Raw genomic sequence first — 57,054 nt, 5'->3', positions numbered from 1 at the left:
GGCCGTCGTAGAAGCGGAAGCACTCGGCGAACCGGGAGGCGAGCACGCGAGGATAGAGAGCGTCCATGGAAATCCCTTGGTAAGAACCAACTATTGGCTATGCCCTATCCTGCTCTCGTGAGCGACGTGCCGCAACTTCCCCCGTCCCTGCTCGGGATCACCGCGTTCCTGCTGTCGAAGGTGGGCATCGCCGGGCGACGCCGCATCGGCGATCGGCTGCGCGGGCACGGCATCGGCCTGTGGGACATGGCCGTGCTGGCCGCGCTGCGCGACTTCGGCCCGGCGTCCCAGCGCGAGCTCGGCGCGCGGCTGGGCATCGACCCCAGCGACCTCGTGGCGGTGATGGACACGCTCGTGCCGCTCGGCCTCGTGGAACGCGAGCGCGACCCCGAGGACCGGCGGCGATACCGGGTCGCCGTCAGCCCCGCGGGCCGGGCCACGCTGGAGGCGGCCCTGCGCGAGGCCGGCGAGGTGCGCGACGACCTGCTGGCCGCGCTGGACGAGGACGAGCGGGCGACCCTGCACACGCTGCTCCGCAAGGCGTACGCCGGGCTGGAGCCGCGGGCACGGATCGAGACGCCGCCGGCGGCCGTCGCGAAGCGGGATCAGGCGCCGGTGAGCCAGACGTAACCGGCGAAGCGCCCGGTGCGCTGCTCACGGCGGTAGGAGTAGAGGTCGGCCGTCTCGATCGTGCAGCGGTCGTCGTGGCGGACGTCGGCCACGCCGGCCCGGGCGAGCTGGGCCGCGATCCCGGCCCGGATGTCGAGCGCGGGAGTGCCGTGCCGGGTCCGCGACCAGGTCTCGGGCACGCGGGCGGCGACGCGCTCGCGCAGGTCTTCCGGCACCTCGTAGCACAGCCCGCAGGCCGACGGCCCGATCACGGCCGTCATCCGCTCCGGCCGTGCGCCCCGCGCGGCCATCGCCTCGACCAGGGCGGGGACCACGCCCGCCTCCGTGCCCGGCCGTCCCGAGTGCGCTCCGCCGACGAGGCCGGCCACCGGATCGGCCACCAGCACGGGCGCGCAGTCGGCGACCAGGACCGCCAGGCCGAGCCCGGGACGGTCGGTGAACACCCCGTCCAGCGCGGGCGGTTCGTCCCCGAACGGTTCCTCCGCGTAGGCGACGTCGGTCCCGTGGACCTGACGCATGAAGACCACTTGGCCGAGCCCGAACTCCGCGGCCGTCTTCGCCCGGTTCTCGGCGACCGCCGCCGGGTCGTCTCCCACCGCCCCGCCGAGGTTGCGCGTGCCGTACGGCCCGGCGCTCACGCCGCCGTGCCGGTCGGTGAAGGCCATCCGTACCCGGTCGATCGCAATCACCCGATTAGCGTACGGCCTGGGAAAGGAGCGTGACATGCGCGCGGTGGTGTACGAGGAGTTCGGCGGGCGGGCCGATGTGCGCGAGGTGGCGGACCCGGTGGCGCCGCCGGACGGCGTGGTGATCAGGGTCGAGGCGACCGGGGTGTGCCGCAGCGACTGGCACGGGTGGATGGGCCACGACGCGGACATCACGGTGCTGCCCCACGTGCCCGGGCACGAGCTGGCGGGTGTGGTGGACTCGGCCGGCCCGGGGGTGAGCCTCTGGCGGGCGGGCGACCGGGTGATGGTGCCGTTCATCTGCGCCTGCGGGAGCTGCCGCGAGTGCACGACCGGCAACCAGCAGGTGTGCGAGCGGCAGACCCAGCCCGGCTTCACCCACTGGGGATCGTTCGCCGAGCTGGTGGCGATCGACCACGCCGACGTGAACCTCGTGCGGCTGCCGGACGGCATGGCGTTCGCCACGGCGGCGAGCCTGGGCTGCCGCTTCGCCACCGCGTTCCGCGCCGTCGTCGAGCAGGGGCGGGTCCGGGCGGGCCAGTGGCTCGCCGTCCACGGCTGCGGCGGGGTCGGGCTGTCGGCCGTGATGATCGGCGCCGCCGTGGGGGCGCGGGTCGTCGCGGTGGACGTGTCCCCCGCCGCGCTCGACCTGGCCCGGCGGTTCGGCGCGGCCGAGTGCGTCCTGCTCGGCGAGGGCGACTCTCCCGAGGAGTCGGCCGCGCGGGTCAGGGCGGCGGCCGGGGGCGGCGGCGCCGACGTCTCCCTCGACGCGCTGGGCGCCGCCGCCACCTGCGCCGCGTCGATCGGCAGCCTGCGCAGGCGGGGCCGCCACGTGCAGGTGGGCCTGCTTCCCGGTCGGACGGCCCTGCCGATGGGCCGGGTGATCGCGCACGAGCTGGAGATCGCGGGCAGCCACGGCATGGCCGCCCACGCCTATCCCCCGATGCTGGAGCTGATCGCGGCGGGCGTGCTCCGCCCCGACCTGCTGGTCACCCGCACCATCGGCCTGGACGACGCGCCGGACGCGCTGACCCGGCCGGGCGCGCATCCGGGCGTCACCATGATCACCCCCGGTTCGTGAGCGACGCGTAGAGCTCGTGGGTCCGCTCGGCGATCCGCCGCCAGGAGAAGTGGTCGATCGCGCGCACGCGCCCGGCCTCGCCCATCGCGGCCGCGAGGCGCGGGTCGCCGAGCACCGTGTTCACCCGCTCGGCCAGCGCCGCGGCGAACGCCTCCGGGTCGTGCGGCTCGCCGTCCCCGCCCTGGTCGATCGGGACGAGCAGGCCCGTCTCGCCGTCGGCGACGACCTCGGGGATGCCTCCGGTCGCGGTCGCCACGACGGCGGTCTCGCACGCCATCGCCTCCAGGTTCACGATGCCCATGGGCTCGTACACCGAGGGGCACACGAACACGGTGGCGTGCGTGAGGATCTGGATCACCTCGGGCCTGGGCAGCATCTCGGAGATCCACACCACGCCCTTGCGGGAGGCCGACAACTCGCGCACGAGCGCCGTGACCTCCTCGGCGATCTCCGGCGTGTCGGGCGCGCCCGCGCACAGCACGAGCTGCGCCGCCGGGTCGAACGACCGGGCCGCGTGGAGCAGGTGCACCAGGCCCTTCTGCCGGGTGATGCGCCCCACGAAGACGACGTACGGCACGGCCGGGTCGATGCCGTGCCTGACCAGGGCCTCGGTGCCCCGGGACGGCGCGTACTCCTCGGTGTCGATGCCGTTGTGGATCACGCGTACGCGCTCGGCGGGGACCTCCGGGTAGGCCGTGAGCACGTCGCGCCGCATGCCCTCGGACACCGCGATGATCGCGTCGGCCGCGTGGAGCGCGGTCCGCTCCGCCCACGACGAGAGCGTGTAGCCACCCCCGAGCTGCTCGGCCTTCCACGGGCGCAGCGGCTCCAGGCTGTGCGTGGTCATCACGTGCGGCACGCCGTACAGCATCTTGGCGACGTGGCCGGCGAAGTTCGCGTACCAGGTGTGGCTGTGCACGACGTCGGCGCCCTCGCAGCCGGCCGCCATCTCGACGTCGACGCCGAGCACCTGCAGGGCGGCGTTCGCGCCGGACAGTCCCCCGGGGACCGGGTAGGCCCGCACGCCCGGCTCCTCGCGCGGGGCGCCGAAGCAGCGGACCCGCACGTCGGCCAGCCCACGAAGCTCCCGCGCGAGGTACTCGACATGGACTCCGGCGCCGCCGTACACCTCGGGCGGATACTCACGGCTCAGCAGATCGACACGCATACGTGTGAGCTTAGAGTCCCTGATCCGCACTGTTTGCCGGTGTCCCTGGTGTTTGTTAGCCATTTCGCGGGTTAAGGTCCTGCCTATGAAGGTCCTGGCGATCGTGCTCGCGGGTGGAGAGGGCAAGCGGCTGATGCCGCTGACCGCGGACCGGGCCAAGCCCGCCGTGCCCTTCGGCGGCATCTACCGGCTCATCGACTTCGTTCTGTCGAATCTGGCGAACGCGCACTACTGGCAGATCGTGGTGCTGACGCAGTACAAGAACCACAGCCTGGACCGGCACATCTCCCGGACGTGGCGGCTGTCGTCGATGCTCGGCAACTACGTGACCCCGGTGCCCGCGCAGCAGCGGCTGGGCCCGCGCTGGTTCGCCGGATCGGCCGACGCGCTGTTCCAGAATCTCAACCTGATCTACGACGAGATGCCCGATCACGTGATCGTCTTCGGCGCGGACCACATCTACCGGATGGATCCCCGCCAGATGGTCGACCAGCACATCGACTCGGGCGCGGACGTGACCGTCGCCGCGATCCGCCAGCCCCTCGAACTGGCCGACCAGTTCGGGGTCATCGAGGCGGACCCCTCCGGCCGCCGGATCGTCGCGTTCCGCGAGAAGCCGAAGGACGCGGTGGGCCTGCCCGACGCACCCGACCAGATCTTCGCCTCGATGGGCAACTACGTCTTCAAGACCCAGGCCCTCATCGAGGCCCTGCGCGAGGACGCCCTCGACCCCAGCAGCAAGCACGACCTCGGCGGCAACATCATCCCGATGTTCGTCAAGAGCGGCGGCGCCGAGGTGTACGACTTCGCGAACAACGTGGTGCCCGGGTCCACCGAGCGCGACCGCGGCTACTGGCGCGACGTGGGGACGCTCGACGCCTACTACGAGGCCAACATGGACCTCATCTCGGTGCAGCCGGTCTTCAACCTCTACAACGACCGGTGGCCGATCTACACCGGCAACGATCCGCTGCCGCCGGCCAAGTTCGTGCACAACGAGGGCGACCGGGTGGGGCATGCGCTGGAGTCGCTCGTGTCGCCCGGGGTGATCGTGTCGGGCGGCACCGCGCTGCGCTCGATCCTGTCCCCCGGCGTGGTGCTGCACTCCCACTCGCACGTCGAGGACTCGGTGCTGATGGGTTCGGTCAAGATCGGCAGAGGCGCGATCGTCCGCAAGGCCATCATCGACAAGAACGTGGTCATCCCCGACGGCGCCCGGATCGGCTTCGACCTGGAGTACGACCGCCAGCGTTTCGCGGTCACCCGCAGCGGTGTGGTCGTGATCGGGAAGAACGAGATCGTCGACCGCTGAGCCGGCCCGCGTCCGGGCGGCTCAGCGGCCGTTGATCCGCCACATGGGCTCGACCACGGTCCACTGGGCCTCCCACACCCGGCGGGCCCTGCGCTGGTTGACCAGGCGGGTGCAGGTCACCAGCAGCGCGAGAATCGCGGCGGCGGCCAGCGGAACGCCCGTGCCGACGGTCAGCGCGGCGACCACCGTGGTCTCCCGGTCCTGCGGCCTGGGCGTGATCACGCCTGTGCCGTCGGTCCAGATGCGCACGGTCTCACCCGCATGCCTGCTGGGCGAGACCTCGATGACACCGGTCCTCACCGTGCCGTCGGGGGCCACCCAGGTGGCCTGGGCGTGCCCGACCGCCGCTCCGGCCACCGACAGCCGGGGCGTCGTCACGTCACCCGTCAGGGTGGCGGCGACCTGATGCCGGGCGCGCGCCTGCTGGGCCTCGGTCCTCAGGCCGTTGCCGTACTCGCGCATGCCCAGCATCACGCCGAACACGATCGCGGCCACGACTCCCAGCACCGCGGCAAGCCGGACCACCGCTTCGACCCGGTCGCACCGGCGCCGAAGCGGATTCCTGTCAAGCCCCAGCCATCGGGCGAACCTGGCGAATGGATTCTGCGACATCTCACACCTCACAGGGTCATTACCACTGCGAGTCCCGTTTATGCCTATTTTGCATCCCAAGAGAATCCAGGGGAACGCCCCTCCTGATATGCCCGGACACCTTCAGCTATTTCGCCGCTCTCCCTGGCCTCCCGCTGCCAGGCGCGCACCTCGGCCTCCCCGGCCCGGCCGTCGATGATCTGCTTGGCCGCCGCCAGCGTCAGCCGGGACCTGCCGGCCATCGTGGCCGCCAGGCCGTAGACGCGCTCACGCAGGTCCTCCGGCGGGCACACCTCGTCGACCAGACCGGTACGCAGGGCGTGATCTGCACTGATGAGCTCGGCCGAGAAGAGCAGAAGCTTCGCGGTGGCGGGCCCGGCGATCTCCGCGAGCCGCCGCGTGGAGGTGAGCGGATAGACGATCCCGAGCTTGGCCGGGGTGACGCCGAAGCGGGCCCCGGCCGCCGCGACGCGCAGATCGCAGGCGAGCGCGAGCTGGCATCCGCCGCCGACGCAGTATCCCTCGATCATCGCGATCACGGGTTTGGGAAAGGTCACCAATGCGTGCTCCGCGGCAACGGTAAGACCGGTGTCATCGTTGTTATCGCCAAGCTCATGAATTTCCGAAATATCAGCACCGGAGCAGAAAGATCCCCCGGCTCCGGTAAGGATGAGGACACGTGCCTTCGGCTCGGCGGCGAGGTCCGCCAGGATGCCCGGCAGCGCCCGCCACATCGCGGCGGTCACGGCGTTGCGCTTGGCGGGCCGGTTGAGGGTGAGGGTGGCGACGTGCTCGTCGAGGGTCAGTTCGAACCCGTCGGTAACTTCCATGCCTCGATTGTCCAGCCCACCCGCCAAGCTGCTCCGGCAGGGTCCCGGCCTGTGATGGCATAATCGCCGCGCAACGGGATGATCCCGTACGCATGACCCCCCAAGGAGTCTCTGGGTGTTCGGGATCCTCCGGCCGTGTGCCCGCCACTCCTGCCCGTCCGTCCACGAGGCCTGGCGCGCGCATCTGTGCGGGCTCTGCCTGACGTTGCGGGACCGGCACGGACATCTGGCCCGCATGGCGACCAACTACGACGGCCTCATCCTGTCCGTCCTGACTGAAGCCCAGTCACAGGCCCGGTCGGCGGCCGGGCCGAACCGGCGGACCGCCGGGCCGTGCGCGCTGCGCGGCTTCCGGCCGGCGGAGGTGGTGCCGTCGGACGACCGGGGCGCCCGCCTGGCCGCCGTGGTCTCGCTGGCCCTCGCCTCGGGCAAGATCCGCGACCACGTGTCCGACGGCGACGGGATCGCGGCCCGGCGCGTGGCCGGCCTCCCGATGCGCGCCACGGCCGCCGCCTGGGCCTCGGCGGCCCGGCGCGGCGCGGAGTCGATCGGCTTCGACACGGCCGTCCTGACCGAGGTCTCCGCCCGCCAGGCGCTGCTGGAGGCGTCCCCCGGGCGCGGGCTGCTCGACGTCACCGAGCCCACGGAGACCGCCGTGGCCGCGGCCTTCGCGCACACGGCCACGCTCGCGGGCCGGCCGGGCAACGCCGAGAGCCTGCGTGAGGCCGGCCGTTTCTTCGGCCGCATCGCGCACCTGATCGACGCGGTCGAGGACCTCGCCGAGGACCGGGCCCGCGGGGCGTACAACCCGCTGGACGCGACCGGCACCTCGCTCGCGGAGGCCCGGCGCGTGTGCGAGGAGGCGCTGCACGGGCTGCGCCTGGCCGTACGCGACCTCGACCTGGAGGAGCGGCACCTGGTCGAGGCGCTGCTGTACGGCGAGACCCGCCGCGCCGTCGACCGGGCGTTCGGGCCGCGCGCCCACGGCGCCGCCTGCGCGGCGCACCGAACGCCGGCCGGGGACACCTCCCCCGCGCCCTTCGACACCCCTCCCGGCGGGCCGCCGGAGGAGCCGCCGGGCGGGCGCCCGGGGATCGCGCTGACGGCGGTCGCCGGGGTGACGACCTTCCTGACCTGCGGGCTCTACCGCCCGCCGTGGAGCGAGTATCGGCAGGAGCAGTGCATGGACCGCTGCTTCTGCAGCGGCTGCGACGGCTGCCCCGACTGCTCCGGATGCTGCGACTGCTGCTCGGCGTGCTCCGACTGCTCCGACTGCTGCTCGGGAGACGGCTGCTGCTGCGGGGACGGCTGCTGCTGCGACTGCGGTGCCTGACGCGCCCGGATCCCAACGCCCAGTTCCCAACGCCCAGTTCCCGACGCCCGGCTCCCGACACCCCTGGCGGCCGCTCACGTGATCGTGGTGCGGCCGTCCGTGCCCGGGAGCCGGTCGTAGGGGACCGCATGGCTCGTGCGGCCGCGGAAGCCGGTGGTGGTCGTGGCGGTGAACAGGGAGTTGAGCAGCGCCTCCTCGACCGCGTCCATGACCGCGGCGAAGACGGGGTTCAGCGCCTCGTCGGGCAGTGGCGGGAACGACGGCTGCGCCGTGGTGAAGGCGATCGCGTAGTCGCCGCTGCCGTGGGAGTACGACGCGCCCACACGACCCATCGCGAAGATCGCCCGGCGGGCGAGGCGGCCCAGCCGGCGCGCGTCGAGCGGCGCGTCGGTGGCCACCACGATCATGCAGGAGCCACCGGCCTGCTCGTGATGATCGGCCCCCGGGATGAGCTCGCCGGCCGGCATCGGGACACCGCGGACGGTCAGCACGCCACCGAAGTTGGACTGGACGAGCGCCCCGACCGTGACCGGAGCGCCGTCCACCACCTGCCGCCGGGAGGAGGTGCCGATACCGGCCTTGAACCCCAGGGCCGTCGTCCCGGTCCCCGCCCCCACGCATCCCTCCCCGGGCAACCCGCCGGACGCTCCCTCCAGCGCGTCGAGAACGTGCCGTTCGGTGATGGGGCGGCGCCGGATGTCGGACAGGAAGCCGTCGTTGGTCTCGCCCACCAGGGGATTGAAGGAGATGCCGTCAGGGCGGCGGCCCATCAGATAGGTGAGCAGCGCGTCGGCGGCCCGGAACACCGACAACGTGGCGGTCAGGACGACGGGCGACTCCAGCACGCCGAGTTCGTCGACCTGGGTCGAGCCGACCAGCTTGCCGTACCCGTTGCCGGCGTAGACGGCCGCGGGCAGGTTCCGCCTCCCGGCGATCAGCTGCCGGGGGACGACGGCGGTGACCCCGGTGTGGAGATCGGCGCCGTCATCGATCGTGGTGTGACCCACCAGGACCCCCTCGACATCGGTGATCGCGTTCAGCGGCCCGGTCGGCAACGCGCCGACGACGACGCCCAGCGAGCGCGCCCGTACGCGCCCGTTCAGATGGTTGTCCATGACGTTCCTCTTGTCGGTGTCACACTCTCCGCGGCGCGCCGGCCGGTCCGCCGGAGGGCCGGCCCTTCGAAGATCGGCGATATCGTCGGTCCATGGGAAGATCGCGGCCCCCTTTCCGCCGGCTCACCCCCGCCGAGCGACGGCTCTGGGACGCCTACCCCACCGGCGCCTGGGTCGACCTGCGTGACGGGCGTGAAGCGGACTCCTCCTCCGGGGGCGCGCGGGGCTCAGAAGGGTTGTGGGGCCGCTCCCGGATGGTCCGGGCGGAGGTGATCTCCGCCCTGGTGCTCGACCGGGGCGTCGGCGGATCGGCCCGGGTGCCGGGCGTCCGGCTCGCCGGAGCCCGGATCGTCGGCGACCTCAACCTGTCCGACGCCACGATCGAGGCGAAGATCCACCTGCTCGACTGCCACATCGCCGGAACGGTCTCGCTCAACGACGCCAGGACCAGGGGCGTGCGGCTGCGGCGCTGCGACATCCTCCGCTTCCGGGCCAGCCGGGCCACGGTCGACGGGCTCCTCGACCTCGACGGATCGGTCGTCCGCGCGGGGGTTCGCCTGGACAACGCCCACGTGACCGGGCAGCTCAGGCTCTCCGGCACGCGGGTGGGCACCCCCGGTGAGGCGCCGTACCGGGAACCGGGGGCCGACCCGTCGGAGGCGGGCTCCTGGAACGGACCCGAGGGATCGGAGGAGCCGCGGACCTGGGAGTCGGTCGCGCTGTGGGCCGGCGGGCTCGTCGTGGACGGCAGCGCCTTCTTACGCGACATGCGGGCCACGGGCGGCCTGCGACTGATCGGCGCCCGCTTCTCCAGCGGGCTCTACCTCCAGGGCGCCGTCATCACCGCGGACGGCACCCCCGCCGTGCACGCCGACCACCTGCAGGCCGCCGCGGCCGAACTCGGCGCGGGTTTCACCGCCCACGGCACCGTACGGCTGCGCGGCGCGCGCATCGGCGGGGTCCTGTCGTTCCACGGCGCGGTGCTGCGGGCGCGGGGCCGGGTGCTGCACCTGAGCCACATGCAGGCGGACGAGCTCATCCTGCTGCCCGAGTCGATCGAGGGCGAGGTCAACCTCGGCTACTCCCGCTTCGGCGTGCTGTTCGACCGCCCGGAGAGCTACCCGGGCGACGTGAAGCTCAACGGGCTGACGTACGAGTCGCTGCGCGGGCCCGCGGCCATGGCGGACCGGCTCTCCTGCCTGCGGCGCGATCCCGCGGGCTACCGGCCCCAGCCGTACGAGCAGCTGGCCGCCTACTGCCGGCGCATCGGGCACGAGCCGGACGCGCGCCGGGTGCTGCTGGCCAGGCAGCGGGCGCGGCGGCGGACGCTGCGGCTGCCCGGGCGGCTGTGGGGCCGGCTGCTCGACGGGCTCGTCGGCTACGGCTACCGGCCCTGGCTCGCCGGCCTGTGGGCCGCGCTGCTCCTCGCGACGGGCACGGCGATCTTCACGCAGTGGCCGCCGCACCAGATCGGGCTGGACGAGTCGCGCCACTTCAACGCCTTCGTCTACACGCTCGACCTGCTCGTGCCGGTGAGCGTGTTCGAGCAGCGGGGCGCCTGGGAGCCGGCCGGATGGACCCAGTGGCTGGCGAACGGCCTGATCGCCGCGGGCTGGATCCTCGCCACCGCGCTCATCGCGGGCGGGAGCAGGGTCCTGCGGCCGTCCAACGCCCCGTGACACCCGAGCGCGGATGCGACGCTCAGCGTGCGGGGGTCTCGACGCGCAGGCGCGGGAGGCTCTCGGGGTACTTCTCGCGGATGAACTTCACCAGATGCTCGCGGATGTCGCAGCGCAGGTCGAAGGCGCTCGCCGAGTCGGCCGCGCTCATCAGGGCGCGCAGCTCGACCAGCCCCTCCGGGGTGATGTCGGTGACCTGGAGCGTCCAGTCCTTCTGGTCCCACAGCGGGTTCTCCCGCAGCGCCCGGTAGAGCTCGGTGCGCACCTCTTCGACCGGGATCGACCAGTCCACCCGGAGGTAGACACTGCCGAGGATGCGGCTTTCGTGGCGCGTCCAGTTCTCGAACGGGTTGGTGGTGAAGTAAGACACGGGCAGGATGAGCCGCCGCTCGTCCCACAGGCGCAGCGCCACGTAGGTGAGGGTCAGCTCCTCGATGCGGCCCCACTCGTCCTCCACCACGATCACGTCGTCGAGCCGCAGCGCGTCGCTGAAGGCGAGCTGCAGCCCGGCCAGCATGTTGCCGAGCGTGGACTGGGCCGCGATGCCGCCCACCACGCCGGCGATCCCGGCGGAGGCGAGCAGTCCGGCGCCGAGCGCCCGCACCTGCGGGAAGGTGAACAGCATCGCCCCCAGCGCGAGCACCACGACGACCGCCGCCGACACCCGGCGCACCAGTGCGATCTGGGTGCGGATGCGCCGGGCGCGGCGGTTGCGCTCGCCCTCGACCCGCGTGAGCCGGTCGAGGACGACGTCGGTCACCGCGTACGCCGCCTGGATCAGCAGCCAGGTCACGCAGGCGATCAGCAGCAGCGCGAGCATGCGCTGGAAGCCGTGGGAGTCCGACCCGGGCATCTCGGGGTCGTAGGCCGCCTTGACGGTGCCCACCACGGCCGAGGCGAAGCCCGGCCAGGTGCACCTGCGCGCGAACGGCCCGGCGAGCGCCCACCGCTCCCCTATCAGGCGCGATTTCAGCACCCGCCGGACCAGTTCCACCGCGACGATCGCGGTGGCCACGGCGATCGCCAAGGTCGCCCAGTTCCACGCTGCCGCTGTGACGGCGCCCCCTGTCGTCGTCATGGCGTTCCCTTTGCCCTTTATGGGAGCGCCGAAAACCGGATGAGTCAGAAGGCTTCGTCGAAGCTGACGTCGCCCTCGACGGCCACCTGGTAGGCCGAGACCCGGCGCTCGAAGAAGTTCGCCAGCTCCTGCACGTCCTGGAACTCCATGAACGGGAAGGGGTTGTCCGTGCCGTATCGCACGGGCAGGCCGAGCCGGGTGAGCCTGCGGTCGGCGACGTACTCCAGGTAGCGCCGCATGTTGCCGGCGCTCATGACGCCGTGCCCGTCGCCGCACAGGTCGCGGGCGAAGGCGAGCTCGGCGGCGACCGCCTCCTCAATCATCCGCGTCACCTGGGCCCCCAGCTCGTCGTCGAACAGGTCCGGCTCCTCGCGGCGTACGGTGTCCACCACCTCGAAGGCGAACTCCATGTGCATCGACTCGTCGCGGAACACCCAGTTGGTGCCGGTCGCGAGGCCGCCGAGCAGCCCGCGCGAGCGGAACCAGTAGACGTACGCGAAGGCGCCGTAGAAGAACAGTCCCTCGATGCAGGCGGCGAAGCAGACGAGGTTGAGCAGGAAGGCCCGCCGGTCCTCCCGGGTCTCCAGCCGGCTCAGCTCGCTGATCGAGTCGATCCAGCGGAAGCAGAACTCGGCCTTGTCGCGGATCGACGGGATGTGCTCGACGGCGGCGAACGCCTTCACCCGCTCGTCGTGGTCGGGCAGGTAGGTGTCCAGCAGGGTCAGGTAGAACTGGACGTGCACCGCCTCCTCGAACAACTGGCGGCTCAGGTACAGCCGCGCCTCGGGGGCGTTCACGTGCTGGTAGAGGTTCAGCACCAGGTTGTTGGCCACGATCGAGTCGCCGGTGGCGAAGAACGCCACGAGCCGGTTGATCAGGTGCCGCTCCCCCTCGTCGAGGGTCGCGAGGTCGGCGAGGTCGGAGGCGAGATCGACCTCCTCGACCGTCCAGGTGTTCCTGATCGCCGCGCGGTACCTCTCGTAGAACCCGGGGTAGCGCATGGGGCGCAGGGTCAGGTCCATGCCGGGGTCGAGCAGCATCGTTCTCATTGGCATGCCTCGCAGATCTCCGGGTTCTCAAGGGAGCAGGCGACCGCCTCGACGGGGGCGACGGCCGGCACGGTCGTCTGGGCGATCCGCGTCGCCGGGCGGGAGCGCAGGTAGTAGGTGGTCTTCAGGCCCGACCGCCAGGCGTAGGCGTACATCGAGGAGAGCTTGCCGATGGTGGGGGCGGCCATGAAGAGGTTGAGCGACTGCGACTGGTCGACGTACGGCTGCCGCGCGGCGGCCAGGTCGATGAGCGCCTTCTGCGGCAGCTCCCAGGCGGTGCGGTAGAGCGTCTTGAGCTCGTCCGGGATGGCGGCGATGTCCTGGATCGAGCCGTCGTTCAGCTTGATCGCGTCGCGCATCGGCCTGGTCCACAGGCCGAGAGCCTGCAGGTCCCGCACGAGATACCGGTTGACCTGCAGGAACTCCCCCGACAGCGTCTCGCGCTTGAAGACGTTGGACACCTGCGGCTCGACGCACTCGTAGCAGCCCGCGATCGAGGCGATCGTGGCCGTCGGCGCGATCGCGACGAGCAGGGAGTTGCGCAGCCCCGTCCGCGCGATCCTCGCCCGCAGCGCGGCCCACTCCTCGGGATGCGCCGGGGCGCACGGGAAGTGGTCGAGGTGCAGGACGCCGTCCGCCGCCCGGGTCTCCTCGTAGGCGGGGTGGCGCCCCCGTTCTGCGGCCAGGTCGGCCGAGGTGCCGTACGCCGCGAGCGCGATCTCCTCGGCGATGCGGGTCGACAGCGCCAGCGCCTCCGGCGAGTCGAACGGCAGGCGCAGCGCGAAGAACACGTCGGCGAGCCCCATGACGCCGAGCCCCACGGGCCGCCACTTCCGGTTGGCCGCCTCCGCCTCGGGCGTCGGGTAGAAACCGAGGTCGATCGTCCGGTCCAGGAACCGTACGGCGGTGCGGACCGTGGCGCGCAGCCTGCCGAAGTCGACGGCGTCGCCCTCGGGGGTCAGGTGCGCGGCGAGGTTGACCGAGCCGAGGTTGCACACGGCGGTCTCGCCGTCGCCGGTGACCTCCAGGATCTCGGTGCACAGGTTGGACAGGTGGATGACGTTGCCGGGCCGCGCGGTCTGGTTGGAGGCCCGGTTGGCGGCGTCCTTGAACGTCATCCAGCCGTTGCCGGTCTGGGCGAGGGTGCGCATCATCCGGGCGTACAGGGCGCGGGCCGGCACCTGCCGGACATACCGCCCGGCGGCCTCCAGCTCGCGGTAGCGGGCGTCGAACGCCTCGCCCCACAGGTCGGTCAGCTCGGGGGCCTCCTTGGGGTCGAACAGCGACCACGTGCCGTCCGCCTCCACCCGGCGCATGAACTCGTCGGGCACCCAGTTGGCCAGGTTGAGGTTGTGCGTGCGGCGCGACTCCTCGCCCGTGTTGTCGCGAAGCTCCAGGAACTCCTCGATGTCGGCGTGCCAGGTCTCCAGGTAGACGCAGGCGGCGCCCTTGCGCCTGCCGCCCTGGTTGACGGCCGCCACCGACGCGTCGAGCGTGCGCAGCCAGGGGACGATGCCGTTGGACAGGCCGTTGGTGCCCCGGATCAGCGAGCCGCGCGAGCGCACCCGCGTCCAGGCGATGCCGATGCCGCCGGAGTACTTCGACAGCCGCGCCACCTGGCCGTACCGCTCGTAGATGCTCTCCAGCTCGTCGCGGGGCGAGTCGAGCAGGAAGCACGACGACAGCTGCGGCCGCCGCGCGCCCGAATTGAACAGCGTCGGCGAGCTGGGCAGGTAGGCCAGCGCGGACATCAGGCCGTACAGCTCGGCCGCCTCGGCCACCGTGGCCGACAGGCCGCAGGCGACGCGCAGCAGGAAGTGCTGCGGGCGTTCGAGCACGCGCCGGGTGACCGGGTGGCGCAGCAGGTAGCGGTCGTAGACCGTGCGCAGCCCGAAGTACTCGAACCGGTCGTCGGCCGCCGGGTCGACCAGCGCGTCGAGCGCCTCGGCCTCGCGGGCCACGAACGCGGCGACGGGGTCGCCCAGCAGCCCGGCGGCGTGGGCGGCGGCGACCGACTCCGAGAAGGTGCGCACCCCCTCGGCCGCCGCCTCCTCCGTGATCAGCCCGCTCAGCAGCCGGGCCGCACGGCGCGAGTTCTCCGGGTCGGCGATGACCCCGGCCGCCGCCTCCTCGATCGCCTGCAGGACGCCCGCCGCGTCCCACGCGCCGTCCGCGCGGGCCTGGGCCTGCCGTACGGCTCCGACGGCGGGGACGGGGCCGCGCGGGACGCCGGGTCCGGAATCTCCCGCCGAAGCCCGCGGCCCGCCGCGCTCCCCTGACGCGGGGTCCGCGGACGCGGAGGCCGGGTCGGTGATGGTCATCAGATGCCCTCTCCTCGTCGTTCCGAGTCCCGGCCGGACCGGAGGGAGGCATGCCGCGGCGCACGCGCACGGGAGGGAACCGTGCCGTGACGATGCGGCGAGCCCGCCCTCGGGGCCCGGCGCGGGGCGCGCGCCCATGCGCGCGCGTCACTGGCAGGTCTTCGGACTCGCGGGCGTCCGGACGGGCTCGCGCCCGCCGGTCCTACTGGCCGTCGCTTCCCAGGCGCGCTCGCGCCCAGTGCTGACGAACACAGTGCTCAAGGCATTGTGCTCACGGCACAGTGCTCGAAGGCACGGTGCCGTGTGACGGCGGTCGTTCCCGCTCACCGCTGCGGGGCAGCCCCGGATTCGCACCGGGTTCCCTCTTGCCTCACCTGGGGTGAACCAGCAACGCGATGGATCCTACATCTTGTGGCCCTTCCCGCAAGTACCCCTACAAGTTGTGTTTTTCAGCGGAGTCCGAGATCATTGAGGAGCAGGGCCGTACGGCGCGCCTCGCCGACGAGCCATTGGCTGAAGTCGTCGCCGTCGAGCCACATCGGCGTCCAGTCGTTGCGGTCGCACAGGCTCCGCCAGCCCGGAGTGTCGGTGACGGCCCGGCACAGGTCGAGCAGGGCGTCCCGCTCGGGCGTGCCGCGCGGGGCGATCAGCCCCGTCCAGTCGGCGTACACGACCCGTACGCCCGACTCCGACAGCGTCGGCGCGTCCACCCCGGACAGGCGCTCGGCGGAGGAGACCGCGAGCGGCCGCAGCCGTCCGGCGCGCACGTGAGGGGCGACCTCGCGCCTGCTGCCGAACCCGAGCGCGAGCCGCCCGTCGAGGACCGCGGCGACGGCCTGCGCCCTGCTGTCGAACGCGACGTAGTCGAGCAGGCGGGGGTCGGCCCCCAGGCCCTGCGCGGTCATGCCGAGCAGCAGGTGCTCCGGGCCGCGGTCGGCGCCGCCCGCGACCCTGGGCCCTCCGGGGTCGCGCAGCAGCGCGGCGGCGAACTGCTCGAACGTGCGATAACCCGAGTCGGGCGAGGCGACCAGCACCTCCCACTGCCCCGTCAGCCGGGCGAGCGGGACGGCCCTGGCGACCAGGAGCGGGTCGCGGGCCAGCGCGCAGGCGGCGAGCAGCCCGGGATCGGCGATCACCAGGTCGGTACGCGGCCCGCCCTGCCGGGCGAGCGCCGTCCCGCCGTCGCCGGCCTCCCGCGTGATGCGTACGGCCCGGGCCCAGCCACGCCCCTCGACGAGCGACTTGAACCCGGCGGCGACGCCGTCTCCGCATCCCCCGGGCGGGCTCGGGACGGCCAGGGAGAGCTCCCTGCGGTGCGGCGGCGCCTGGACGCCGCACGCGCCCGCGAGGGCCAGGACCCCCAGCGCGAGGACCGTACGGCGTCGCATGTCGGCACCCTCCTGCCGGAAGAGTCCCTTACACGCACAGACTATGACTAACTACACCATGTCACCACATAACGGACGTTACGGCTGCGGTGATCGATGAGGGTCGACGTGCCCGGTGGGAGGCGCCTCCGGCCGGCCCACCCTGGATTCCCCTGTCAGGGGCGACGCCGGATACAAAGGCAGTCATGGAGGACCTCGTCGAGCACCGTTACGGCCGGGACGACATGCGGCTGGTGAAAGCGTCCTTCCGTACGCATCGCTTCGTTCCGCACGCGCACAGCGAGTACGCCATCGCGGCGATCGAGCGCGGAGTGGAGGCCGTCCGCTACCGCGGCGCCACCGAGCACGCGCACGCAGGCAGCCTGCTCCTTCTCGACGCCGACACCATCCACGCCGGCCGCCCCGGCATCGCCGAGGGCTGGGACTACCGGGTCTTCTACCTCCCACCGGCGCTGCTGGCGGAACTCGCCGGGCACCGGCCCACCTTTCCCTCACCGACTCCGCACGACCCGCATCTGGCCGCCCGCCTGATCCGGCTGCACCGCCGTCAGGACCAGAACTCCCTGGCCGCGCAGGAAGACTTCGGAGCGCTGTGCACGGAGATCCTCGCCCGCTACACACGCCGCGGGATCACTGCGACGCCGCCGGCGCCCGTTTCGAAGGTGCAGCGGCACCTGGCCGCAGACCTTCGGCGCACCCCGGCCCTGGAGGAGCTCGCGGGTGTGGCGGGCCTGCCCCGATTCCAGCTGCTGCGCGCCTTCCGCCGCGAGACCGGCGTCACTCCGCACGGCTACCTGCTCCAGCTACGCCTGCGCTGTGCCCAGCAGCTCCTGACCGCCGGGCACACCGTCGCGCGCGCCGCCGCCGAGAGCGGCTTCTACGACCAGGCACATCTGCACCGCCACTTCCGCCGCACGTTCGCGGCCACCCCGGGCCGGTTCGCGCGCAACGACGTACAAGACCGGTACGGCTCGCCCGCCTAACGTGGCCGGCGTGGACGAATACACCAGCCCCGAGTTCTCCCGCAGCGCTCTGCTCGCCATCGACCTGCAACGCGACTTCGTCGCCGACGTCGCCGGCACCACCGAGGTGCTGCCCGCGGTCCGGCGCCTGACGCACGCGTTTCGCCAAGCGGGACGGCCCATCGTGCATATCGTGCGTCTGTACCTGTCCGACGGCAGCAACGCCGACCTGTGCCGGCGAACGCTGCGAGGCAAGGTCAACCCGCACTCGCCGGGCTCCCAGCTCGCCGGCGAGCCGGCGCCCGGAAGCGAGCTCGACCCGGACCTGCTCCTGGCGGGACACGCGCAGGAGATCGGCTCGGACGAGCACATCCTGTACAAGCCCCGCTGGAGCGCCTTCTTCCGCACCCGGCTGCTGGAACACCTGGCCGAACGCGCGGTGAGCACGGTGGTCGTCGCCGGCTGCAACTACCCGAACTGCCCGCGTTCCACGCTCGTCGACGCGACCGAACGCGACCTGCGCACCGTCGCCGTTCGCGACGCACTCTCCGGCTGGACCACCGACGCGGACCGCGAGATGACCGGTATGGGCATCGCCTGCCTGGACACGAGCGAGGTCGTCGCCGCCATCCGGTCGCGCGTGATTTCCCCGGTCTGACCACCGGCGTCGCCCGGACGGCCCTGCACGGACCCGGACCGCAACGCCGTACGGCCCGCACCGGGCGGGCGGGCCGTACGGGAGACACGGGTCCTACTCGACCGTCACGCTCTTGGCGAGGTTGCGCGGGCGGTCGACGTCGCGGTCCAGGGCGACGGCGGCGTAGTAGGCGAACAGCTGCAGCGGGATCGTCAGCAGGATGGGGTCGAGCTCGACCTCGTTCTTGGGCACCACGATGCAGTCGTCGGCCGCCTCGGAGGTGCGGTGGCCGACCATGAGGATGCGCCCGTGCCGGGCCCGGATCTCGCCCAGCGTGGTGAGGTTCTTGTCCAGCAGCTCGTCGTCGGGGACGATCGCGACCGTCGGCAGTTCGGGGCTGATCAGCGCGAGCGGGCCGTGCTTGAGCTCGCTCGCCGGATACGCCTCGGCGTGGACGTAGGAGATCTCCTTGAGCTTCTGCGCGCCCTCACGGGCCACCGGGTAGCCGCGCACCCGGCCGACGAACATCATGCCCGGCGAGTCGGCGTACTTCTTCGCCAGCTCCCTGATCCGGTCCTCCAGCGTGAGGATCTCCTTGATCTGCTCGGGCAGCCGGCGCAGGCCCTCACAGATCCTGCGGCCGTCGGCAGGCGACAGGTCGCGTACGCGGCCGAGGTGCAGGGCGAGCAGCGCGAACGCCACGGCCGTGGAGATGAACGCCTTGGTGGAGGCCACCGAGACCTCGGGACCGGCGTGCAGGTAGATGCCGCCGTCGGTCTCGCGGGCGATGGCGCTGCCGACGGTGTTGACGATGCCGAGCACCCGGCCGCCCTTGCGCTTGAGCTCCTGCACGGCGGCGAGCGTGTCGTAGGTCTCCCCCGACTGGCTGATCGCGACGTACAGGGTGTCGGGCTCGACGACGGGGCTGCGGTAGCGGAACTCCGACGCGGGCTCGGCGTCGGCGGGGATCCGGGCCAGCTCCTCGATGAGCTGCGCGCCCATCTGACCGGAGTAGTACGCGGACCCGCAGCCGATGATCTTCACGCGGCGGAACGAGCGGGTCTCCCGGGCGTCCATGTTGAGGCCGCCCAGGTGGGCGATGTGGAACCGGTCGTCGATCCGGCCGCGCAGCGTGCGGGCGACCGTGTCGGGCTGCTCCGAGATCTCCTTGAGCAGGTAGTGCTCGTAGCCGCCGTTGTCGTAGTGGCCGGCGTCCCAGTCGACCGTGAACGGCTCCTTGGCCGTCTCCCTGGCGTCGCTGGTGAACGTGTTGAACCCGTCGGCCTTGATGACCGCGAGCTCGCCGTCCTCCAGGTGGACGACCTGGCGCGTGTAGCGGATGAGCGCGGCGACGTCGGAGGCGGCGAACATCTCCTTCTCGCCGAGGCCGAGCACGATCGGGCTGCCGTTGCGGGCCACCACGATCTCGCCGGGGCGCTGCGCGTCGATGACGGCGATGCCGTACGTGCCGACCACGCTCTTCAGCGCCCGCAGGACGGCCTCCCGCAGCGAGTCGGTGTCCTTGACCATGCGCCCGATGAGATGCGAGAGCACCTCGCTGTCGGTCTCGCTCTCGAACTTCACGCCCTCGCCCTCCAGGCGGCGGCGCAGCTCGTCGGCGTTCTCGATGATGCCGTTGTGCACGACGGCGATCCGCTGCTCCTGGTCGAGGTGCGGGTGCGCGTTCACGTCACTGGGCGCGCCGTGCGTGGCCCACCGGGTGTGGCCGATGCCGCTCGTGCCCTTGAACTTCGCGGGTACCGCCGCCGCCAGGTCGGCGACCCGGCCCTTGACCTTGCGCGTCTTGAGGCTCTTGGCGTTCACTACGGCGAGGCCGGCCGAGTCGTAGCCCCGGTACTCCAGTCGCTGGAGACCTTCGAGCAGGATGGGCGCCGCATCCTTAGGCCCGACATAAGCGACGATTCCGCACATAACCGCTCCTATCCGTAAACGATCCGCCGAAGCTGGCGCAGGGTCAGCTCCGGTGCCGCGACACGCCTTCCCGCGAGCTCGGCGGAGATTCTGGGAAAGATCTGATCGTTCGTCAGCCCCCTCGACTTGAGTTCGCCGTGGCGGCGCCGCACGTACTCTTCCGCGGGCTCGCCGAAGTACGTCAGGACGTCGGCCACCACGCGAGCCGCCTCCCCCGGCCCAAGTGAAGTGGTCCGGGTGAGGTGGCCGATCAGATCCTCGAAGGGATGCCGTGCCGTGGACACAGAGCAGGACCCTAACGCAGCACTGATGCCGACTAACAAGTTTCCTGCCCGTTTTCGGGCAGGATCAGTCCAGAGATCGTCCCCGGCGATGCCGGCGCCGCGTCAGGAACCGGCCCGGATCAGCTGAGCGTCTTCAGCAGCGCGGCGGCCAGGGAGGCGGACGAAGCCGGGTTCTGCCCGGTGTGCAGGGTGCGGTCGACGACGACGTGCGACGCCCACGGCTCGCCGGCGGACAAGCGCAGGCCCAGCGCCACCAGCCGGTCCTCCAGCACCCACGCCATCCGGTCGGCGAGGCCGGCCTGCTCCTCCTCCGCCCTCGTGAAGCCGGTGACGCGGTAGCCGGCGAAGGGCGAGGTCCCGTCACCGTCCATGGTGCCGGCCAGGGCGGCCACACCATGGCAGACGAGGGCGAGCGGCGTGCCGGATTCGATCGCCGCGGTGAGCAACCGGGCCGAGTCGGCGTCCGGCGCGAGGTCCTCCATCGGCCCGTGCCCGCCCGGGTAGAACACGGCCGCATACTCACCCGGGTCGGCCTTCTCCAGTGCGATCGGGCGGTGTAGTTCCACGGCGGCCTCCAGCGCCGCGGCGACGGCGTCCCCGAGGCGGTCCCGCCGAAGTGTTGTTCGTGCGGGTGCTGCCCGCCCTGGCACCGCTGGTGGATCGGGGCGTAGGGCTGCGGGTGACCACCGGTCTCGCCGACGACCTGCTCGACGGACTGCGCGCGGGGCGCTTCGACCTGGTCCTGTCCGCCGTACGTCCACGCAGGCGATCGGTCGTCGCCGAACCGCTCATGGACGAGGAGTTCGTACTGGTGGCGGCGCCGTCCTGGGCCGCGCGGATCGGCCCCGTCGGCTGCGACGATCCCGGCCCCCTGCGCGATGTCCCGCTGGTCGCCTACGCCGAGGACCTGCCCATCATCCGCAGGTATTGGCGGCACGTGTTCCGCACGCGCCCGGCGATGTCACCGGCCGTGGTCGTACCGGATCTTCGGGGGGTGCCGGCCGCGGTCGCCGCCGGTGCCGGGATCAGCGTCCTCCCCCGCTACCTGTGCCTTCGCGAGCTGGGCACTGGGGAGGTGGTGCCGCTCCTCGACCCCGGCGACCCGCCCATCAACACGCCGTTTCTCGCCCGCCGCGCGGGCGCGCCGGAGCGCCCCCATGTCTCCCTCGTCCGGGAGGTGCTGCTCGCCTCGGCGCGGGTGGTAGCCGCACCGGGGCGAACTCGCCGTGCAGGATCGGCGGCGGGCCCGGCCTTCCCCGCTCGGATCTACCGCCTGCGCATCAGCAGACGGCCCTGGCGGAACCGCTCCCCTTCGAGAGGCTCGCGCAGCATCCGTCCCACCTCGGTGAAGCCCGCCTCGCGTGCCAGCCCGGCGAGGTCGTCGATCGGCCATCGGTACGCGGGCGCCGCCTTGTGGTCGAACTCCGTCACCGCGTCGCCCTCGGATTCGAAGAAACCGAGCAGGAGGTGGCCACCCGGGGCCAGGACGCGGCGGAACTCGGCGAAGTACGGCGGCAGTTCCCGCGGTGGCGTGTGGATGACGGAGTACCACGACACGATGCCGCTCAGCTCGCCGTCGGCGAGGTCCAGCGCGTGCATGGAACCGACCTCGAAGCGCAGCCCGGGGTACGCCTCACGGGCGAGCTCGATCATCCTGGGCGACAGGTCGATGCCGAAGGCGTCCAGCCCCAGGTCCTGCAGGTGCGCCGTCACATAGCCGGGGCCGCAGCCGAGTTCCGCGACGGGCCCGGCGCCGCCGGCCCGCACGGACTCGGCGAACGCGGCGAGCACCGCGCGGTCCAGCGGCAGGCGGTCGAGCGAGTCCCGGAAGAGATCGGCGTAGAGGACGGCGACGGCGTCGTACGCCTCCGCCGTCGCGGTGAGATAGGGGGCGAGTGCGGTCATGGCGGGTGACTCTAGTGCCTCGGCCCACGCCGCTCGGCCCACGCCGCTCGGGCCGCCGGCGGGTGGAGCGCGGGGTCGCAGGCGCTCGGGGCGGATCCGGGGAGAGCCGCCCCCCCCGCGGGTCGGCGCGAAGATCAGGTGGCCGGGGCGGCGGCGCGCAGCACCTTCATGAACTCGCGCATCCACGCCGGGTGGTCGGGCCAGGCCCGCCCGGTCACGAGGTTCTGGTCGACGTGGGCCTCGCTGTCGACCCACGTGCCGCCGCCGTTCTCGACGTCGAGCGCGCAGGCGGGGTACGCGCTGCTCTCGCGGCCCTTCAGCACCCCGGCCGCCGCGAGCACCAGGGGCCCGTGGCAGAGCGCGGCGATCGGCTTGCCGGCGTCCGCGAAGTGGCGGACGATCCCCTGGACGTCCCGGTCGCCGCGGATGTATTCGGGGGCGCGACCGCCGGGGATCACCAGCGCGGCGTACTCGTCCGGGTTCACCTCGGAGAAGGCGACGTCGGCCGCCCAGGTGTGGCCCGGCTTCTCGGTGTAGGTGTCGAAGCCCTCGACGAAGTCGTGCACCACGAACTGCAGCTTCTTGGCGGACGGCGCCGCGATGTGCGTCTCGTAGCCCTCCTCGAGAAGCCGCTGGTACGGGTACATCACCTCCAGGTCCTCGGCCGCGTCGCCGGTGATGATGAGCACCTTCGCCATCGCGTAACCCCCTCCTGCGTACGGTTGCCGCCTCATCCTGCGCACGGCCTCCCCCGCAGGTCAACGTCGCGCCCCGCTTCGGTCACGCGCCGCGTGCGCGCTGGCGGATCGAAGGCAGTTGGCACCGGCACCCTCCGGGATCCGCTAGAGTTGTTCACGCGTCGCCGGGAAAGACCCCGAGCGATGGCTGCGGAAGTGGCTCAGTGGTAGAGCATCACCTTGCCAAGGTGAGGGTCGCGGGTTCGAATCCCGTCTTCCGCTCGGAGTCCGGACGAGATCCGGGCACGGACGATTAGCTCAGCGGGAGAGCGCTTCCCTGACACGGAAGAGGTCACTGGTTCAATCCCAGTATCGTCCACCACCCACAGAAACCCCGGCCGAGGCCGGGGTTTCGTCGTTTCCCGACCTGGTCGCGATCCGGCGGCGGCCGCCCCCGCGTCGTCATGGAGCCGGTCGCCATACGATCGCTCGGCCGGCATGGTCGACGGGTCGCCGGGCTCCGTCGCGCCCGAGCGGCGGTCGCCGACGAGCCGCGGGGCGGGCCGCCCGGAAGGGACGCGGCAGGGACGCGCGGCCCCAAGGGCGCGGGCGGAAAAGGCGGACCGCACAACTCGGGCAGCACGGCCGGTTCCTCTATTCGGAAGCCGATATGAAGAAGAACTCGGACGGCCGATACCGCCGGATCCGGTTCACGGACCCGCCGGTCGCCTCCCGCAGCGCGCCGGAATGGGAGTTCTCGGCTACAACGGGGTCCCCGGGAAGGGGGATGTGGCCGGCGAATCCCGCGAGCCGGAGCGCGCCGGTTCGACTTCACCTGGAAGGCGCGCACGGCGTATTCGTCCGCCTTCTCCTCCACGAACTCGAATCCTCGCCCCACCCGCCTGACGTCCACGGACGGACGCGCCCGGGGGCTGTGCCGGCCTCCGTCCTGAGGGCGTCACGTGATCCCCGAGGGCGCCGGCCGCCGAATGCGGCCGGCGCCGTCGTGAAATCGCGGCATGGCGCTCGCCTTTTCCGGCGAAGCATTCCCGCCACCACCGGTACGCCCCCGCCATGAGCACCGGTATCACGATGGGCACGGCCGACCCCTGCCGGTCGCCGGCGCCGAGATAATCTTCTATCAATTATCCCCACGCGGACACAATCCATTTAGCCGGAAATCATACGACGCTTGTCTAGATTTCCTCTTAATGACGGGCTTTGTCGCCCTTTTCCTAACTACCAGGACGGGACGACGAGAACCTGCGGCGCGGCCTGGTGCATCCGGGTGCGCAGCCAGAGCAACTGGATGGCCGTCTCGGGGGCGCAGTGGCGCGCGAGGCCGAGCAGGTCGTCGTCCCTGAGCCCGCGGGCGGCCTGCGCGACCACGCTCCACGACAGGTCGCACTCGGTGCCGAGGAGGTACAGCCCGTGCAGGTCCCACAGCAGCGCGAGGCCGCCGCCTCCGCCGCCCCGTCCCGGCGTCACGCGGGGGCGGCGCGCCGCCCCCGCGTCCGCGCCCTCCGCGCCCGCCCGTTCGCGTTCCGCGACCCCGCGAACCACCCGCTGGAGGTCCGCAGGCTCCAGGCCCGCCGCGTCGAAACCCCCGCCGTCGATACTCGCGGCGTCGAACCCCCCGGCTTCGAAAGGCCCGGTCTCGAAAGACCCAGCGTCGAAACCGCCGGTATCGAAACTCCCTGCGTCGAACCCTCCGGCGTCGAAACCGGAGGTCTCCAGGCGCGGCACCTCCAGCCCCGGCGGCGTCACGGGCGCTCGCGACTGCGGGGGACGCGGATCGCGGAGGCCCCCTGAGCGGTACCTCCGCAGGAAGGGCTCCAGCCGCTCGGCGTGATCGCGGCACTGCGCCGCCAGGCGCTCACAGACGCCGCACAGGTCGGACTCGCGGGGATGGCCGCGCCGCAGCGCACGGAACCCGGACGACAGCGCGTGCTGCGTGCGGGACAGCGTCTCCAGGTAGCGCGCCAGATGCTCGCTCACGAATCGTCCCACCCGCGGGCGGCGTCCCCCCAAGCGGTGCGTGCGCCTGCAAGGATCATGTCTCGTCGCTTCCTTCCGGTAGGCCGACCCCACCTCGTCTCCGGCGATCGCGGACGTCAGACCTCCTCGTATCGTTCCGGCGCCTCCCCTCCTCCGGCCGCGGCCGTCACCTCGGGCCGTGCGGTCACACCGCGGCCGAGGCGGGTGGCGGCGGCCGAGTAGAGGCCCTCCCCCACGGGGGCCTCCCCACGCCGCCCGGCCTTCACCAGCCGGACCGCCGCGGGCGTGCGCAGCGGCCGGCGGGACACGGGGTCCCACGCGGTGAGCGTCAACTCCGCCACCGCCCGCGTCACGGCCTCACCCTGCCCGTCGAGCGGAAGGACCACGGCCCCCGGGAGTACGCCCGACAGGCGCGCGACGGCCTCCAGCACGCCGAGGGGCGACTCGACCCGGACGAGGTCGCCGTCCTCGACGCCGAGCGCGGCGGCGTCGCCGGGGTGGACCTCCAGGCACGGCTCGGCCGGAAACGGCTCGGGCACGGCGTCGGCCGCCTGCCGGGCCGGAAAGCGGTGCGGCCCCGGGCGGGTGACGAGAACCAAGGGGTGCTCGTCGTCGGCGACCTCGGGAGACGGCTCGAAGTCCGCGGCGTGGAGGAAGGCCCGTCCCCCGGGGTTTTCCGCGCGGTACCGCTCCTCGCCGTACTCGGCCCCCGTGGCGAGGTCCGCCCCGAACGTCTGGCAGTCCTTCGGCCCGGTGGCGAAGCGCCCCCCGGCGTACAGGCGCTCGACGCCGTGGGAGCTGGACGGCATGCAGGGCCACTGGACGCCGCCGGTCCGCAGCCGGTCGTAGGTGATCCCGGTGTGGTCGCACGGACGGCCTCTGGAGCACGCCTTCCACGCCTCGAACGCCGACTCCGCGTCGGTCCAGCGCAGGAGCGGCCGGCCGTTCCGGTCGCGCAGGTCCATCCGCCGGGCGTAGTCGAGCAGGATGTCGAGGTCCGCCCTGGCCTCTCCCGGCGGCTCGACCGCTTTCTCGCACAGGTGCACCGTGCGGTCGGCGCCGGTGACGGTGCCGGTCTTCTCGCCCCAGACCGCCGCCGGGAGCACCACGTCGGCCAGCCGCGCGGTCTCGGTCAGGTACGGATCCTGGACGACGACGAACAGGTCCTCCCTCGCGAGGATCCGGTCGAGGCCGGGCATCGTGGCCGCCGGATCGGACGCCGTGATCCACAGCAGCCCGAGCGAGCCCTCCTCGGCGTACCTGAGGATCTGGGTCGCGTGCGTGGCGGGCCCCCAGTGCGGGATGACGGCGGGGTCGACGTTCCACAGGTCCGCCAGCTCGCGCACGTGCCCCGCGTCGGCCCAGTTGCGCAGCCCGGGCAGGTCCGCGGCCGAGCCCGCCTCCAGCGCGTCGCACCCGGGCCCGCCGAGCTGGAACAGCCCGGCCCCCGGACGGCCGAGCATGCCGCGCAGCAGGTGGATGTTGTTGACCTGGCAGGCGGCGGCGGTCGCCTGGTTGGAGCCCAGGAGGGCCGGGCCCACGGTCGACACCAGCCGTTCGGCCGCGCCCAGGATCTCGGCGGCCTGCTCGATCTGCCCGACCGGCACCGCGCAGATCTCCGCCGCCCGCTTGGCGGGGTACGCCTCGACGATGCGCCACAGCCGTTCGAACCCCACGGTGTGCGCGGCGACGTAGGCCGCGTCGTGCCAGCCGCCCGCGATCAGCTCGTGCAGCAGGCCGTTGAGGAGGGCCACGTTGGTGCCGGGACGCACGGCGAGGTGGACGTCGGCCTCCCCGGCCGCCGCCGTCCCCTCCGGGCCCACCGCGATCATGGCGGGCGGCCTGGAGCCGAGCCGCCGGTCGAGCATGCGCTCCCACAGCACGGGATGGGTGGCGGCGCAGTCGTGTCCCCACAGCGCGAGCGCGTCGCAGTGGTCCACGTCGGTGTACGAGCCCGGCTGGCCGTCGGTGCCGAAGCTCGCCGCGAGCGCGGCCGCGGCCGCCGCCGCGCCCCAGCGGGTGTCGCCGTCCATGTGCGGGGTGCCGATCCCCGCCTTGCCGATGACGGCGAGGGTGTAGTGCTCCTCCAGGAACAGGCGCGTGCCGGTGTGGAAGGCGAGGCGGCCCCAGCCGCCGGGGCGGGCGAGCAGTTCCCGCGATCTCGCGGCGACGCGGTCCATCGCGACGTCCCACGTCGCCTCCACCAGCCGCCCGTCCTTCCGAGCCCCGCCTTCACGAGCCCCGTCCTCACGAACCAGGGGGCGGGTCAGCCGGGCCCCGCGCGGCTGCCAGGCGTGCCACTCCCGGGGGTCGAGCCTGCCGTGGTTGACGCGGTCACCGGCCCGGCCGCGCACGCCCACGACCCGTCCGCCGCGAACGGCCAGGTCGAGGGCGTCGTCGTTGGCACCCGCGGCGGAGACGGCGGGAACCCAGCGCTCGACGTCCGGCTCGGCGACGCCGTCCTCCGGGAACACGTCCACGCGCACCGGCCAGGGGCTGCCGAGGCGGATGACCGGGGGGAGCGCGTCGCGCATGTGGCTCGGCAGGGCCGCGGCCAGCCGTTCCACCGCGTCGGGAGGTCCGTACGGCGTGCGCCGCCCCCTGGGATCGGCGATCCGGTCCAGCACCTGGCACCTCCGCGGTGACGACGTGTGAACGACGCGTCCCGTACCCGGTGCCATGCACCCCTGATCCCGTAATCGCCCGAACTGACCAGTTCCTTTTCGAATACTTTCCATAGGGTGTCAATGCCGGACCGGCACCCTGTCCGGGTCTCGTGATCTGTAAAGTGCATTTACTGGGTGTTGTCGGCGCGGCCGGCGGGGGCGGCCCGCGCGTTCGCGTGTGGGGTGCGAATGGACGGACGCACGGCCGGTCCGGTCGTCACGGGCACGTCCGTGCCACTCGTCGGGCGGCGGGACGCGCTGACCGCGCTGCGGGGCGCGATGGCCGCGAGCCGCCGCGACGGGTTCCAGTTCCTCGCGCTGGCCGGCGAGCCGGGCGCGGGCAAGACGCGGCTGCTCGGCGAGCTCGCGGCGATGGCCGGCGGGGACGGCTTCACCTCGCTGTGGGGACGCGCCGCCGAGTACGAGCAGATGCTCCCCTACAGCGCACTGGTGGACGCGCTCGACGACCATCTCGACGCACGCCGGGAGGAGGTCGTCCGGACCGTGGGGTCCGGGCAGGCCGCCCTGCTGTCCGGCGTCTTCCCCGGGCTCGCCGCCGACGGAGCCCCGGGCGGCGACGAGCCCTCGCTGGCCGACGACCGCAGCGGCCTGGCCCGATATCGGCTCTACCGGGCCGTACGACACCTGGTGGGCGCGCTGGCCGGGCCCACCGGCCTGCTGCTGGTCCTCGACGACGTCCACTGGGCCGACGACGGCACGCTCGAGTTCCTCGACCACGTCGTGCGGCACCCGCCCGCCGGCCCGGTGCTGTTGGCCGTGGCCTACCGCCCGGCCCAGGCCGCCCCACGCGTGGCCAGGCTGGCCGCGGCGGCCGGCCCTCGCGGGCACGAGGTCGTGGTCGGTCCCCTCAGCGCGGCCGAGGTCCGGCAGTTCCTCGGCCCGGACGTCAGCCGGGGACGCGGCATGGCGCTGTACGAGGCCAGCGGCGGAAACCCGTTCTACCTGGAGGCGCTGGCCCGGATGGGCGGCACCGACGTGACCGAGCTGCCGCCGACCGTGCTCGCCGCGCTCCAGGTCGAGCTGGGCGATCTGTCCCCAGGCGCGCTGCTGGTGGCCCAGGCCGCCGCGGTCGCCGCCGACGAGTTCGAGCCGGCCGTCGCCGCCGTGGCCGCCGAGGTGCCGCCCGCCGCCACGCTGGCCGCGCTGGACGAACTGGTCGAGCGCGACATCGTCCGCAGCGCGGGCGCGCGGTTCCGCTTCCGCCACCCCCTCGTGCGGCGCGCCGTCTACGAGTCGGCGGCGGCGGGCTGGCGCCTGGGCGCGCACGCCAGGATCGCGGCCCACCTGGCGGAGCTGGGCGCCCCGGCGACCGTACAGGCCCACCACGTGGAGCATTCCGGGTCGTTCGGCGACCAGCCGGCGGTGGAGGTGCTGGTGGCCGCGGCCCGCGCGGTGACCGCGCACGCGCCTGCCACCTCGGCGCACTGGCTGCAGGCGGCGCTGCGCCTCATGCCGGACGACACCGCGGCCCGGGAGGACCGGCTCGCCCTGATGCTGGAGCTGAGCTGGGCCCAGGGAATCAGCGGCAGGCTGGCCGAGGGCCGCGACACCGCCCGCGAGCTGCTGCGCATGCTGCCCGAGGACGACTACCCGCGCAGGGGTCGCGCGGCCCGCGTCTGCGCGCTGATGGAGCGCCAGCTCGACCGCCCGCAGGAGGCCAGGGCGCTGCTGCTCGACGAGCTGAGCCGCATGCCCAATCCGCGGGCGGCCGCCGCGGTGCCCATGCGGATGCGCCTGGTCGCCGAGAGCATGATGCGGGTGGACTTCCGGGCCGCCCAGGCCGTGCTCGACCTGATGCCCGACAACGCCGACGACTGGGAGCCCGGGCTCGCGGTCGCGGTGGCGGCGCTGCGCCCGATGCCCGCCCTGGCCGCCCGCCGTACGGACGACGCGCTGCGCTACGCCGAGATCGCCGGCAAGCTGCTCGCCGACGCTCCTGACGAGCACCTGTCCGAGTGGCTGGACGCCATCGCCTGGCTGTGCTGGGCCGAGTCCTACCTCGGCCGGTACGGCGAGGCGCTGCGCCACTTCGACCGGGCGGCGGCCGTCGCGCGGTCGACCGGGCAGACCTACATCCTGACCAACCTGCTGGCGGGCCGGGCCAAGACGCTGGTGGCCACGGGCCGCCTGGCGGAGGCCAGGGCCACCGCGGAGGAGTCCGTCGAGGGCGCCCGGTTGCTCGACTCCGGCCAGCAGCTCGTCTTCGCGCTCACTCAGCTCTGCCTGGCCGAGTCGTGGAGCGGCGACGACGAGGCGGCCATCCGCGCCGGCGAGGAGGCCGTGCGGTGCGGCGTCGGGGCGGGCGAGACCTGGGAGGCCACGGCCCGCTACGCGCGGGGACAGGCCCTGGTCAACGCGGGCCGGTTCGCCGACGGCGTCGACGCGGTGCTCGACGCGTGCAACCGGTTCGAGTCGCCGCGTGTGGACCCGGGGACGCTGCTCCAGGCGTGCGAGACGCTCGCCTACGCGGACGCCTCCCGGGAGACGAGCACTGGGGTCGACGCTGGGGCCGGCACCGAGGCCGGCACGGAGGCGGCCGCGCGGGCGGCCCAGTGGGCGGCGCTCGCCGTGCGGCTGGAGGAACCCCGCCTGCCGGCCTACTGCGGCTTCGCCGCGCTCGCCCGCGCGCACGCGCTGTCGCGTCAGGACCCCTCCGCGGCGGCCGCGGCCGCGGAGGAGGCGGCCCGGCTGCTGGCCGCGGGCGAGCGGCGGCTCGACGCGGGCCGGGCCCTGCTCACCGCCGGGCTCGCGCATCTCGGCACGCCCGGCGGCCGGAGCCGCGCCAGGGAGAACCTGCGCGCCGCGGCCGAGGTCTTCGACTCCTGCGGCGCCCGCGCGCTCAAGGCGCGCACCGAGCGCGAGCTGCGCCGCCTCGGCGTACGGGTGGGCGGCGGCGCGACCACGGCCGCGGGCGGGGAGGCGGCCAGGTTCGGGCTGTCGCCCCGGGAGCTGGAGGTGGCGCTGCTGGTCGCCGAGGGACTGACCAACCAGCAGGTCGCCGAGCGGCTCTTCCTCAGTGTCCGTACGGTGGAGACGCACCTGTCGCGGATCTTCACCAAGCTGGAGGTCACCTCCCGGGTCGGCGTGGCGACCGCCCTCACGCGGTGAGTGCCGACAAGTACGGGTTTTCCACGATGTCGCCGCTATGGCTGGTCCTGGGATCGTAAGCCCCGGCAGAAAGGCGATCGGATGGAACATCGCATACCCCGGTTCACGCTCGACGGCGTGCGGGACGCCGAGGTCACGGTTCATCCGTTCGCCACCGAGGACGAGCTGGGGTTACAGCTCACCCGGTTCCGCCGCGACGACACGCCGGCGCAGGGGGCGCCGGACGACGTCGTGCTGCTCGTGCACGGGCTGACCTCGTCGAGCGACATGTTCATCATGCCGGAGCACACGAACCTGGTCAGGTTCCTGCACGACAGCGGGTTCGGCGACGTGTGGACGCTGGACTTCCGGATGAGCAACAGGTTTCCGTACACCATGGAGACCCGCAGGCACACGCTGGACGACATCGCCCAGTACGACCACCCGGCAGCACTGCGCGAGATCCGCCGCCACGTGGGGGCGCGGCGGATCCACGTGGTGGCCCACTGCCTGGGGTCGGTGAGCTTCCACATGAGCCTGTTCTCCGGGGCCGTGAGCGGGATCGCCAGCGTGGTGGCCAACAGCGTCGCGCTGACGCCCCGGGTGCACCCCTGGGCCCGCCTCAAGCTCGCCCTCGGTCCCGCGCTGCTGGAGTACGGCACGGGCCTGTCCTACCTGGACCCGCGGTTCAGGGACGCGCCGCCGCTGACGCGGCGGTGGCTGCTGGCCCGCGCCGTCTCCTTCTTCCATCCCGAGTGCCGGGAGGCGGCCTGCCACATGCAGAGCTTCATGTGGGGCAGCGGCAGGCCCGCGATGTACCGCCACGGGAACCTGACGCCGAGCACGCACCTCCACGAGCGGCTCGCCGACCTCAACGGCGCCAGCGACCTGCACTACTACCGGCACGTGCGGAAGATGGTGGCCGCCGGTCGTGCGGTGAAGTACGACACCGGCGACCTGAGGTTCGCCGCGCTGCCGGACGACTACCTGGTCAACGCGGCCGACGTCGACACGCCGATCCTGTTCGTGACGGGCGACCACAACGACGTCTTCACCGACTCCAACATCGTCTGCCACCGCGTCCTGTCGAAGGCGGCGCCGGGACGGCACGAGCTGCGGATCCTGCCCGGCTACGGGCACATCGACCCCCTGATCGGAAAGAACGCGCACCGGGACGTCTTCCCGCACATCCTCGACTTCCTGAAGCGGCACAGCGGTCGCTGACCGCGACACTGAGAGACATCTATGGAACACGTCGACGCGGTCGTGGTCGGTTCGGGCTTCGGCGGCGCGGTCGCCGCCTGCCGCCTCGCCGAGGCGGGGCTGTCCGTGGTGGTGCTGGAGCGGGGCAGGGCGTACGCGCCGGGTGACTTCCCGCGCGGCCCGGCCCAGCTCGGCCGCGCCTTCTGGGACCCGGCCGAGGGCCTGTACGGAATGTTCGACATCTGGAGCTTCTCCGACTGCGACTCGGTGGTCGCCAGCGGCCTCGGCGGCGGCTCCCTCATCTACGCCAACGTCATGCTGCGCAAGGACGAGGACTGGTTCGTCCACGAGCAGGCGCTGCCCGGCGGCGGCTACGAGTCGTGGCCGGTGACCAGGGCCGACCTCGAACCGCACTACGACGCGGTCGAGCGCATGATCGGCGTCTCGCCCTACCCGCTGAGCCATCCCGGCTTCGACGACACGCTGAAGACGCTCGCCATGCGGGACGCGGCGGCCGAGCTGGGGCTCGACTGGCGGCTTCCGCCGCTGGCCGTCAGCTTCGCGCCGTCGCCGGGGGCGCAGCCCTGCCAGGGCGCGCCGCTCGCCGACCCGGCGTACGGCAACCTCCACGGCGTGCCGCGCCGTACGTGCCGGTTGTGCGGCGAGTGCGACCTCGGCTGCAACGACGGCGCGAAGAACAGCCTCGACCACACCTACCTGTCGGCCGCGCGGCACCACGGCGCCGACCTGCGCACGCTGCACGAGGTGCGGCGCATCAGGCCGCGCGTGGGCGGCGGCTACGACGTGCAGTACGTCGAGCACATGCCGCGCGGGGACGAGGCGCCCGAGGACGGCGACGGGCCGCCCCGGTGGACCGGGCCGCACACGATCAGCTGCGACCGGCTCGTCCTGGCCGCCGGCACGTACGGCACGTCATACCTGCTGCTGAAGAACCGGGCGGCCTTCCCCGGCCTGAGCGGGACGATCGGCAGCCGTTTCTGCGGCAACGGGGACATGCTGGCGTTCCTGCTGCGGGCCACCGACCGGAGCAGGACCCGGCCCATCCGGGCGAGCCGCGGACCGGTCATCACCAGCGCGATCCGGCTCGACGACGGCGCGGACGGGCGCGGCGCCTACATCGAGGACGGCGGCTATCCCGAGTTCGTCGACTACCTGGTCGAGGGCGCGGACATGGGACCCGGCAGGGTCGCCCGGTTCCTGCTGCGGCGGCTGCGCAACATCCTCACCCACGACACGAACCTGTCGGCCGAGTTCGCCGATCTGATCGGCCGGGGCGAGCTGTCGGGCACCTCGCTGCCGCTGCTCGGCATGGGCCGCGACGTCCCCGACGGGAGGCTGCGCCTGCGCGACGGCCGCCTCGACGTGGACTGGACGACAGAGACCAGCGAGGACTACTACGAGCGGCTGCGGGCGATCATGCGCAGGATCGGCGACGTGCTCGGCGCGGAGTACGCCGACAGCCCGCCGTGGTGGCGCAGGCGGGTCATGACCGTGCATCCGCTGGGCGGCGCGCCGATGGGCCGCCATCCGGGCGAGGGGGTCTGCGACGCGTACGGGGAGGTCTTCGGCTTCCCCGGGCTGTACGTCGCGGACGGAGCGGCCCTGCCGGGGCCGGTCGGCGCCAACCCGTCGCTGACGATCGCCGCGCTCGCCGACCGCATGAGCACCCGGATCCTGGAGTCCCGCGCGGCCGTCGCCGTTCCTTCGGCGGGGGCCGAGGCCGTGGGAGTCGAGACCGTGGGAGCCGAGGCCGTGGGGGTCGGAACCGTGGAGGTCGGAGGCGTGGCGTTGTCCGCCGTGCCGCCGGTCGAGGTGGCGGCGGAGGCCGTGCCGGTGGGGATGGCGGCGGTGCCCGCCGTCCCAGTGCCGGCCGGCGCCGGGGAGGTTCAGGAGACGATGGGAACACCGCAAACGCAGGCCGGTCCGGAGCCGACGGCCGTCTCCGCCGGCAGCCCCTTCGCGGCCGGACGCGCGGACGAGCCGAGCGTGTTCGAGGGCCGGACCTCGCTGTGGTTCGTGGAGGAGATGCGGGGGCTCCTGGCGCCCGTCGCGCCCGGCGGTACGGCACGCGGGAGCGGAGCCGGAGGATGCCCGTTCGCCTTCCGCCTCACGATCACGATCGACGACGTCGACCGCTTCCTCACCGAGCCCGAGCACGAGGCCAGGGCGGAGGGCTGGATCGAGGCCGACCTGTGCGGGGGCAGGCGGCCGATCGCCCGTGGCTCGTTCAACCTGTTCGTCCCCGGGGAGACGGCCGGGCAGCGGCGCATGTGCTACCGCCTGCGCTTCTGGGACGCCGACGGCCGGCCCCGCACGCTGGCCGGGCACAAGGAGATCCTGCCGGGCGCGCCGACCCGCCTGTGGCTCGACACCTCCACCCTGCACGCCCGCCTGCTTGAGGGGCACGTCGACGAGGACGGGGACGAGGACGCCGCCGTGGTCGCCGCGGGGACGCTGCGCATCATGCCGTCCGACCTCGTGCGGATGCTCACGACCTTCCGCACGGCCGGGCCGGACGGCACGGCGGCCGTGACCCGCTTCTGCCGGTTCTTCCTCGGCGAGCTGTGGGAGGTCTACGGCCCTGCCCAGGGGTCGTAGTCGACCTCCAGCGGTTCCTGGCCGGGCCGGTCGGGCTCGGGGACGTGCCGGAGGTTGACCCTGATCCTCGTCCAGGTCGAGCTGCGCCCCCGCATCGAGTCGACCAGGACGTCGGCCGGCCGCAGGAGGCGGGCCACCTCGGGATGGCGGGCCTTCCACCGTTCGAGCCCGGCCATCGCCTCGTCCCGTGTGGCGGCCCTGGCGATCTCGACGAGCGGCATGACGGACTGACGCCGCCCCTGCATGGGCGGGGCGGCGGGCCTGTCCGGCCGCGGCCCCTGGGCCTCGGCCAGCTCCAGCAGGGCGTCCAGGGACCCCGCCCGCTCGTCCATCCCGGCCCACGGGTCGCCCGCCTCGGCGTACCGGTCGGGCATCGACGCGAGCGTGAAGTCCTCCGGCCGGCACCCGGCACCTCGTCCCAGGCCAGCGGGGCCGAGACGAGGCCGGTCGGCCGTACGGAGTAGGCGGAGGCGACGGTGTGGTCGCGGGCGTTCTGGTTGTAGTCCACGAAGACGCCCTGCCGTTCCTCCTTCCACCACCGGCTGGTGGCGACGTCCGGCTCCCGGCGCTCGACCTCCCTGGCCACTGCCTCGGCGGCCCGCCGCACCTCCCGGAAGCTCCAGCGCGGCTCGATGCGGGCGTAGACGTGGAATCCGCGCGAACCCGACGTCTTGGGCCAGGCGGTCAGGCCGTGCTCCTCCAGCACGTCCCTGGCGACCAGGGCGACCCGGACGATCTGCTCCCAGCCGACGCCGGGCACGGGGTCGAGGTCGATCCGCAGCTCGTCCGGATGGTCGAGGTCGTGGGCCCGTACGGGATGGGGGTTGAGGTCGACGCAGCCCAGGTTCACCGTCCACAGCAGATGGGCGAGGTCGCGGATCACCACCTCGTCCGCCGTACGGCCGGAGGGGTAGCTCAGCTCGACGACCTCCACCCACTCGGGGCGCTTGGCGGGCGCGCGCTTCTGGAAGAACGCCTCCCGGTCGACGCCGTGCACGAAGCGCTTGAGTATCACCGGGCGGTCGGCCACGCCGCGCACCGCTCCCTCGGCGACCACCCGGTAGTAGGAGATCAGGTCGAGCTTCGTGTGCCCGGTCCGCGGGAAGACCACGCGGTCCGGATTCGTGATCTTCACGATCCTGCCGTCGAGCTCCAGCGTCATGCCGCCACACTACGTCGCCGCTCCGCCCCCATCCGGCAGCACACGTGGGCCGGGGGCGCTGACATTCGCGGGCGGACGCTCTAAGATCGCCGCCCATACCCCCACATGTGGCAGGAAAGGCAGGCGCAGCCGTTGGTCTCCGAAAGATGGTCCGCGTCGGCCGTGGAAGGGCTCATCTCGTTGCCGCTGGAGTCCCTGCTCACCAGGGACTACGAAGCCGATCCCGCGCTCGTCCACGAGCGCCTGCGCGCCAGGTATGGCCCGGTGGCCCCGGTCGACGTCCTCGGCGTACCGGTCTGGTTCGTGCTCGGCTACGACGAGGTGCTGCACATCATGCAGAACGCGCGCGACGTGTGGAGCAAGCGCGTGGACCACTGGCGGGCGTACGCGGAAGGACGCGTACCCGCCGACTGGCCGCTGCTCGCCCTCCTGCGGGCCGACAACTCGGGTTTCCACGACGGGGAGAGGCACCGGGGGCTGCGCGGCGCCTGGATCGCGGGGCTCCGGCCGTTCCAGGAACCCGGGAGCGAGCAGGCGCAGCGGCTGGAACGCGCCATGGTGAGATACTGCGACGACCTCGTGGGCGTCATGGCGGAGGCCGGGCCCACCGGACGGGCCGACCTGGCCACCCAGTACGGGCGGCCGTTCCCGTTGCTCGTCGCCAACCACCTGCTCGGCCTCACCATCGAGCGGGGCGAGGACATGGTGGAGGACCAGTGGCGCCTGCTGGACGGCCCCGACTCCGCCGGGGCGTACCAGCGGTTGAACGCCGCCCTCCTGGAACTGGCGACGGCCAAGCGGCAGCGGCGCGGCGACGATCTGCCGTCGTACATGATCGAGGCGAAGCCGGACCTCACCGACGAGGAACTCGCCCGCGAGTTGATGATGCTGTCCGGCTTCCTGGACTTCACCGGCAGCCTGATCTGCAACGTCATCCTCGAGGCGATCACCAATCCCCGGCTCAGGGAGAGCGTTTCTGTCGGTGCGATCGAGGAGGTGGTCAACCGCGTCGCCCTGGCCAATCCGGCGCTGGCCAACCTGACCTTCCGCTACGCCAGGACGGACGTGAAGCTCGGCCGCTTCACGATCGCGGCCGGCGATCCGGTGATGCTGTCCATCGCGGGCGCGCACGCCGACCCGCGGTTCGCCGGGGCGCTCGCCCGCGACTCCGTCCGCAGCACCCGCGCCCACCTGGCGTGGGGCGCGGGCCCGCACAGGTGCCCGAGCCAGCGGCTGGCCGCACAGATGTCCGCGATCGCGGTGCGCCGCCTGCTCGACCGGTTCTCGGCGCTGAAACCGGCGCTTCCGGCCGACCAGCTTCCCTGGCGTCCCTCCCCCTTCGTCCGCGCGCTGCGCTCCCTGCCCGTGCACTACGAGCTCAGCCGGAGCTTCGCCGGCACGCCCCGGGCCGAATCCGCCGTCGAGCCGTCGCCGCCGGTCGGCGGGGAGGACGGCGGCGACGGGCGCCCGAGGTCCGGTCTCGTGGCGTTCCTGCGCAGACTGCGCCGCGGCCAGTGACGCGGGCGAGGTCACGCGAACCCGTAGCCGAGTGCGGCGGTGCGCGTGTTCCGGCCAGATGAGCGCGTCGAGCCACGCGACGTCGGGGGATCGGTGACGTCGAGCGGGGGCCCGGTAGCGCCACCCCGGTCGCGGCGCAGTCCAGGACCGGTTGGCCGGAGCCGACCAGGTGGTCGCCGTAGCGGTAGGAGTACCGGTCGGGATAGAGGCACAGCCCGGCCGAGGAACCGTACGACGGCGAACAGCAGGTTCGGCTGCCGCTTCGCCGGCGGGAGCGCGCCGAGCAGCGCGAGCAGCTCGCGGTCGCGGGAGACCGCGAGCGCCAGTCGCTCGTACGCCGGGGACACGCCGTGCGCCTCTCGTGCGGCGAACTCGGCGTAATTCGCGGCGGTCGTCATACCGCCATCGTCGTCGGGTCCCGCCTCTGGCGCGCCCGGCCGGACGCGGTCGATCGACGCCCGGCCACGGCGTCGCACGGGTCGGCGCACGGGTCGGCGCACGGATCGGCGCGCGAGTCCGGCATGAACGTGGAGTGTGCAGGCACCGCGCCCGCGGGGACAGGGGGATGTGCCGTGGAGGTTCATGACCGGATCTGCCTGGTGATCGTCGGATCGGTGATCTCGGTGTCGGCGGCGAGCAGGAACGCCTTGGACACGATGACGGACAACATGCCGCCGTCCTCCTCGAACGGCAGGAAGACCCGGTCACCGGCCCCCTTCGGCACGATGCACAGATAGGCGTCGTTGGGCTCCATCAAGATGTTGCCCGACCCCAGATGGATCCTGTACGTACGCAGGTCACCCCGCACCACCAGGAAACGATCGGTCAGCACGCACCGATCGGCGATCGCCAGCCGCGGCAGCAACCGGGCGAGCGCGTCACGCCGCACCCGGGCGTTCTCCGACAGGTCCCCGAAGCCGTAGGACTGCCAGTAGTCCCGCAGCCGGTCCACTCCCCGGTCGAGCCACTCCGGATCGGCGCCGATCGACGCGACCGCGACGAACAGGTCCACATCGCGCATCGCCTCGCTGAACACCAGCGGCGGCACCTCGGCGAGCGGCGCCTCACGCCAGCCGTCCTCGGCCATCCGATGGAAGCGGACCTCGCCGGTGGTGGCGCATCCGTCCTCGTGCCAGAGGTAGTCGTGGAGGAACGTCGCCCGCCAGCCCCCTCCGCCCAGCACCCGCCTGGCCTCCCCGTCGCCGCCGCCGTCCCACGGCCCGAGATAAGGGGCCTGCCACCCACGCTGCTTGAGCAGGGCGTACAGCTTGTGGTAGCCGACCACGTGCCCGGCGAAGCGGTTGGAGTAGGTCGCGGTCGCCTCCTCGGCGGGCGTCAGCAGGTACACCTCGCGGAATGCCTGCTTGAACGGCTGGCGCAGCTCCTTGTCCTGCACGACCTCGCGCCAGGCCCGCACCTCGTCCGGCGTGGCGCGGGCGGGATGCCACAGCCGCACGGGGACGTCCGGCACGGTCAGCCCGAGCTCGCTGCGCCACACCCCGGGCGACACCTCGAACTCCCAGATCAGCCGGTCCGCGATCGGGTGCCCCTCGATCTGCCGGTAGGGCGGCGCGACCTGGTGGGCGAACCCGGCCTCCAGCGCCCTGACCAGGGTCTTCTGCTGCCGGCCGACCTGCTTGGCCAGCTCGCGCAGCCGCTTGACCTCGTCGGGGTGCTCCCGCTTGACCGCGGCCGGGACCGACTTGAGCTTCCTGTCGCCGTGCCACCACGACAGCTCGGTCTCGCCCTCGATCGAGATGACCGCGGTGTGCTCGCCCAGCGCCTGCCGTACGCGCCCGTCGGGCAGCCGGAAGGCGACCTCAACACGGTCGGCCAGCGCGGGTTCGATGCGCTTGAGCTTGCGGTCGAGCTGCTTGGGCACGCCCGCGTGCCGGGTCAGGTCCCTCGCGGCGCGCAGGGCCGAGACGGCCTCGGGGGTCGGGTGGTCCTCGGCCGCGCGGGCGATCTCGAACAGCACCCCCTGCGAGGGCAGGGTCTTGGCTTTGGTGGGCGCGACCGCGACGCCGCGCACCAGCCGCTCCAGCGGCCCGGGCAGCCACGGCTCGTCCCGGAGGAGCGCGATCCGTACGGCGCGGCCGATCGTCTGCTTCTCCCCCACGCCGAACGCCTTCTCCGCGCGGTAGGGCACCTCCCCGGCGTGGATGGCGTCGACGCGGGCCGCGGCCGCCTCCACGGTGCTGCGGACGAAGGCGACGTAGCCGGGAAGGGCGCTCAGCCGCTCCCGGGCGTCGGGCAGCGGCGGCGGGACCGCCCTGTAGAGCGGGCCCGGGGAGATCTCCTCCACGAACTCGGCGAACAACGCCCGCTGTGCCGCGTCCCAGCCGAGCAGCAGCTCCACCTCGGCCACGGCCAGCGGCCCGCGACCGGCGGTGAGCCGCTCGGCCACCTCGGCGTCCATCCCGGCGAGCCCGGCGGCCGCCAGCAGCGAGAAGGGCTCGTCGAGCCGATTCTCCCGGAGCAGGCGCTCCACCACGACGCGGGCCGGATCGGCCAGCCGGTCGAGCGGCGCGCCCGCGGGACACCGGAGCAGCACGCCCGCCCCGAGCCGAATGTTCTCCCATCGCCCGGCCATGGCGTCGAACAGGTCGGCGCACGCCTCGGGCGTGAACAGCGGCTGACGCTCCCTCACCTCCTTTTCGACCTCCCGCCGTGCGTCGACGGCATCGCCGTTCTCGATGTCGACGCGGTACACCGCGGGGAGCAGCGCTCCCAGCTCGTACGCGCTGAGCTGCGAGGCGTCGAGCGTGGGTATGTCACTCGCGGTGGCGACGCCCGCGAACAGGTCGCGCAGGTGCCGCTCCCGCTGGACATACCGTGCGGCTCCCGTCATCAGGTCGTGTAGGAAGCGCGCCCGCGGGGACAGGGGTGTGCCGTGGAGGTTCATGATCGGATCTGCCTGGTGATCGTCGAGTCGGGGACCGGCGTCCAACGTCAGCCTCCGACCAGGGGGACGAGCTTGACGAACGACACCACGGGATCGGCCGTCAGGTCGATCTCCGTGTCGAGGTCCTCGATCTGGCGGTCGCCGACCAGCAGCAGGAAGCCGTTCCGGGCGAAGGCGGCCTCGGCGGCGTCGGCCTGCCTCTCCCAGTCGAGCGTTCGGGTGGTGCGCATGCGGTAGCCGTTCAGCTCCGCCTCGGCGTCCGTCGGCGTGACCAGACCGCGGAAGTACGGCGCGGGAGCGGCGTTGTGACGGGCCACCTCCTCGCGGACGCGAAGACGCACCAGCTCACGGGCCGTGATCCGGTCGGGCAGGCCCGGAAGGGACAACTCGGCCAGAGCGCGGCCTGTCGCGGTCTCATCGCGGAACATCACTGACGCCATCGAACGACTCGTTTCCGTGAAGATCAGAAGATGGCGCAATGTATAGCAGCGGCGGGCGACAAATAAGCCACCCCGCGACGGGCGGCTGACATGAGCGCGATCAGGCGAGGCCGGCGGCGCGGAGGGCCTCGCCGAAGGCGGTGCGGTTGGCCCGCTGGTCGGCGACGGCCCGCGTCAGGGCCTCGGCGTCCGAGGCGCGGAAGGCAGGGACGTCCTGCTCGATCACGATCCAGCCCTCATAACCCGACCGCCGCAGCTCGGCCAGCACGGCGGGCAGGTCCAGATCGCCCTGCCCGAGTGGCGGGAAGCCGCCCGCCGCGACCAGGTCCCACAGGTCGCCGCCGCCCGCGCGGATCCGGGCGAGGACGTCCCGGGAGGCGTCCTTGACGTGCACCTGGCGGATGCGCGAGGACCAGTCGCGGATGGCCGCCACGGGGTTGCCTCCGGCGAGCCACAGGTGCCCTGTGTCCAGGCACAGCGACACGTCCGTCGAGCCGAGCAGCCGCTCGATCTCCTCGGGCGTCTCCACGTCGGTGCCCAGATGGTGGTGGAAGACGGGTTCCAGGCCGCGGTCGCGGCAGCGGGCCGCCGCCTCATCGATCCGCCCGGCGTACGCCGGCCAGTCACCGTCGGGCAGGGAGAGCCTCGGATCGGCCGGCATGCCGGGGCGGGCGAACCGCTCGGGCCGGTCCGGGCAGGCGAGCGTCGGCCGCGGCGCGAAGCGCGGATCGGCCGCCCCGGCCACCCGTGCGTCCCGTCCGCCCTCCGAGCCGCCGAGCGCGGCGTCGCGGGCGGCGGTGAACACGTCGAGGGCGGCGTCCAGCGCGGCCAGGTCCTCGCGGAAGCCGTCCGGGTCGTCATAGCGCAGGTCCACCCAGCCGCCGGCGAGGCCGAGACCGTGCGCCGCGAGCCGCTCGGGAAGGATCGGCGCCGTGCCCAGGTATCCGATGGGCCCGGAGTCTGTGCCGTCGTATCCGGCCTCGCGCATCGTCGCGAGCAACTCCTGCGGCCCCAGCGGCGCCCCGTCGGCCCGGTAGACGCCGAAGTTGACGGGCGCGCTCGCCACCCGCACCGCCCAGGGAGCCGCGTACGCCGTCACCCCGTCACCTCCGGGAAGCGCACGAGCCGGCCCTGCTCCCGGGCGGAGTGCGTGGCGCCGGTCGCGCCGCTTACGTGGACGAGGACACGGGTGCGGTCACCCCGGAAGACGTCCTGGGAGAACTCGAAGGCCCGGCCCTGCTCGTCGGAGGTCGTGCGGGTAATGGCCAGAACCGGCACGCCGGGCTCCACGCCGAGCACCGCCGCCTCCTCCTCCCCCGCCGCCACCGCCTCGATGCGTTCGAGCGCGTCGGCCGGGCGCACGCCGTACCGCTCGGCGAGCAGCTCGTAGACCGACCCGCCGAGGGGCTGCTCCAGTAGTCCCGGGAAGCGCAGCGCGGGGAACCGGGCCTGCTCCAGCGAGAGCGGCACCCCGTCGGCGAACCTGATGCGGACGATCTCGGTCACCAGGTCGCCCGGCTGCATGCCCAGGGCCGCGGCGGTCGCCTCGTCCGCGCCCGCGATCGTGGCCCTGACCACCCGCGACCCCGCGGTGAAGCCCTGCTCGCGGAGCAGCGCCGGCACGCCGACCACGCTCGACAGGTCGCGCTCCACCTTGCCGCCGCTGACGAACGTCCCGCCGCCTCTGCCGGGCACCCGGCGCACCGCGCCCGCCTGCTCCAGCAGCCCGAGCGCCTGGCGCAGCGTCGTACGGCTGACTCCCATGCGCGTGGACAGCTCGCGCTCCGAGCCGAGCCGCTGGCCCGGCCGGAGCTCGCCGCTCGTGATGAGCCGAAGGACCTCCCGCCGCACCGCCTCGACCGCGCTCTCGCCATCCAGGTCGCGGGACACCTGCTCACCCTTTCCGCCTCAGGGACGAACCATGACAGAGCATGGTCGGCCCGATTAGATCACAACCCGCTCATCGCATCCTGCGATTCGGGCAGGACCTGGCCGCCGTCCACGACCAGCGAGTGCCCGGTGATGAACGCCGCCTCGTCGGTGGCGAGGAACAGGCAGGCGTTGCCGATGTCCTCGACAGAGCCGAGGCGGCGCATCGGGATCGCCGCCTCCATCCCGCGCAGGTAGTCGTCCCCCAGGTCGGCCAGTCCCTCGGTCAGGATGTTGCCGGGCAGGACGGCGTTGACCGTGATGCCCTTGGGCGCCAGCTCGATCGCGGCGGTGCGCATGAAGCCGACCTGCCCCGCCTTGCTGGCGCCGTAGTGCGACCAGCCCGGCAGGCCGGTGAAAGGACCGGTGATGGAGGAGGTGAGGATGACCCGCCCATGGCCGGACGCCTCAAGCGCGGGCAGGCACGCGCGGACGCAGAGCATGGTGCCCTTGAGGTTGACGCCGAAGACCTCGTCGATGTCGGCCTCGGTCATTTCGGCGAGCTTCTTGTCGGGGAAGATCCCGGCGTTGGCGCACAGCACGTCGACGCCGCCGTGCCGCTCGGCCGCCGTCTCGGCGACGCGCTCGCAGTCCGCGGCCCTGGACACGTCCGCGACCACGTACGACGCGCCGATCTCTGCGGCGGCGGCCTTCAGCGCCTCCTCGTCGCGGCCCGCGATGAGGACGTTCGCGCCGGCGCGGGCGAAGACCCGCGCGATGCCCTTGCCGATGCCCTTGCTGCCGCCGGTGACGACGACCGACCGCCCGGCCACTGGGGTGAACACATGGACTCCTTAGAGTGATCCGCTGAGATAGCGCTCGGCCAGCTCGCAGCTGCCTTGGGTGTAGCCGGCGCCGAGCTCCCTGGCGACGTCGGCGGCCGAATGGGAGCCGATCCACGCGACGAGGAGGAGGCGGCGGAACATGATGAACGTCCAGATCTCGGCCTCGTCCTCCTTCGGGAGGTCGAGCACGGACCGGTAGCCGCGCACCCACGACTCCGCCATGTGCGGCACCTCCGGCCGGTGCTCGATGAAGCTGACGGCGGCGCCGAGGTCGTAGAGGTACCAGCCGAGGCCGCAGTCGTCGAAGTCGATGACGCTCGTCCCCGCCTGACCGTCCACGAGGAGGTTGGCCAGGCGCAGGTCGGCGTGGATGAGCCCGTACCGGTCGGGGCCCTTGCCGAACCGCTCCAGCCTGCGCCGCAGCTCGGCCTCGAGCCGGGCGAGCACGGCGTGCGCCTCCCGGTCCACGCCGACGCCGTCCTGCCACCTGCCCCACCGCGCCCGCGGGCCGAAGGCGGCGTCCAGATCCCAGTGGAAGCGAGTGAAGGACGCCGGCCTCGCCCAGGCGCGGGCGTGGCGGTGCATGCGGGCGGTCAGCGCGCCCAGCCGTTCGAAGTCCTCCACCAGCCGGTCCTCGGCCGGCTCGGTGCCGGGAAGGAACTCGAACATCACGCAGTGGCGGGGCTCGGAGCCCGGTTCCCGCATGGTGACGACGCGCGACCCGTCGCGGGCGGGCAGCACGCGCGGCGTGACGATCCCGGCCTCGTCGCGCAGCGCGTCGAGCCAGGCGAGTTCGCTGGCGATGGCCTCCAGCGAGTGGTAGCCGAGCCGGTGGACCCGCAGGATCGCCCGGCGCCCGCCGTCGCCGACCGTGAAGGTCGCGTTCTCCGAGACGTTGAGCAGCGTCACGGAGGCGTCGGGGGAAACGTCGTAGTGCCGAAGGGCGCGGCGGGCGACCCCCTCGATGCGGGCGAGGACGTCGTCGCCGCCGGACAGGTCGTGGACCTGCATGCGTTCTCCTAAAGGGTCCTGTGGAAGTGTCCGTCAGATCTTCCCCCGCGCCCCCGGATTCCTAGTGGTCGCGGCCCTCGACGGACTCGAGGACGCGGACGATGGCGTCCCTGGCCGTACGCACCGAGGAGGAGCGGCCGCTGATGTAGAGGCGGCCGGCCGACCCGATCATCTGCACGTCCACCAGCGTGATGTCCGGCGCCGCCGCCTCGGCCTCGTTGGCCGCCACGGTCGCGAACAGAGCCGGGGTCATCTCGCAGACCAGCAGCGTCTCCCCTGGCAGGACCATCGAGGCCTGCCGGTTGCGGTTGATGAGCACCGCGTGCTGGTCCGTGATGTCCTCGATGACGTCGGTGTAGAGGATCCGGGGCCGCAGCTGGTCGCCCGCCGAGGCGCCGATGCCGTCGAGGATCGCCTGCCCGGCCCGCCGTACGTCGTCCAATGAGGAGCCGTGCACCTCCAGCACGCCGAACTGGCGCTCGACGAACAGGATGCCGGGCTCGACGGACGGCACGGCGCGCAGGGCGAGGTCGATGACCCGCTCGATCGCGAGGCCGGGGGCGACCTCCACGATCAGCGCGTGCTGCCCCTCGTACGGCGGGTAGCCCCTGGCCCGGGTGGGCGCGGCCATGGCCGCGGTGAACTGCCGCCGCAGGTTCTCCACCAGCAGGTAGACCCGCAGCTCGGCCGTACGCCGCTCCGCGGGGGCCGCCTTGGCGGCGGCACGCGCGCGGGAACGGGGGGCAGGGGCTGCGCTACTCACCGGTCGAGAGGTTGAACGCGCGGGCGAGGTCGGCGTGCGGGCGCGGGATGACGTGCACGGAGACCAGCTCGCCGACGTTCGAGGCGGTCTCCGCCCCGGCCTCGGTGGCGGCCTTGACCGCGCCGACGTCGCCGATGACCGTGACGGCCACCAGTCCCGACCCGACCTGCTCGCGTCCGACGATCGTGACGTTGGCCGCCTTGACCATGGCGTCGGCGGCGGCGAGCGCAGCCACGTAGCCCTTGGTCTCGATCAGGCCGATCGCGTTGTTGGCCATGTGCCTCTCCTTCGGTTAGACGGTTTCGTCGATGGAGCCGATGATCAGTGCGTCGATCGGCGGGGACTTCTCAGCGGGGAACCAGGAGGCGGCCACCGAGCCCTGCACGATCAGGACCCGCTCGCCGATGCCGCTGCCGAGCACGTCGAAGGCGATCAGCCGGGCTCCCCCGTCGAGTTCGACTTCGAGGAACGCGCCGGCCGGGACGCCCTCGACCCGCTTGGTGGACCACACGCTCGACGTGACGGTGCCGCGCAGCATCAGTCCTCCCTCTCCACGGCGAGCCCGCAGGCGCGGGCCCGCTCCCTCGCGAGCGGCGTGAGCACCGCGCGGCGGCCGAGGACCAGCCGGGCGCCCGCGGCGGCCGCCGCCGCCACGTGCCGCTCGGTGACGGCCCCCTTCTCGTGCCGCACGACCTCCTGGCGTACGGCCTCCTGGGCGGGCTGGGCGGCGGCAGAGGCGGAGGCGGGCGCGGCCAGGCGGAACCGGAGCCGTCCCGACCGCAGGGCGGCGGCGCGTGCCGGGTCCGCCGCGAGGTCGAGGACCCGCAGCGCGAACGCGTTGAGGTCGTCGTCGCCGACGATCACGACGGGTTCGGCCGCGGGCGTCCGGCCGGGGGTCTCGGCGGATGCACCGGGCACGTGTCCGGCCGGCGCGGTGGCCATGGACACGTGCCCGGCCCGTCCGCCGGTCGCGGACGCGTTTCCGGGTGTCCCCGGCCTGGCCGGCCCGGCCACAGATGGCGGGGGCGCAGTCGGCGGGGGCGCGGTCGGTCCGGTCGCGGCGGAGATCGCGGGGAGGAGGTCGCGCAGCACCTCGCGGACCAGCAGCCGCAGCTCGTCGGCCGGGAGCGCGGTCATCGCACCGCTCCCGCCCGGTCGCCCAGCACCTGGCGGGCGGCGTCGGCGGCCTGGCGCACGTCGGACTCGCGGCCGGACAGGTACACCCGGCCCGTCGCGCCCATCATGCGGTAGTCCACGACCTTGATCTCCGCGGCCTTCTCGGCCTCGTTCACCGCGAGGATCGCGTACGACGCGGGCTGGCATTCCAGGACGAACAGCGACTCGCCCGGCAGGGCCAGCGACCCGACGCGGTTGCGGTTGATGAGGAAGGCGTGCTGCCCGTCCAGGCTGGAGACGATCTCGGAGGCCAGGATGCGGGGCGCCACGGCGTCGGCGGCGCTCGCGCCGAGCGCGTCGAGCACGGCGTCGGCCGCCGCCCGCACCTCCCCGATCTGCCCATGGAACTCCAGGTAGCCGAACTGCCGCTCGACCACCAGCACGCCGGCCTTCACGTCGGCGTGCTTGAGCGCCACGTCGGTCAGCGGCTCGATGTCGAGCCCGGGGGCGATCTCGATGATCTGCGCGGCCTGGTTCAGCCGGGGCAGCGCGCCGCGCATCCAGGTGCCGAGGTAGCACATGGTCTGCGGCTGCAACTGGTCGATGAAGATGAAGGAACGCAGCTCGGCCATGTCACGACCTCACCAGCGACGCGAGCTCTTCGAGGATGAGCCGCCTGATCTCCTCGCGCAGCACGTCGGCCTGCGGGGCCGGGGCCGCCGGGGAGGCGGGAGCCGTACGCGCGTTGGACGGCTCGGGGTAGCGCGGCACCGGGCCGTCGGGCGGCGACCACGGATCGAGCCCGGCGAAGTCGCCGAACGGCGCGTCCACGTGGTAGGCGAGCTTCGTCCAGTTCACCAGGTTGCCCGGCTGGAGGTTCTCCCCCGCCGACGAGCCGCCGACGTAGCCGGTGCCGATCGTCATGGAGATCGGCAGGTTCGTGTGGACGCCGGAGCCGCCCAGGCTGTTGCCGGAGTTGACCGAGACCCGCAGCACCGGCACGGCCGCGCCGTACTCCATGATCGTGCGGGAGTCGGTGCTGTGGATCGCGGCCGAGTGGCCGGCGCCGCTGATGCGCAGCACGGCCCTGGCCGCGTCGATCCCGGCCCGCGCGGACGGCACGCGCAGCAGGGCGAGCACCGGGCAGAGCTTCTCGTGCGCCAGCGGCTCCTCCGGCATGGGCCGGTCGATCGGCGTGAGCAGCACGCGGGTGCCGGGCGGCACCCGTACGCCGGCCTGCTGGGCGATCCAGGTCGCGTCCTTGCCGACGAACCGGGTGTCGAACCGGCCGCCGGGGAAGACCGCCTCGCGCACCCGGTCGCGGTCGGCGGGCGACAGCAGGTGAGCGCCGCGCATCAGCGAGACGAGCCGGTCGGCGACCGCGTCCTCCGCGATGAGCACCGACTCGTTGGTGCACAGGATCGAGTTGTCGAACGCCTTGCTGTCCACGATCAGCCGCGCGGTCGACTCCAGGTCGGCGGTGCGGTCGACGAACACGGGGACGTTGCCGGGGCCGACGCCGAGCGCGGGGTTGCCCGAGCGGTAGGCGGCCCTGACGACCGGGGTGCCGCCGGTGGCGACGATCACGTCGACCCTGGGGTCGGCCATCATCGACTCGATCAGCGGCAGTTTGGGCTCCTCGACGACCTGGATCACGCCGTCCGGCGCACCGGCCTCGGCCGCCGCGGCGGCGAGCGTCCGCGCGGCGTCGGCGCAGCACTCCTTCGCCATCGGGTGGGGGCTGATGACGATCGCGTTCCTGGTCATCAGCGCCAGAAGGATCTTGAAGTAGACGGTGGCGACCGGGTTCGTCGAGGGGGTCAGCGCGAACACCACCCCTGCCGGCCGGGGGATCGAGACGATCTTCTGGGCCGCGTCCGTGCGCGGGGACACGTAGTCGTGGCCGGCGTACTCCTCGACCAGGCCGGTGGAGCAGGCGACGTTCTTGAGCGCCTTGTGCTCGGCGACGCCGAAGCCCGTCTCGCGCACGGCCCACTCGGCGTAGCGGGTCGCGTTCTCCGCGCCGGCCCTGGCCACCGCGGCGACGATGCGGTCCACGCTCGCCTTGTCGTACCGGGCGAAGGCCCGGGCGGCCCAGCGTGCCCGCTCCAGCATCCCGGACGTCACTTTCCAGCCTCCTTCGCGGCCCGTGCGATCGCGACGGCCGTACGGTCGAGCAACTCCTCGGTGAGCACGGGATCGATGAGGATGCCCGGCTTGTACTGCAGGACCCGGGGGTCGAGGGTGGAGAAGATGGCCCAGACACCGTTGTCGTAGAGCTGCCGCATGACGAACTTGGCACCCTCGGGGTGGTCGAACTCCAGGCCGAAGATCAGGCCGTTCTGCCGGATGCCGGTGAACCAGCCCGGGTTGTCGTCCCTGATCCGCTCCAGTCCGCGGCCGATGACGTCGGACGCGTGGTGGACGATCGAGCGGGTCTCCGGCCGGTTGCAGATCTCCAGCGTCTTCATGGCGGCGAAGCAGCCGAGCTCGCCGCCGCCGAACGTCGCCATGTGGGCGAAGCCGTCCTCGGTCAGCCAGCCGGCGCAGCGCTCGCTGACCAGGACCGCCGCGATCGGGTAGAGGCCGCCGGAGATGCCCTTGCCGGTGACGAGGATGTCGGGCCTGATGCCGTGCTTGGTGATGCCCCACAGCTCGCCGGTCCGCATCAGGCCGGTCTGCACCTCGTCGGCGATGTAGAGCGCGTCGTAGGTCTCGCAGAGCCGCTTGACGCTCTCCAGGTAGCCGGGGTCGGGCAGCGGGAAGCCGTACGTCGCGGGGATCGTCTCCATGATGACGGCGGCCACGTCCCTGCCCCGCAGGGCCTCCTCCATGCCGGTCAGGTCGTTGAACGGCACGTGGACGAACTCCTCCGGCCGCTCCGACAGGAACAGCCGGGAGAAGCGCTCGTCGCCGGTGCCGACCGCGAGGCCGGTGTGGCCGTGGTACGCCTTGACGATGGAGACGATCTTGCGCTTGCCGGTCGCGTGCCTGGCCGTCTTGAGCGCGATGTCGATGGCCTCGCCGCCGCCGCTGGCGTAGATGACCTTGCTCAGCCCCTCGGGCCCGGTCGTGATCAGCGCCTCGGCCAGCGCGGTGCGGGCGAGCGAGGGGAAGTGGTGGTTGCCGATGTCGAAGTGGTCCATCGCCTGCTTCAGCGCGGCCACGACCTCCGGGTTGCGGTGCCCCAGGTTGTAGGTGCCCCCGTTGAGGTGGACGTCGATCAGGCGCTTACCGGAGACGTCGTAGAGGAAGTAGCCCTCTCTGCGGTCGATGACCAGCGGAACACCGGAGTCGATCCAGAACTGGGTCTTCCCCGGATTCCAGTACGCCGAGGACTTCTCGAGAACCTCGTCCTTGTCCGCATAGGTGAACAGCCCGTAGTCCAGCATCCCGGTCCCATCGGTCCGTGAATCGGTAGGACCAAATAAGACACCGGTCACACCTTAAACGTCAACGGTTCTCGTTGTGAGGACTACGAAACACCAAGGGTCTTGCCTGGACAAACCATGGAGTGGCACGATTTGCGCACCTTGTGTGACATGTCACACATCTCCCCCACCCCCACCATGGTCTCCCGGAGGCACTGCTTTGAGCACCTTTGAGACACAGGCGGTGACGACATCCGCCGAGACCCCGGGCGTCAGCCGGTTGCGCAAGGACGCCGTCGGACTGGTCGGCGTCATCTTCATGGCGGTCGCCACCGCCGCCCCCATCACCGCCATGACGGGCAACGTGCCCATCGCGCTCGGCTTCGGCAACGGCCTGGGGGCCCCGGCAGGCTACCTGTTCGCGACGATCGTGCTGACCGTCTTCTCGGTCGGCTACACCGCGATGGCCAAGCACATCACCGCGGCCGGGGCCTTCTACGGCTACATCTCCCACGGCCTCGGCCAGGTCGCCGGAATGGTCGCGGGGATGCTCGCGACGATGGCGTACGTCGTGTTCGAGGCCTCGATCATCGGGTTCTTCGCCTACCAGGCGAGCGACACCTTCAAGACCATGGGCGGGGTCGAGATCCACTGGCTGTGGTTCGCCTTCCTCGGCCTGGCGCTCAACGCGATCCTCACCTACTTCGACATCAACCTGACCGCCAAGGTCCTCGGCCTCTTCCTGGTCACCGAGATCTTCATGCTCGGCCTGACCGCGGTCGTGACCTTGTTCCACGGCGGCGGTCCCGACGGGCTGATGGCCTCCTCGATCAACCCGATCAACGCGTTCGCGACCAACGGCCTGGCCGCCGGCGCGGTCGGCCTCGGCCTGTTCATGTGCTTCTGGTCCTGGGTGGGCTTCGAGTCCACCGCCATGTACGGCGAGGAGTCGCGCGACCCCAAGCGCATCGTCCCCCGGGCCACGCTCGTCTCCGTCGTCGGCATCGGCCTGTTCTACACGTTCGTGTCGTGGATGGTGGTCGCGGCCAACGGCGTGAAGGCGCCGGAGCTCGCCGCCAAGGAGTTCGCCGGCATCTTCTTCAACCCCACGCAGGAGATGATCGGCACCTGGGCCGTCGACCTGTTCAAGATCCTGATCCTCACGGGGTCGTTCGCCTGCTCGATGGCGTTCCACAACTGCGCCTCGCGCTACCTCTACGCACTCGGCCGCGAGAACCTGTTCCCCGGCACCGCGAAGACCATCGGCGCCACCCACCCCAAGCACGGCTCGCCGCACATCGCCGGCTTCGTGCAGACCGGCATCTCGGTCGTGATCGTGCTGGCGTTCTTCTTCGCCGGGATGGACCCCTACATCCACATCTACACGCTGCTCGCCGTGCTCGGCACGCTGGCGATCCTCATCGTGCAGGCGATGTGCTCGTTCTCCGTCATCGGCTTCTTCCACGTGAAGAAGAAGCACCCGGAGACGAAGAGCTTCTGGCGCACGCTGCTCGCCCCGCTGGTCGGCGGCCTGGCCATGCTGTACGTCGTCTTCCTGCTGTTCCAGAACCAGGAGGCGGCGGCGGGCGACGCGTCCAACACCCTGTTCTTCAAGCTGATCCCCTACATCGTGCTCGCCTTCGCGGTGCTCGGCGGCGGCTTCGCCCTCTACCTCAGGGCCCGCAACCCGGTGAAGTACGAGATCATCGGCCGGATCGTCCTCGAGGACACGGTCGAGCGCGGCTGAAGGAGCACATGATGACGGTGTCGTACGACCTCGATCCCGACGCGGACCCGGCGGGCCTGACCTACACCTTCGGCGGCGCCGCGCCCGTGATGTCGATCAAACCGGGCACGGCCTTGTCCACCTGGACCCGCGACTGCTTCGCCGGCCGGGTCAGGTCGGCGAGCGACCGGGTCTCGGAGGTCTGCGACCCGCGGTTCATCAACCCCCAGACCGGCCCCTTCTACATCGAAGGGGCCGAGCCCGGCGACACCCTCGCCGTCCACTTCGTGTCGATCGAGCCGAGGGAGGCGCGCGGCGTCAGCACGACCGTGCCCTTCTTCGGCGCGCTCACCGGCACCGGCACCACCGCGCTGCTGCACGAGGCGCTGCCGGAGCGCACCTGGATCTACGAGATCGACAGGCAGGCCCGCCTCGTCCGCTACAGCGCACTGGAGTCGCCGTACGAGGTGGACCTGCCGCTCGACCCCATGCACGGCACGGTCGGCGTGGCGCCGGCCCTGGGCGAGGTGCGCAGCTCGCTCGCGCCGGGCGACTGGGGCGGGAACATGGACACCCCGGAGATGCGCGCCGGGACCACCTGCTACCTGGGCGTCAACGTCGAGGGCGCGCTGTTCTCCTTCGGCGACGGCCACGCGCGCCAGGGCGAGGGCGAGACCTGCGGGGTCGCGGTCGAGACGGCCATGGACACGGTCGTGATCGTCGACCTGATCAAGGGGATGCCCTGTCCCTGGCCCCGCCTGGAGAGCGACGACTTCATCATCACCACCGGCTCCGCGAAACCGCTGGAGGACGCGTTCCGCATCGCCCACGCGGAGCTGACGAAGTGGCTGGCCGCCGAGACCGGGCTGTCCACGCTCGACGCCTACCAGCTCGTCTCGCAGGCGGCGCTCACCCCGGTCGCCAACGTCGTGGACACGGTCTACACGATGACCGCCAAGCTGCCCAAGGCCGTGCTGAAGGGCGCTGCCCCCATGGGCGGGACGCACGCCCGGCTGCGCGCCATGGCGGCGTCACTGTGACCGGTCCCCAGAGGGGAAGCCTTCAGATGGGAGCGCGTCGCGTCGGATCGTTCGGTCCGACCAAAAGCGGCGACGCCGCCGTCATCTGACGCACCACGTTCCCGCTCGCCCTCGCCTGACCGCATGAGGCGAGGGCGAGGAAGGTACCCGTGCGGCGCGGAAAACCGCTTTCCGGCCCGGGGCGGCTTCCGTACACTCGCCACTGATCATGCGCGCCGCCACGGCGCGGCGCGCGCCTTGACCACGAGAGGGGAGTCGGCCATGCGCCAGCGCATCGCGGTCGTCGTCCTCCGGTCACGGCACGAGGTGATCCTGGTGTCTACGTCGCTCCCCGGTGCCCGCCGCGCGGCCGGCACCGGACGTTCCTGACGAACTCCGCACCCCTGACCGAGGCGGCGCGCACCGTGACCGCTGTGTAGGCCGTTTCGCGGCCGGTCTGTGGCCGCTCTGTGGCTGATAGGGAGCCGGACGTAGGCCCGCGCGCCGATTCCACGTGCCCCGCTCCGCAGGTCGCCCGCCGGTCTCCCCGGCGGTCCTGCCATCGCGTCGCCCGGGGCCGTCGCCCGGCCTGGATCCGGCCGGTGCTTCTCGTCAGGCCAATCGCGCCCGCCACCACAGGAACCTTCCCGAAGGGCATGGCCATGCGCGCCGACCTGAACCGCAATCACCTCGTCCCGCTGACCGGCATCCGCAACCTGGGCATCCTCGCCCATGTCGACGCGGGCAAGACCACCGTCACCGAACGGATCCTCTACCTCGCCGGCGCCGTCCACCGGCGCGGCGAGGTGCACGAGGGGACCACCGTCACCGATTTCGACCCCTTGGAGCGCGACCGCGGGATCACCATCTTCGCCGCGGCCGTGAGCTGCCTGTGGGACGGCCACCGGATCAATCTGATCGACACCCCGGGCCACGTGGACTTCTCCGACGAGGTGGAGCGGTCGCTGCGGGTGCTCGACGGCGCGGTCGCGGTGTTCGACGCCGTCGCCGGCGTGGAGCCGCAGAGCGAGTCGGTGTGGCGGCAGGCCGACCGGTACGGCGTGCCGCGCATCGCGTTCGTCAACAAGATGGACCGCGCCGGGGCCGATCTCGACACGGCGGTCGCGTCGATCCGCGAGCGGCTGCGGGTCACCCCGCTGGTCGTCCAGCTGCCCATCGGGCGCGAGGACGGATTCACCGGCGTGGTGGACCTGCTGCGGATGCGGTCGCTGGTGTGGGACGCCGGCCGTGACACGGTCACGGAGGGCCCGGTGCCGGAAGCGCTCGGGGACGAGGCCCGCCGACGCCGTCGCCTGCTGGAGGAGACGGTGGCCGAGCTCCATCCGGCGGCGCTGGAGGAGTTCTGCGCCCGGCCGGGGATCTCGACGCCGACCCTGACCGCTGCCCTGCGCGACCTGACCCTGCGCGGCGAGGCGGTGGTGGTGCTGTGCGGGTCGGCGTACCGCAACCGGGGTGTCGAGCCGCTGCTGGACGCCGTCGTGGCCTACCTGCCCGCACCGTCCGACATGCCGCCCGTACGCGCCGCGTGGGACGGGCCCGAACAGGAGCGGCCCGAGCAGGAGCCCCTCGTGCAGGAGCGGCCCGAGCAGGAGCCCCTCGTGCAGGAGCGGCCCGTGCAGGAGCGGCCCGCCGACCCGGCGGCACCGTTCGCCGCGCTGGTCTTCAAGGTGCACGCCGCCCCCACCGGACGGCTGACCTACCTGCGTGTGTACTCGGGGACGATCAGAAGGGGGGACGTCGTGCTGGACGCCGGCGCCCGGCGCACCGAACGGATCGGACGCATCCTGCGGGTGCAGGCCGACCGGCACACCGAGACGGACCGGGCCACGGCCGGGGACATCGTCGCGGTGGCCGGGGTCAAGGCGGCCCGCGCCGGAGCGACCCTCTGTGCTCCCCAGGCGCCGCTCGTGCTCGAACCGCCGGTCACGGCATCGCCGGTGGTCTCCGTGGCCGTCGAGCCACGCGGGAGCGGCGACGCCGACCGGCTCGCGACCGCGCTGGCCAGGTTGTCCGACGAGGACCCCTCGCTGTCGGTCCGCACCGATCCCGAGACCGGCCAGACCGTGCTGTCGGGGATGGGCGAGTTGCACCTGGAGGTCGCGGTGGAGAAGCTGCGCCGCGCCCACGGGCTCGACGTCGCCGTCGGGCGGCCCAGGGTGGCCTACCGGGAGACGGTCGTCCGCGGGGTGTCCGGGCTGCTGTACCGGCACGTCAAGCAGGACGGCGGCGCCGGGCAGTTCGCCCACGTCGTGCTCGACGTGGAGCCGCTCGAGCACGACGCCGGCTTCGTGTTCCGGTCCACGGTCACCGGCGGCCGGGTGCCGCGCGAATACGTCGGGGCGGTGGAGGCCGGCTGCCGGGACGCGCTCGCCGAGGGCCCGCTCGGGGGTCATCCGGTGACCGGCCTGCGGGTCACGCTGACCGACGGTGCGACCCACCCGAAGGACTCCTCGGAGATGGCGTTCCGCACGGCCGGGCGGCTCGCGCTGCGGGAGGCGCTGCGTGCCGGTGAGATGGCCCTGCTGGAACCGCTGGCCGAGGTCACGGTCACCGTGCCCGACGACGCCGTCGGCGGGGTGCTGGGCGACCTCGCGGCCAGACGCGGCCGGGTCACCGGTTCGGCGGCGCGATCGGGCACCGTCGTGGTCACCGCGACCGTGCCGCTGGCCGAGCTGTTCGGGTACGCGACCCGGCTGCGTGGCCGGACCCAGGGCAGGGGAGCCTTCACCAGCCGCCCCGCGGGCTACGCCCGTGTGACCGGTGCGGCCCCGGACCTGATGCGGTAGCACCTCGTCGCGGTCCCGCCCACGCCTCGGCGCGGGCGGGGCCGGGGCGTGTTGAGAGAGGCCGAGCGATCCCAGTAGCCTCTGATCGTACCGATCGGTTCGATCTCTGTGAGGACGGATGACCCCCGAGACACCCGCGACCAACGCCGCCGTGACGTTCGACAGCGACGGCGAGACCCTGCTGGGCGTCCTTCACTCGCCGGCGGGGCCGGGACCGCATCCGGTCGTCGTGCTGCTGCACGGCTTCCCCGGCCACGAGCGCAACTTCGACCTGGCCCAGTATCTGCGCCGAGCGGGGTATGCCGCCCTCGTCTTCCACTACCGCGGGTCCTGGGGCGTCGGCGGCTCCTGGTCGTGGGCCGGCGCACTGGAGGACGCCGCCCTCGTCGCGGCGGCCGTACGCGAGCCGGGTTTCGCCGCCGCGCACCGCCTCGACCCGGACCGGCTGGCGCTGATGGGGCACAGCTTCGGCGGCTTCGCCGCGCTGACGACCGCGGCGGCCGACCCGGGTGTCAGCGCGGTCGCGACGGTGTCGGCGTTCGACTTCGGCTCTGTCGCGGTCGCCTGCCGGGAGGACGCGGCACGGCGGGCGGCGTACGTCGAGGCGTTCGGCGACGACCTGCTTCCTTTGAAGGGGACCAGCGGCGCGGCGCTCGTGGACGAGATGATCGAGGCGGGCGAGGCGTGGAGCCTGTCCGCGCTCGCCCCGAAGCTCGCGGACCGGCCGGTCCTGCTCGTCGGCACGGCCGGGCGCGACACCGTCACCCCCGCCGCCGAGCACCACGATCCCGTGGCGGCCGCCTACACCGCTCATCCGGTGCCGCGCCTGGAGCACCGCGTGCTCGTCACCGACCACGCCCTTTCCGATCAGCGCCTCGAACTCGCCGAGACCGTCCGCGACTTCCTCGACCGGCACCTCGGCCGCTGATCGTCAGCAGAAGACGATGGCCGCGCCCGTCGCGATGGAGTGCCGGGCGGCGGCCATCACCTGCAGACAGGTGAACGACTCCACGCCGTACCGGTGCCGGCCCTCCGCACCCTCGGTGTCGGCCTCCACCGCCGCGCTCACCTCGTCACCCCAGGGGTCGAGGTCCTCCGGCAGCCCGAGCCGTGCGGCGATGCGCCGGCACTCCTCCAGCAACCGTTGCGACGAGCCGACCCATCCCCCGGTCATCTCCTTGTCGTAGAACACGGGCGCGAAGTCGACGGGCACGTAGAAGCCCTCGCAGTCGCTGTGGTGGACCAGATGGTCGTACGCGGAGCCTGCCTCGTGCTCGGAACCGATCATGCGGGCTCCCTCGTCGATTTCGACGCCGTAGCGGGGTCCCCGCGAATAGACGTCCTTCAGCAGCCGATCCTCGGCGGCCACCTCCGCCGGGGCCGGAGGAGGCAGCTCATCGCCCGCCAGGTCGTCCGGCTCTGATTCGTCCAACTCTGATTCGTCCAGATCGGCGAGCATGCCGACGACGATGTTGAGGCCCATGCGGCCTCATCCTGCCGAACGACTGCGACATTCCACGTGGGCCCGTTTCACCGGCAGCCTCGTGCGCGGGGAGCACGGGACAGCCCCTCGGGCCCGCTCTCGTGGCCTCCGGGTAAGCGCGGATCGCGCGCCTGCCTGATTATCGTGAATCGTGCCCGGACATCGCGCCCAGCGGCTCCTGCCCCGATCGAGGGTCCTGTGGTCTGTGGTCCCCGCCGTCCTCTTCCTGGGCGCCGCGGTCTTCTGGGTGCTCGCTCTTGTGGCGTGGGTGGAGCCGAAGCCGTTGTACGCCGTCTACACGCCCGAAGGGGTGGAACCGCCGTCGCAGTGGTATCAGCCCGGGCAGAGGTTCTGGGCCGGGGTGGCCTGTCTCCTGGCCGGGCTCGTCCTGAGCGTCGTCCTGGCCGCGGTGCGCCGGCGCGGCGAGGCACGAAGCCGCGCCCCGAGTCCGCCACCGCGACGGGGGCGGTGAGGACAGGAGCATGAACAAGCCGTCTACTGCTCCCGTAGGCCCCACGGGGTGCCGTACGCGGTGAGCAGGTCGAGGAACGGCCGGGGCGGCAGGGCTTCGGGGCCCAGGACGCCGGCCCCGGACCACACGCCGGCGGCCATCAGTTCGAGGGCCACGACCGGGTTGACCGCGGTCTGCCACACCACCGCCTGGGAGCCGTACTCGCGCATGGACCACTGGTTGTCGACCACGTGGTAGAGGTAGACCTCACGCGGGCTGCCGTCCTTGGTGCCCTTGACCCAGGTGCCGGCGCACG

Annotated in this window: 49 protein-coding genes, 2 tRNA genes, 3 pseudogenes and 1 riboswitch (1 of these 55 only partly in view); of the genes and pseudogenes, 19 read left to right on the top strand and 35 right to left on the bottom strand. The window is 72.5% G+C overall.

Translation table 11 applies throughout. The annotated features are described in order from the left end of the window. Window positions 1-67, bottom strand: the beginning of a protein-coding gene (locus FLW16_RS34935; RefSeq protein ID WP_142564736.1) for a VOC family protein. 326 nt of this gene lie to the left of the window's left edge; 67 of the gene's 393 nt are visible here — the first part of the coding sequence; it begins with the start codon at window positions 65-67; the stop codon falls past the left edge of the window. A gap of 50 nt (window positions 68-117) precedes the next feature. On the opposite strand from FLW16_RS34935, the gene FLW16_RS34930 reads away from it, so the two are divergent. Further along, window positions 118-630, top strand: a complete 513-nt coding sequence (locus tag FLW16_RS34930; protein ID WP_221891430.1) for a MarR family winged helix-turn-helix transcriptional regulator — start codon at window positions 118-120, stop codon at window positions 628-630. On the opposite strand, the gene pgeF is transcribed toward FLW16_RS34930, so the two are convergent. Continuing rightward, window positions 606-1,295, bottom strand: a complete 690-nt coding sequence (gene pgeF / locus FLW16_RS34925; protein WP_142564822.1) for a peptidoglycan editing factor PgeF — start codon at window positions 1,293-1,295, stop codon at window positions 606-608. The genes FLW16_RS34930 and pgeF overlap by 25 nt on opposite strands. A 58-nt stretch (window positions 1,296-1,353) precedes the next feature. Between pgeF and FLW16_RS34920 the strand changes: the two genes are divergently transcribed. Continuing rightward, entirely contained in the window at window positions 1,354-2,397 is a 1,044-nt protein-coding gene (locus tag FLW16_RS34920) for an alcohol dehydrogenase catalytic domain-containing protein (protein WP_142564734.1), read from the top strand. On the opposite strand, the gene glgA is transcribed toward FLW16_RS34920, so the two are convergent. Next, a complete protein-coding gene (gene glgA, locus FLW16_RS34915; protein ID WP_142564732.1) occupies window positions 2,381-3,565 on the bottom strand; it encodes a glycogen synthase in 1,185 nt (394 codons plus the stop codon). The genes FLW16_RS34920 and glgA overlap by 17 nt on opposite strands. A 4-nt stretch (window positions 3,566-3,569) precedes the next feature. Here glgA and glgC point away from each other — a divergent pair, with 4 nt between their 5' ends. Continuing rightward, window positions 3,570-4,877: a glucose-1-phosphate adenylyltransferase gene (glgC, locus tag FLW16_RS34910; RefSeq protein ID WP_260615914.1), complete on the top strand. Its 1,308-nt coding sequence runs from the start codon at window positions 3,570-3,572 to the stop codon at window positions 4,875-4,877. A gap of 21 nt (window positions 4,878-4,898) precedes the next feature. On the opposite strand, the gene FLW16_RS34905 is transcribed toward glgC, so the two are convergent. Then, the gene (locus FLW16_RS34905; RefSeq protein ID WP_142564730.1) at window positions 4,899-5,489 is read right to left on the bottom strand and encodes a hypothetical protein; all 591 of its coding nucleotides are present in this window, start codon (window positions 5,487-5,489) and stop codon (window positions 4,899-4,901) included. A 44-nt stretch (window positions 5,490-5,533) separates the two neighbouring features. Continuing rightward, entirely contained in the window at window positions 5,534-6,325 is a 792-nt protein-coding gene (locus FLW16_RS34900) for an enoyl-CoA hydratase/isomerase family protein (protein WP_260615912.1), read from the bottom strand. 88 nt (window positions 6,326-6,413) lie between these two features. Between FLW16_RS34900 and FLW16_RS34895 the strand changes: the two genes are divergently transcribed. Then, window positions 6,414-7,631 carry a DUF5685 family protein gene (locus FLW16_RS34895; RefSeq protein WP_142564728.1) on the top strand — a complete coding sequence of 406 codons (1,218 nt, stop codon included), beginning with the start codon at window positions 6,414-6,416 and terminating at the stop codon, window positions 7,629-7,631. A 74-nt stretch (window positions 7,632-7,705) separates the two neighbouring features. Here FLW16_RS34895 and FLW16_RS34890 read toward each other — a convergent pair whose 3' ends face one another. Next, window positions 7,706-8,746 (bottom strand): P1 family peptidase, encoded by a 1,041-nt coding sequence (locus FLW16_RS34890; RefSeq protein WP_142564726.1) that lies wholly within the window; start codon window positions 8,744-8,746, stop codon window positions 7,706-7,708. A 92-nt stretch (window positions 8,747-8,838) separates the two neighbouring features. Here FLW16_RS34890 and FLW16_RS34885 point away from each other — a divergent pair, with 92 nt between their 5' ends. Beyond that, complete coding sequence (locus tag FLW16_RS34885; RefSeq protein ID WP_142564724.1) at window positions 8,839-10,425, top strand: hypothetical protein; 1,587 nt, start codon at window positions 8,839-8,841, stop codon at window positions 10,423-10,425. 22 nt (window positions 10,426-10,447) lie between these two features. Here the strand turns inward: FLW16_RS34885 and FLW16_RS34880 are convergent, their stop codons facing one another. The 4 genes from FLW16_RS34880 to FLW16_RS34865 all read right to left on the bottom strand — a co-directional run bounded on the left by FLW16_RS34880 (window position 10,448) and on the right by FLW16_RS34865 (window position 16,261). Continuing rightward, window positions 10,448-11,503, bottom strand: a complete 1,056-nt coding sequence (locus FLW16_RS34880; protein WP_142564723.1) for a mechanosensitive ion channel family protein — start codon at window positions 11,501-11,503, stop codon at window positions 10,448-10,450. Window positions 11,504-11,547: 44 nt separating this feature from the next. Continuing rightward, window positions 11,548-12,558 (bottom strand): ribonucleotide-diphosphate reductase subunit beta, encoded by a 1,011-nt coding sequence (locus FLW16_RS34875; protein WP_260615910.1) that lies wholly within the window; start codon window positions 12,556-12,558, stop codon window positions 11,548-11,550. Further along, on the bottom strand, window positions 12,549-14,873 hold the full coding sequence (locus tag FLW16_RS34870; protein WP_142564721.1) for a ribonucleoside-diphosphate reductase subunit alpha: 2,325 nt from the start codon (window positions 14,871-14,873) through the stop codon (window positions 12,549-12,551). The genes FLW16_RS34875 and FLW16_RS34870 overlap by 10 nt, the downstream gene beginning before the upstream one ends. A 134-nt stretch (window positions 14,874-15,007) precedes the next feature. Beyond that, a riboswitch (cobalamin riboswitch) is annotated at window positions 15,008-15,277 on the bottom strand. Between the two features lie 45 nt (window positions 15,278-15,322). After that, entirely contained in the window at window positions 15,323-16,261 is a 939-nt protein-coding gene (locus FLW16_RS34865; RefSeq protein ID WP_142564719.1) for a tripartite tricarboxylate transporter substrate binding protein, read from the bottom strand. A gap of 185 nt (window positions 16,262-16,446) precedes the next feature. Between FLW16_RS34865 and FLW16_RS34860 the strand changes: the two genes are divergently transcribed. Together FLW16_RS34860 and FLW16_RS34855 are read left to right on the top strand one after the other, a co-directional pair. Next, window positions 16,447-17,244, top strand: a complete 798-nt coding sequence (locus tag FLW16_RS34860; protein ID WP_142564717.1) for an AraC family transcriptional regulator — start codon at window positions 16,447-16,449, stop codon at window positions 17,242-17,244. Between the two features lie 10 nt (window positions 17,245-17,254). Next, window positions 17,255-17,881: a cysteine hydrolase family protein gene (locus FLW16_RS34855; protein ID WP_142564715.1), complete on the top strand. Its 627-nt coding sequence runs from the start codon at window positions 17,255-17,257 to the stop codon at window positions 17,879-17,881. 93 nt (window positions 17,882-17,974) lie between these two features. On the opposite strand, the gene glmS is transcribed toward FLW16_RS34855, so the two are convergent. The 3 genes from glmS to FLW16_RS34840 all read right to left on the bottom strand — a co-directional run bounded on the left by glmS (window position 17,975) and on the right by FLW16_RS34840 (window position 20,642). Continuing rightward, window positions 17,975-19,792, bottom strand: a complete 1,818-nt coding sequence (gene glmS / locus FLW16_RS34850; protein WP_142564713.1) for a glutamine--fructose-6-phosphate transaminase (isomerizing) — start codon at window positions 19,790-19,792, stop codon at window positions 17,975-17,977. A gap of 8 nt (window positions 19,793-19,800) precedes the next feature. Then, window positions 19,801-20,076 carry a hypothetical protein gene (locus FLW16_RS34845; protein ID WP_079319166.1) on the bottom strand — a complete coding sequence of 92 codons (276 nt, stop codon included), beginning with the start codon at window positions 20,074-20,076 and terminating at the stop codon, window positions 19,801-19,803. A 119-nt stretch (window positions 20,077-20,195) separates the two neighbouring features. Continuing rightward, window positions 20,196-20,642 carry a type 1 glutamine amidotransferase domain-containing protein gene (locus FLW16_RS34840; RefSeq protein WP_260615908.1) on the bottom strand — a complete coding sequence of 149 codons (447 nt, stop codon included), beginning with the start codon at window positions 20,640-20,642 and terminating at the stop codon, window positions 20,196-20,198. Here FLW16_RS34840 and FLW16_RS34835 point away from each other — a divergent pair. Continuing rightward, a pseudogene (locus FLW16_RS34835) lies at window positions 20,618-21,208 on the top strand (substrate-binding domain-containing protein); the annotation flags it as partial. The gene FLW16_RS34840 and the pseudogene FLW16_RS34835 overlap by 25 nt on opposite strands. A gap of 134 nt (window positions 21,209-21,342) precedes the next feature. Here FLW16_RS34835 and FLW16_RS34830 read toward each other — a convergent pair. Then, window positions 21,343-21,981, bottom strand: coding sequence for a class I SAM-dependent methyltransferase (locus tag FLW16_RS34830; RefSeq protein WP_142564709.1), 639 nt, complete (start codon window positions 21,979-21,981; stop codon window positions 21,343-21,345). 134 nt (window positions 21,982-22,115) lie between these two features. Beyond that, a complete protein-coding gene (locus FLW16_RS34825) occupies window positions 22,116-22,679 on the bottom strand; it encodes a DJ-1/PfpI family protein (protein ID WP_142564707.1) in 564 nt (187 codons plus the stop codon). 189 nt (window positions 22,680-22,868) lie between these two features. On the opposite strand from FLW16_RS34825, the gene FLW16_RS34820 reads away from it, so the two are divergent. Beyond that, window positions 22,869-22,940 (top strand) — tRNA-Gly (locus FLW16_RS34820). Window positions 22,941-22,965: 25 nt separating this feature from the next. Beyond that, window positions 22,966-23,040 (top strand) — tRNA-Val (locus tag FLW16_RS34815). 857 nt (window positions 23,041-23,897) lie between these two features. On the opposite strand, the gene FLW16_RS34810 is transcribed toward FLW16_RS34815, so the two are convergent. Together FLW16_RS34810 and FLW16_RS34805 are read right to left on the bottom strand one after the other, a co-directional pair. Beyond that, window positions 23,898-24,656, bottom strand: a complete 759-nt coding sequence (locus FLW16_RS34810) for a hypothetical protein (RefSeq protein ID WP_142564705.1) — start codon at window positions 24,654-24,656, stop codon at window positions 23,898-23,900. 116 nt (window positions 24,657-24,772) lie between these two features. Further along, window positions 24,773-27,283 carry a molybdopterin oxidoreductase family protein gene (locus tag FLW16_RS34805; RefSeq protein ID WP_221891429.1) on the bottom strand — a complete coding sequence of 837 codons (2,511 nt, stop codon included), beginning with the start codon at window positions 27,281-27,283 and terminating at the stop codon, window positions 24,773-24,775. Window positions 27,284-27,511: 228 nt separating this feature from the next. On the opposite strand from FLW16_RS34805, the gene FLW16_RS34800 reads away from it, so the two are divergent. From FLW16_RS34800 to FLW16_RS34790, 3 genes are all read left to right on the top strand, one after another. After that, the gene (locus tag FLW16_RS34800) at window positions 27,512-30,451 is read left to right on the top strand and encodes a LuxR family transcriptional regulator (protein ID WP_142564701.1); all 2,940 of its coding nucleotides are present in this window, start codon (window positions 27,512-27,514) and stop codon (window positions 30,449-30,451) included. Window positions 30,452-30,532: 81 nt separating this feature from the next. Beyond that, window positions 30,533-31,654, top strand: a complete 1,122-nt coding sequence (locus FLW16_RS34795) for an alpha/beta fold hydrolase (protein ID WP_142564699.1) — start codon at window positions 30,533-30,535, stop codon at window positions 31,652-31,654. A 21-nt stretch (window positions 31,655-31,675) separates the two neighbouring features. Beyond that, window positions 31,676-34,252, top strand: a complete 2,577-nt coding sequence (locus FLW16_RS34790) for a GMC oxidoreductase (RefSeq protein WP_142564697.1) — start codon at window positions 31,676-31,678, stop codon at window positions 34,250-34,252. On the opposite strand, the gene FLW16_RS45605 is transcribed toward FLW16_RS34790, so the two are convergent. Continuing rightward, window positions 34,228-34,626, bottom strand: coding sequence for a hypothetical protein (locus tag FLW16_RS45605; RefSeq protein ID WP_260615920.1), 399 nt, complete (start codon window positions 34,624-34,626; stop codon window positions 34,228-34,230). The genes FLW16_RS34790 and FLW16_RS45605 overlap by 25 nt on opposite strands. A gap of 80 nt (window positions 34,627-34,706) precedes the next feature. Further along, a pseudogene (locus tag FLW16_RS45600) lies at window positions 34,707-35,414 on the bottom strand (DNA polymerase domain-containing protein); the annotation flags it as partial. 162 nt (window positions 35,415-35,576) lie between these two features. Here FLW16_RS45600 and FLW16_RS34780 point away from each other — a divergent pair. Beyond that, window positions 35,577-36,932, top strand: a complete 1,356-nt coding sequence (locus tag FLW16_RS34780; RefSeq protein ID WP_221891428.1) for a cytochrome P450 — start codon at window positions 35,577-35,579, stop codon at window positions 36,930-36,932. Between the two features lie 289 nt (window positions 36,933-37,221). Here the strand turns inward: FLW16_RS34780 and FLW16_RS46300 are convergent. The 14 genes and pseudogenes from FLW16_RS46300 to FLW16_RS34710 all read right to left on the bottom strand — a co-directional run. After that, window positions 37,222-37,330: pseudogene (locus tag FLW16_RS46300) on the bottom strand (hypothetical protein); the annotation flags it as partial. A gap of 182 nt (window positions 37,331-37,512) precedes the next feature. Further along, complete coding sequence (locus FLW16_RS34770) at window positions 37,513-39,837, bottom strand: DUF4132 domain-containing protein (protein ID WP_142564693.1); 2,325 nt, start codon at window positions 39,835-39,837, stop codon at window positions 37,513-37,515. Between the two features lie 47 nt (window positions 39,838-39,884). Beyond that, on the bottom strand, window positions 39,885-40,277 hold the full coding sequence (locus FLW16_RS34765; protein WP_142564690.1) for a hypothetical protein: 393 nt from the start codon (window positions 40,275-40,277) through the stop codon (window positions 39,885-39,887). Between the two features lie 100 nt (window positions 40,278-40,377). Beyond that, complete coding sequence (locus tag FLW16_RS34760; RefSeq protein WP_260615907.1) at window positions 40,378-41,376, bottom strand: sugar phosphate isomerase/epimerase; 999 nt, start codon at window positions 41,374-41,376, stop codon at window positions 40,378-40,380. Next, window positions 41,373-42,167, bottom strand: a complete 795-nt coding sequence (locus FLW16_RS34755) for a GntR family transcriptional regulator (RefSeq protein WP_139575261.1) — start codon at window positions 42,165-42,167, stop codon at window positions 41,373-41,375. The genes FLW16_RS34760 and FLW16_RS34755 overlap by 4 nt, the downstream gene beginning before the upstream one ends. A gap of 59 nt (window positions 42,168-42,226) precedes the next feature. After that, the gene (fabG, locus tag FLW16_RS34750) at window positions 42,227-42,991 is read right to left on the bottom strand and encodes a 3-oxoacyl-ACP reductase FabG (RefSeq protein WP_142564688.1); all 765 of its coding nucleotides are present in this window, start codon (window positions 42,989-42,991) and stop codon (window positions 42,227-42,229) included. 9 nt (window positions 42,992-43,000) lie between these two features. Continuing rightward, window positions 43,001-44,002 carry a phosphotransferase enzyme family protein gene (locus FLW16_RS34745; protein ID WP_142564687.1) on the bottom strand — a complete coding sequence of 334 codons (1,002 nt, stop codon included), beginning with the start codon at window positions 44,000-44,002 and terminating at the stop codon, window positions 43,001-43,003. A 61-nt stretch (window positions 44,003-44,063) separates the two neighbouring features. Next, entirely contained in the window at window positions 44,064-44,765 is a 702-nt protein-coding gene (locus FLW16_RS34740; RefSeq protein ID WP_260615906.1) for a hypothetical protein, read from the bottom strand. Further along, window positions 44,758-45,042 (bottom strand): BMC domain-containing protein, encoded by a 285-nt coding sequence (locus tag FLW16_RS34735; protein WP_079317476.1) that lies wholly within the window; start codon window positions 45,040-45,042, stop codon window positions 44,758-44,760. Before FLW16_RS34735 ends, FLW16_RS34740 begins: the two co-directional genes overlap by 8 nt. A gap of 15 nt (window positions 45,043-45,057) precedes the next feature. After that, window positions 45,058-45,303, bottom strand: a complete 246-nt coding sequence (locus FLW16_RS34730) for a EutN/CcmL family microcompartment protein (RefSeq protein ID WP_142564684.1) — start codon at window positions 45,301-45,303, stop codon at window positions 45,058-45,060. After that, window positions 45,303-45,902 carry a hypothetical protein gene (locus FLW16_RS34725; RefSeq protein ID WP_142564682.1) on the bottom strand — a complete coding sequence of 200 codons (600 nt, stop codon included), beginning with the start codon at window positions 45,900-45,902 and terminating at the stop codon, window positions 45,303-45,305. Before FLW16_RS34725 ends, FLW16_RS34730 begins: the two co-directional genes overlap by 1 nt. Further along, window positions 45,899-46,513, bottom strand: a complete 615-nt coding sequence (locus tag FLW16_RS34720) for a BMC domain-containing protein (protein ID WP_079317482.1) — start codon at window positions 46,511-46,513, stop codon at window positions 45,899-45,901. The genes FLW16_RS34725 and FLW16_RS34720 overlap by 4 nt, the downstream gene beginning before the upstream one ends. Before the next feature lies 1 nt (window position 46,514). Next, a complete protein-coding gene (locus FLW16_RS34715; protein ID WP_221891426.1) occupies window positions 46,515-48,008 on the bottom strand; it encodes an aldehyde dehydrogenase family protein in 1,494 nt (497 codons plus the stop codon). Further along, the gene (locus tag FLW16_RS34710) at window positions 48,005-49,273 is read right to left on the bottom strand and encodes an aspartate aminotransferase family protein (protein WP_142564681.1); all 1,269 of its coding nucleotides are present in this window, start codon (window positions 49,271-49,273) and stop codon (window positions 48,005-48,007) included. The genes FLW16_RS34715 and FLW16_RS34710 overlap by 4 nt, the downstream gene beginning before the upstream one ends. A gap of 223 nt (window positions 49,274-49,496) precedes the next feature. On the opposite strand from FLW16_RS34710, the gene FLW16_RS34705 reads away from it, so the two are divergent. The 4 genes from FLW16_RS34705 (at window position 49,497) to FLW16_RS34690 (ending at window position 55,732) form a co-directional block, all read left to right on the top strand. After that, window positions 49,497-50,999 (top strand): APC family permease, encoded by a 1,503-nt coding sequence (locus FLW16_RS34705; protein WP_221891425.1) that lies wholly within the window; start codon window positions 49,497-49,499, stop codon window positions 50,997-50,999. 8 nt (window positions 51,000-51,007) lie between these two features. Then, the gene (locus FLW16_RS34700; protein WP_260615903.1) at window positions 51,008-52,018 is read left to right on the top strand and encodes an acetamidase/formamidase family protein; all 1,011 of its coding nucleotides are present in this window, start codon (window positions 51,008-51,010) and stop codon (window positions 52,016-52,018) included. Window positions 52,019-52,659: 641 nt separating this feature from the next. Further along, on the top strand, window positions 52,660-54,804 hold the full coding sequence (fusA, locus tag FLW16_RS34695; RefSeq protein WP_142564679.1) for an elongation factor G: 2,145 nt from the start codon (window positions 52,660-52,662) through the stop codon (window positions 54,802-54,804). 118 nt (window positions 54,805-54,922) lie between these two features. Then, window positions 54,923-55,732, top strand: coding sequence for a S9 family peptidase (locus FLW16_RS34690; RefSeq protein ID WP_142564677.1), 810 nt, complete (start codon window positions 54,923-54,925; stop codon window positions 55,730-55,732). 3 nt (window positions 55,733-55,735) lie between these two features. Here the strand turns inward: FLW16_RS34690 and FLW16_RS34685 are convergent, their stop codons facing one another. Beyond that, the gene (locus tag FLW16_RS34685) at window positions 55,736-56,287 is read right to left on the bottom strand and encodes a hypothetical protein (RefSeq protein WP_142564675.1); all 552 of its coding nucleotides are present in this window, start codon (window positions 56,285-56,287) and stop codon (window positions 55,736-55,738) included. Between the two features lie 151 nt (window positions 56,288-56,438). On the opposite strand from FLW16_RS34685, the gene FLW16_RS34680 reads away from it, so the two are divergent. Then, window positions 56,439-56,759, top strand: coding sequence for a hypothetical protein (locus FLW16_RS34680; protein ID WP_142564673.1), 321 nt, complete (start codon window positions 56,439-56,441; stop codon window positions 56,757-56,759). 23 nt (window positions 56,760-56,782) lie between these two features. On the opposite strand, the gene FLW16_RS34675 is transcribed toward FLW16_RS34680, so the two are convergent. Continuing rightward, the coding region (locus FLW16_RS34675; protein ID WP_396686887.1) for a saccharopine dehydrogenase C-terminal domain-containing protein at window positions 56,783-57,054 on the bottom strand (272 nt) is incomplete at its 5' end.

The organism is Microbispora sp. KK1-11 (assembly GCF_006874435.1).
Lineage (GTDB): Bacteria > Actinomycetota > Actinomycetes > Streptosporangiales > Streptosporangiaceae > Microbispora > Microbispora catharanthi.
This window is presented reverse-complemented; position numbering and strand designations above follow the sequence as displayed.

Bases quoted from the DNA above. Each gene is read 5' to 3' on its own strand.
- pgeF (WP_142564822.1), bottom strand. From the start codon at position 1,295: ATGGCCTTCACCGACCGGCACGGCGGCGTGAGCGCCGGGCCGTACGGC.
- FLW16_RS34920 (WP_142564734.1), top strand. From the start codon at position 1,354: ATGCGCGCGGTGGTGTACGAGGAGTTCGGCGGGCGGGCCGATGTGCGC.
- glgA (WP_142564732.1), bottom strand. From the start codon at position 3,565: ATGCGTGTCGATCTGCTGAGCCGTGAGTATCCGCCCGAGGTGTACGGC.
- FLW16_RS34905 (WP_142564730.1), bottom strand. From the start codon at position 5,489: ATGTCGCAGAATCCATTCGCCAGGTTCGCCCGATGGCTGGGGCTTGAC.
- FLW16_RS34890 (WP_142564726.1), bottom strand. From the start codon at position 8,746: ATGGACAACCATCTGAACGGGCGCGTACGGGCGCGCTCGCTGGGCGTC.
- FLW16_RS34885 (WP_142564724.1), top strand. From the start codon at position 8,839: ATGGGAAGATCGCGGCCCCCTTTCCGCCGGCTCACCCCCGCCGAGCGA.
- FLW16_RS34880 (WP_142564723.1), bottom strand. From the start codon at position 11,503: ATGACGACGACAGGGGGCGCCGTCACAGCGGCAGCGTGGAACTGGGCG.
- FLW16_RS34875 (WP_260615910.1), bottom strand. From the start codon at position 12,558: ATGCCAATGAGAACGATGCTGCTCGACCCCGGCATGGACCTGACCCTG.
- FLW16_RS34870 (WP_142564721.1), bottom strand. From the start codon at position 14,873: ATGACCATCACCGACCCGGCCTCCGCGTCCGCGGACCCCGCGTCAGGG.
- FLW16_RS34865 (WP_142564719.1), bottom strand. From the start codon at position 16,261: ATGCGACGCCGTACGGTCCTCGCGCTGGGGGTCCTGGCCCTCGCGGGC.
- FLW16_RS34860 (WP_142564717.1), top strand. From the start codon at position 16,447: ATGGAGGACCTCGTCGAGCACCGTTACGGCCGGGACGACATGCGGCTG.
- glmS (WP_142564713.1), bottom strand. From the start codon at position 19,792: ATGTGCGGAATCGTCGCTTATGTCGGGCCTAAGGATGCGGCGCCCATC.
- FLW16_RS34830 (WP_142564709.1), bottom strand. From the start codon at position 21,981: ATGACCGCACTCGCCCCCTATCTCACCGCGACGGCGGAGGCGTACGAC.
- FLW16_RS34825 (WP_142564707.1), bottom strand. From the start codon at position 22,679: ATGGCGAAGGTGCTCATCATCACCGGCGACGCGGCCGAGGACCTGGAG.
- FLW16_RS34800 (WP_142564701.1), top strand. From the start codon at position 27,512: ATGGACGGACGCACGGCCGGTCCGGTCGTCACGGGCACGTCCGTGCCA.
- FLW16_RS34795 (WP_142564699.1), top strand. From the start codon at position 30,533: ATGGAACATCGCATACCCCGGTTCACGCTCGACGGCGTGCGGGACGCC.
- FLW16_RS34790 (WP_142564697.1), top strand. From the start codon at position 31,676: ATGGAACACGTCGACGCGGTCGTGGTCGGTTCGGGCTTCGGCGGCGCG.
- FLW16_RS45605 (WP_260615920.1), bottom strand. From the start codon at position 34,626: ATGCCCGACCGGTACGCCGAGGCGGGCGACCCGTGGGCCGGGATGGAC.
- FLW16_RS34770 (WP_142564693.1), bottom strand. From the start codon at position 39,837: ATGAACCTCCACGGCACACCCCTGTCCCCGCGGGCGCGCTTCCTACAC.
- FLW16_RS34765 (WP_142564690.1), bottom strand. From the start codon at position 40,277: ATGGCGTCAGTGATGTTCCGCGATGAGACCGCGACAGGCCGCGCTCTG.
- FLW16_RS34745 (WP_142564687.1), bottom strand. From the start codon at position 44,002: ATGCAGGTCCACGACCTGTCCGGCGGCGACGACGTCCTCGCCCGCATC.
- FLW16_RS34735 (WP_079317476.1), bottom strand. From the start codon at position 45,042: ATGGCCAACAACGCGATCGGCCTGATCGAGACCAAGGGCTACGTGGCT.
- FLW16_RS34730 (WP_142564684.1), bottom strand. From the start codon at position 45,303: ATGCTGCGCGGCACCGTCACGTCGAGCGTGTGGTCCACCAAGCGGGTC.
- FLW16_RS34725 (WP_142564682.1), bottom strand. From the start codon at position 45,902: ATGACCGCGCTCCCGGCCGACGAGCTGCGGCTGCTGGTCCGCGAGGTG.
- FLW16_RS34720 (WP_079317482.1), bottom strand. From the start codon at position 46,513: ATGGCCGAGCTGCGTTCCTTCATCTTCATCGACCAGTTGCAGCCGCAG.
- FLW16_RS34710 (WP_142564681.1), bottom strand. From the start codon at position 49,273: ATGCTGGACTACGGGCTGTTCACCTATGCGGACAAGGACGAGGTTCTC.
- FLW16_RS34700 (WP_260615903.1), top strand. From the start codon at position 51,008: ATGATGACGGTGTCGTACGACCTCGATCCCGACGCGGACCCGGCGGGC.
- fusA (WP_142564679.1), top strand. From the start codon at position 52,660: ATGCGCGCCGACCTGAACCGCAATCACCTCGTCCCGCTGACCGGCATC.
- FLW16_RS34690 (WP_142564677.1), top strand. From the start codon at position 54,923: ATGACCCCCGAGACACCCGCGACCAACGCCGCCGTGACGTTCGACAGC.
- FLW16_RS34685 (WP_142564675.1), bottom strand. From the start codon at position 56,287: ATGGGCCTCAACATCGTCGTCGGCATGCTCGCCGATCTGGACGAATCA.